General features: G+C 44.7%; 46 protein-coding genes, 1 tRNA gene and 1 pseudogene (2 of these 48 cut by a window edge). 25 read left to right on the forward strand and 23 right to left on the reverse strand.

Annotated features, from left to right (window positions below; genetic code table 11):
• The 4 genes from R7P64_RS03285 to R7P64_RS03300 all read left to right on the forward strand — a co-directional run.
• Positions 1-9,250, forward strand: the final stretch of a protein-coding gene (locus R7P64_RS03285; protein WP_318123162.1) for a tandem-95 repeat protein. The gene continues 10,004 nt to the left of window position 1, outside the view; the window shows 9,250 of its 19,254 coding nt (coding positions 10,005-19,254); its start codon lies beyond the left edge, outside the window; the stop codon is at positions 9,248-9,250.
• Between the two features lie 432 nt (positions 9,251-9,682).
• Positions 9,683-10,036 (forward strand): hypothetical protein, encoded by a 354-nt coding sequence (locus R7P64_RS03290; protein WP_005388258.1) that lies wholly within the window; start codon positions 9,683-9,685, stop codon positions 10,034-10,036.
• Between the two features lie 121 nt (positions 10,037-10,157).
• Positions 10,158-12,158, forward strand: coding sequence for a methyl-accepting chemotaxis protein (locus R7P64_RS03295; RefSeq protein WP_318123163.1), 2,001 nt, complete (start codon positions 10,158-10,160; stop codon positions 12,156-12,158).
• 300 nt (positions 12,159-12,458) lie between these two features.
• Positions 12,459-12,938 carry a Dps family protein gene (locus tag R7P64_RS03300; RefSeq protein WP_005388254.1) on the forward strand — a complete coding sequence of 160 codons (480 nt, stop codon included), beginning with the start codon at positions 12,459-12,461 and terminating at the stop codon, positions 12,936-12,938.
• 108 nt (positions 12,939-13,046) lie between these two features.
• On the opposite strand, the gene R7P64_RS03305 is transcribed toward R7P64_RS03300, so the two are convergent.
• From R7P64_RS03305 to R7P64_RS03325, 5 genes are all read right to left on the reverse strand, one after another.
• On the reverse strand, positions 13,047-13,661 hold the full coding sequence (locus R7P64_RS03305; RefSeq protein WP_171342528.1) for an HAD family hydrolase: 615 nt from the start codon (positions 13,659-13,661) through the stop codon (positions 13,047-13,049).
• Between the two features lie 142 nt (positions 13,662-13,803).
• Positions 13,804-14,880 (reverse strand): PQQ-dependent sugar dehydrogenase, encoded by a 1,077-nt coding sequence (locus tag R7P64_RS03310; RefSeq protein ID WP_005388249.1) that lies wholly within the window; start codon positions 14,878-14,880, stop codon positions 13,804-13,806.
• A gap of 149 nt (positions 14,881-15,029) precedes the next feature.
• Positions 15,030-16,178, reverse strand: coding sequence for an L-threonine dehydrogenase (yiaY, locus tag R7P64_RS03315; protein ID WP_005375581.1), 1,149 nt, complete (start codon positions 16,176-16,178; stop codon positions 15,030-15,032).
• Positions 16,179-16,511: 333 nt separating this feature from the next.
• Complete coding sequence (gene elbB / locus R7P64_RS03320) at positions 16,512-17,162, reverse strand: isoprenoid biosynthesis glyoxalase ElbB (protein WP_017634378.1); 651 nt, start codon at positions 17,160-17,162, stop codon at positions 16,512-16,514.
• Positions 17,163-17,174: 12 nt separating this feature from the next.
• Entirely contained in the window at positions 17,175-17,324 is a 150-nt protein-coding gene (locus tag R7P64_RS03325; protein WP_017634379.1) for a hypothetical protein, read from the reverse strand.
• A gap of 120 nt (positions 17,325-17,444) precedes the next feature.
• Here R7P64_RS03325 and yddG point away from each other — a divergent pair, with 120 nt between their 5' ends.
• A complete protein-coding gene (yddG, locus tag R7P64_RS03330; protein ID WP_285386053.1) occupies positions 17,445-18,347 on the forward strand; it encodes an aromatic amino acid DMT transporter YddG in 903 nt (300 codons plus the stop codon).
• 151 nt (positions 18,348-18,498) lie between these two features.
• On the opposite strand, the gene R7P64_RS03335 is transcribed toward yddG, so the two are convergent.
• On the reverse strand, positions 18,499-19,392 hold the full coding sequence (locus tag R7P64_RS03335; RefSeq protein ID WP_005389400.1) for a cation diffusion facilitator family transporter: 894 nt from the start codon (positions 19,390-19,392) through the stop codon (positions 18,499-18,501).
• A gap of 176 nt (positions 19,393-19,568) precedes the next feature.
• On the reverse strand, positions 19,569-20,447 hold the full coding sequence (locus tag R7P64_RS03340; protein WP_005375568.1) for a LysR family transcriptional regulator: 879 nt from the start codon (positions 20,445-20,447) through the stop codon (positions 19,569-19,571).
• Positions 20,448-20,618: 171 nt separating this feature from the next.
• Between R7P64_RS03340 and R7P64_RS03345 the strand changes: the two genes are divergently transcribed.
• Positions 20,619-21,194 carry a class I SAM-dependent DNA methyltransferase gene (locus R7P64_RS03345; RefSeq protein ID WP_005375567.1) on the forward strand — a complete coding sequence of 192 codons (576 nt, stop codon included), beginning with the start codon at positions 20,619-20,621 and terminating at the stop codon, positions 21,192-21,194.
• Positions 21,195-21,345: 151 nt separating this feature from the next.
• Here the strand turns inward: R7P64_RS03345 and R7P64_RS03350 are convergent, their stop codons facing one another.
• The gene (locus tag R7P64_RS03350) at positions 21,346-23,319 is read right to left on the reverse strand and encodes an acetoacetate--CoA ligase (protein WP_285386055.1); all 1,974 of its coding nucleotides are present in this window, start codon (positions 23,317-23,319) and stop codon (positions 21,346-21,348) included.
• A gap of 222 nt (positions 23,320-23,541) precedes the next feature.
• On the opposite strand from R7P64_RS03350, the gene phhA reads away from it, so the two are divergent.
• Positions 23,542-24,336: a phenylalanine 4-monooxygenase gene (gene phhA, locus R7P64_RS03355; protein ID WP_053350625.1), complete on the forward strand. Its 795-nt coding sequence runs from the start codon at positions 23,542-23,544 to the stop codon at positions 24,334-24,336.
• Positions 24,326-24,664 carry a 4a-hydroxytetrahydrobiopterin dehydratase gene (locus R7P64_RS03360; RefSeq protein WP_104976512.1) on the forward strand — a complete coding sequence of 113 codons (339 nt, stop codon included), beginning with the start codon at positions 24,326-24,328 and terminating at the stop codon, positions 24,662-24,664. The genes phhA and R7P64_RS03360 overlap by 11 nt, the downstream gene beginning before the upstream one ends.
• A gap of 71 nt (positions 24,665-24,735) precedes the next feature.
• On the opposite strand, the gene R7P64_RS03365 is transcribed toward R7P64_RS03360, so the two are convergent.
• Positions 24,736-26,505: a choice-of-anchor I family protein gene (locus R7P64_RS03365; RefSeq protein ID WP_318123165.1), complete on the reverse strand. Its 1,770-nt coding sequence runs from the start codon at positions 26,503-26,505 to the stop codon at positions 24,736-24,738.
• 199 nt (positions 26,506-26,704) lie between these two features.
• Here R7P64_RS03365 and R7P64_RS03370 point away from each other — a divergent pair, with 199 nt between their 5' ends.
• Positions 26,705-27,049, forward strand: coding sequence for a HopJ type III effector protein (locus tag R7P64_RS03370; protein ID WP_005375560.1), 345 nt, complete (start codon positions 26,705-26,707; stop codon positions 27,047-27,049).
• 38 nt (positions 27,050-27,087) lie between these two features.
• Here the strand turns inward: R7P64_RS03370 and R7P64_RS03375 are convergent, their stop codons facing one another.
• Positions 27,088-27,396 carry a cysteine-rich CWC family protein gene (locus tag R7P64_RS03375; protein WP_080276966.1) on the reverse strand — a complete coding sequence of 103 codons (309 nt, stop codon included), beginning with the start codon at positions 27,394-27,396 and terminating at the stop codon, positions 27,088-27,090.
• A gap of 143 nt (positions 27,397-27,539) precedes the next feature.
• Between R7P64_RS03375 and R7P64_RS03380 the strand changes: the two genes are divergently transcribed.
• Positions 27,540-27,755 carry a DUF3820 family protein gene (locus R7P64_RS03380; protein WP_005375557.1) on the forward strand — a complete coding sequence of 72 codons (216 nt, stop codon included), beginning with the start codon at positions 27,540-27,542 and terminating at the stop codon, positions 27,753-27,755.
• Between the two features lie 40 nt (positions 27,756-27,795).
• On the forward strand, positions 27,796-28,041 hold the full coding sequence (locus R7P64_RS03385) for a hypothetical protein (protein WP_318123167.1): 246 nt from the start codon (positions 27,796-27,798) through the stop codon (positions 28,039-28,041).
• A gap of 169 nt (positions 28,042-28,210) precedes the next feature.
• Here the strand turns inward: R7P64_RS03385 and R7P64_RS03390 are convergent, their stop codons facing one another.
• Positions 28,211-28,819, reverse strand: a complete 609-nt coding sequence (locus tag R7P64_RS03390) for a LysE family translocator (protein ID WP_005389411.1) — start codon at positions 28,817-28,819, stop codon at positions 28,211-28,213.
• Positions 28,820-28,980: 161 nt separating this feature from the next.
• Between R7P64_RS03390 and R7P64_RS03395 the strand changes: the two genes are divergently transcribed.
• Complete coding sequence (locus tag R7P64_RS03395) at positions 28,981-30,339, forward strand: PLP-dependent aminotransferase family protein (protein ID WP_285386058.1); 1,359 nt, start codon at positions 28,981-28,983, stop codon at positions 30,337-30,339.
• Positions 30,340-30,645: 306 nt separating this feature from the next.
• Here the strand turns inward: R7P64_RS03395 and R7P64_RS03400 are convergent, their stop codons facing one another.
• Complete coding sequence (locus R7P64_RS03400) at positions 30,646-31,248, reverse strand: helix-turn-helix domain-containing protein (RefSeq protein WP_262652963.1); 603 nt, start codon at positions 31,246-31,248, stop codon at positions 30,646-30,648.
• 45 nt (positions 31,249-31,293) lie between these two features.
• Between R7P64_RS03400 and R7P64_RS03405 the strand changes: the two genes are divergently transcribed.
• The 3 genes from R7P64_RS03405 (at position 31,294) to R7P64_RS03415 (ending at position 33,927) form a co-directional block, all read left to right on the forward strand.
• Positions 31,294-31,998: a B3/4 domain-containing protein gene (locus tag R7P64_RS03405; protein ID WP_285386060.1), complete on the forward strand. Its 705-nt coding sequence runs from the start codon at positions 31,294-31,296 to the stop codon at positions 31,996-31,998.
• Between the two features lies 1 nt (position 31,999).
• Positions 32,000-32,626, forward strand: coding sequence for a LysE/ArgO family amino acid transporter (locus R7P64_RS03410; RefSeq protein ID WP_053350632.1), 627 nt, complete (start codon positions 32,000-32,002; stop codon positions 32,624-32,626).
• A gap of 281 nt (positions 32,627-32,907) precedes the next feature.
• The gene (locus R7P64_RS03415) at positions 32,908-33,927 is read left to right on the forward strand and encodes an alpha/beta hydrolase family protein (protein ID WP_213972828.1); all 1,020 of its coding nucleotides are present in this window, start codon (positions 32,908-32,910) and stop codon (positions 33,925-33,927) included.
• 123 nt (positions 33,928-34,050) lie between these two features.
• Here the strand turns inward: R7P64_RS03415 and R7P64_RS03420 are convergent, their stop codons facing one another.
• The gene (locus R7P64_RS03420; protein WP_017635743.1) at positions 34,051-34,857 is read right to left on the reverse strand and encodes a sulfite exporter TauE/SafE family protein; all 807 of its coding nucleotides are present in this window, start codon (positions 34,855-34,857) and stop codon (positions 34,051-34,053) included.
• A gap of 122 nt (positions 34,858-34,979) precedes the next feature.
• Between R7P64_RS03420 and R7P64_RS03425 the strand changes: the two genes are divergently transcribed.
• Complete coding sequence (locus tag R7P64_RS03425; RefSeq protein ID WP_005389423.1) at positions 34,980-35,774, forward strand: AraC family transcriptional regulator; 795 nt, start codon at positions 34,980-34,982, stop codon at positions 35,772-35,774.
• Between the two features lie 329 nt (positions 35,775-36,103).
• Positions 36,104-37,354, forward strand: coding sequence for a DEAD/DEAH box helicase (locus R7P64_RS03430; protein WP_213903698.1), 1,251 nt, complete (start codon positions 36,104-36,106; stop codon positions 37,352-37,354).
• Positions 37,355-37,505: 151 nt separating this feature from the next.
• Here R7P64_RS03430 and R7P64_RS03435 read toward each other — a convergent pair whose 3' ends face one another.
• A complete protein-coding gene (locus tag R7P64_RS03435; protein WP_005375544.1) occupies positions 37,506-37,922 on the reverse strand; it encodes a VF530 family DNA-binding protein in 417 nt (138 codons plus the stop codon).
• A 410-nt stretch (positions 37,923-38,332) separates the two neighbouring features.
• Here R7P64_RS03435 and R7P64_RS03440 point away from each other — a divergent pair, with 410 nt between their 5' ends.
• Positions 38,333-39,790 (forward strand): DUF3360 domain-containing protein, encoded by a 1,458-nt coding sequence (locus R7P64_RS03440; protein ID WP_005375642.1) that lies wholly within the window; start codon positions 38,333-38,335, stop codon positions 39,788-39,790.
• Between the two features lie 131 nt (positions 39,791-39,921).
• Here R7P64_RS03440 and trpB read toward each other — a convergent pair whose 3' ends face one another.
• The 4 genes and pseudogenes from trpB to R7P64_RS03460 all read right to left on the reverse strand — a co-directional run bounded on the left by trpB (position 39,922) and on the right by R7P64_RS03460 (position 42,981).
• Positions 39,922-41,145: a tryptophan synthase subunit beta gene (gene trpB, locus R7P64_RS03445; RefSeq protein ID WP_258480921.1), complete on the reverse strand. Its 1,224-nt coding sequence runs from the start codon at positions 41,143-41,145 to the stop codon at positions 39,922-39,924.
• A 400-nt stretch (positions 41,146-41,545) separates the two neighbouring features.
• Positions 41,546-41,854: pseudogene (locus tag R7P64_RS03450) on the reverse strand (S1 RNA-binding domain-containing protein); the annotation flags it as partial.
• A gap of 359 nt (positions 41,855-42,213) precedes the next feature.
• Positions 42,214-42,426 carry a cold-shock protein gene (locus R7P64_RS03455; protein WP_005375644.1) on the reverse strand — a complete coding sequence of 71 codons (213 nt, stop codon included), beginning with the start codon at positions 42,424-42,426 and terminating at the stop codon, positions 42,214-42,216.
• A 306-nt stretch (positions 42,427-42,732) separates the two neighbouring features.
• A complete protein-coding gene (locus tag R7P64_RS03460; protein WP_005375646.1) occupies positions 42,733-42,981 on the reverse strand; it encodes a hypothetical protein in 249 nt (82 codons plus the stop codon).
• Between the two features lie 288 nt (positions 42,982-43,269).
• On the opposite strand from R7P64_RS03460, the gene pcp reads away from it, so the two are divergent.
• The 4 genes from pcp to R7P64_RS03480 all read left to right on the forward strand — a co-directional run bounded on the left by pcp (position 43,270) and on the right by R7P64_RS03480 (position 46,883).
• Complete coding sequence (gene pcp, locus R7P64_RS03465; RefSeq protein ID WP_053350641.1) at positions 43,270-43,908, forward strand: pyroglutamyl-peptidase I; 639 nt, start codon at positions 43,270-43,272, stop codon at positions 43,906-43,908.
• A gap of 198 nt (positions 43,909-44,106) precedes the next feature.
• Positions 44,107-44,370 (forward strand): hypothetical protein, encoded by a 264-nt coding sequence (locus R7P64_RS03470; RefSeq protein WP_005375648.1) that lies wholly within the window; start codon positions 44,107-44,109, stop codon positions 44,368-44,370.
• Between the two features lie 63 nt (positions 44,371-44,433).
• Positions 44,434-45,420: a CobW family GTP-binding protein gene (locus R7P64_RS03475; RefSeq protein WP_104980800.1), complete on the forward strand. Its 987-nt coding sequence runs from the start codon at positions 44,434-44,436 to the stop codon at positions 45,418-45,420.
• Positions 45,421-45,590: 170 nt separating this feature from the next.
• A complete protein-coding gene (locus R7P64_RS03480; protein WP_025768979.1) occupies positions 45,591-46,883 on the forward strand; it encodes a DEAD/DEAH box helicase in 1,293 nt (430 codons plus the stop codon).
• A 64-nt stretch (positions 46,884-46,947) separates the two neighbouring features.
• On the opposite strand, the gene R7P64_RS03485 is transcribed toward R7P64_RS03480, so the two are convergent.
• The 3 genes from R7P64_RS03485 to R7P64_RS03495 form a co-directional block, all read right to left on the reverse strand.
• Positions 46,948-49,974 (reverse strand): DUF6701 domain-containing protein, encoded by a 3,027-nt coding sequence (locus R7P64_RS03485; RefSeq protein ID WP_318123170.1) that lies wholly within the window; start codon positions 49,972-49,974, stop codon positions 46,948-46,950.
• Between the two features lie 306 nt (positions 49,975-50,280).
• Entirely contained in the window at positions 50,281-51,120 is an 840-nt protein-coding gene (locus tag R7P64_RS03490) for an arginase (protein WP_005375657.1), read from the reverse strand.
• Between the two features lie 6 nt (positions 51,121-51,126).
• On the reverse strand, positions 51,127-51,861 hold the full coding sequence (locus R7P64_RS03495) for an IclR family transcriptional regulator (RefSeq protein WP_005386192.1): 735 nt from the start codon (positions 51,859-51,861) through the stop codon (positions 51,127-51,129).
• Between the two features lie 348 nt (positions 51,862-52,209).
• Between R7P64_RS03495 and R7P64_RS03500 the strand changes: the two genes are divergently transcribed.
• A complete protein-coding gene (locus R7P64_RS03500) occupies positions 52,210-53,682 on the forward strand; it encodes an EAL domain-containing protein (RefSeq protein ID WP_025768976.1) in 1,473 nt (490 codons plus the stop codon).
• Here the strand turns inward: R7P64_RS03500 and modF are convergent.
• The gene (gene modF / locus R7P64_RS03505) at positions 53,670-55,124 is read right to left on the reverse strand and encodes a molybdate ABC transporter ATP-binding protein ModF (protein WP_285386066.1); all 1,455 of its coding nucleotides are present in this window, start codon (positions 55,122-55,124) and stop codon (positions 53,670-53,672) included. The two genes, R7P64_RS03500 and modF, sit on opposite strands and share 13 nt — an antisense overlap.
• A gap of 285 nt (positions 55,125-55,409) precedes the next feature.
• Between modF and R7P64_RS03510 the strand changes: the two genes are divergently transcribed.
• Positions 55,410-56,960: a PAS domain-containing methyl-accepting chemotaxis protein gene (locus tag R7P64_RS03510; protein WP_198556859.1), complete on the forward strand. Its 1,551-nt coding sequence runs from the start codon at positions 55,410-55,412 to the stop codon at positions 56,958-56,960.
• A gap of 161 nt (positions 56,961-57,121) precedes the next feature.
• Here R7P64_RS03510 and R7P64_RS03515 read toward each other — a convergent pair.
• Positions 57,122-57,212 (reverse strand) — tRNA-Ser (locus tag R7P64_RS03515).
• Between the two features lie 329 nt (positions 57,213-57,541).
• Between R7P64_RS03515 and R7P64_RS03520 the strand changes: the two genes are divergently transcribed.
• Positions 57,542-57,671 carry the start of a MaoC family dehydratase gene (locus R7P64_RS03520; RefSeq protein WP_005375670.1) on the forward strand. It continues 551 nt past the right edge of the window, so only the first 130 of its 681 coding nucleotides appear in the window; the start codon lies at positions 57,542-57,544; the stop codon falls past the right edge of the window.

A 57,671-nucleotide genomic window follows, 5' to 3' on the forward strand; every position in this document is an offset into this window, starting at 1 on the left:
TATCGATGAAGACCAAGTTCTAACCTTTAGTGAATCTCAAGTGCTACTGAATGCTTCGGATGTTGAAGGGGATGTTGAGCTAGTAGGCATCAGCTACGACGGTCCAGATGGTATCTTCTCAGTAAACGGTGATGGCACTTGTAGCTTCGCACCGAATGAAAACTTCAACGGTCAAGTGCAGTTGGATGTGACCATTCGCGATGAAGACGGCGCAGAGGTTGATACTTACATCACAGTCGATGTCTTACCAATCAATGACGCACCAGTATCGGGTAACTTGGCGTACAGTGTTGACGAAGACAACTCAATCACACTGAGCCAAGAGCAGCTTCTTGCTCAAGCATCGGATGTAGAAGGCGACGCGCTAACCGCATCTAATCTAGTGGTTGACGGTGATGCAACGGTTACGGCAAACGACGATGGTAGCTTCACTATCACGCCAGATGCGAACTTTAATGGCGACATTGATATCACGTTCGATATCAACGACGGCAGCGACACTATTGTTGCAACGGCGGACCTAACCGTTAACCCAGTTAATGATTTGCCGCAGCCACAAAATCAAGCGTTCACCATTGGTGAAGATGGTGTGTTGACCTTCACTGATCAAGACCTGTTGGATGGTGCAACGGACATCGATGGCGATGATCTATCGGTAGAAGGTGTCACTTACACAGGCGCGGACGGTGTCCTAACTGACAATGGCGATGGTACATATAGCTTCGCACCGAATGAGAACTTCAATGGTGATGTGAACTTCACCTTCGATGTTTCCGATGGCACGGATACCGTGACTGCGAATATCGATGTGACAGTCACACCAGAGAACGATCCACCAGTGGCAGGTAGCACATCTTACACAGTGCATGAAGACAACTCGATCACCATTAGTAACGAACAGCTGTTGGCTAACTCGTCTGATATAGAAGGCGAAGTGGCGATTGATAGCGTGAGCTACAGCGGCACAGATGGTGTGTTCCAAGACAATGGTGACGGTACGTACACCTTCTCGCCAAACGAGAACTTCAATGGCGAAGTGAGCCTAGATGTTGTCGTGGTCGATGAAGACGGTGCGACGGATTCAACTACCGCAGGTATTACAGTACTTGAGGTGAACGATCCACCAATTGCAGGCGCGACTAGCTACTCAGTGAACGAAGACGAAGTCATCACCATTAGCTCTGAGCAGTTATTGGCGAACGCTTCTGACGTTGAAGGTGAAGTTGCGATTGATAGCGTGAGCTACAGCGGCTCCGACGGTATCTTTACCGATAACGGTGACGGCACATTCAGCTTCGCACCAAACGCCAACTTTGATGGCGATGTTAGCCTAGATGTTGTGGTTGTTGATGAAGACGGTGCAACTGCGGCAACTAACGCAAACATCGATGTATTGCCAATCAACGATGCGCCAGTATCGGGCAACTTGGCTTACAGTGTCGATGAAGACAATTCGATTACGCTAAGCCAAGAGCAGCTTCTTGCTCAAGCATCGGATGTAGAAGGCGACGCGCTAACCGCGACTAACCTAATGGTTGACGGTGATGCAACGGTTACGGCAAATGATGATGGCAGCTTTACCATTACGCCTGATGCGAACTTCAATGGTGACATTGATATCACGTTCGACATCAACGACGGCACCGACACTATTGTTGCAACGGCTGACCTAACGGTTAATCCAGTTAACGACCTACCACAGCCAGAAGATCAAGCGTTCACCATTGGTGAAGATGGCGTCTTGCTGTTCACTGATGAAGATCTGCTTGATGGCGCAACGGATATCGATGGCGATGACCTTTCGGTTGAAGGTGTGAGCTACACAGGTGCTGATGGTGTCCTAACCGACAATGGTGATGGCACTTACAGCTTCGCGCCAAACGAAAACTTCAATGGCGACGTGAACTTTACCTTCGATATTTCTGATGGCACGGAGACCGTGACCGCAAACATTGACGTAAGCGTGACGCCAGAGAACGATCCACCGGTGGCAGGTAGCACGTCTTACACGGTGCATGAAGACAATTCGATCACCATCAGTAACGAGCAGTTATTGGCTAACTCATCTGACGTCGAAGGAGATGTCGCGGTTGATAGCGTCAGCTACAGCGGCGCAGATGGCGTGTTCCAAGACAATGGTGACGGTACTTACACCTTCTCGCCAAACGAGAACTTCAATGGTGAAGTCAGCCTTGACGTTGTGGTTGTCGATGAAGACGGTGCGACGGATTCAACCACCGCAGGTATTACGGTACTTGAGGTGAACGATCCGCCAATTGCCGGCGCGACCAGCTACTCAGTGAACGAAGACGAAGTCATCACCATTAGCTCTGAGCAGCTATTGGCGAATGCTTCTGATGTTGAAGGTGAGGTGGCGATTGATAGCGTCAGCTACAGCGGCTCCGACGGTATCTTTACTGACAACGGCGATGGCACATTCAGCTTCGCACCAAACGAAAACTTCAACGGTGATGTCAGCCTAGATGTTGTCGTGACCGATGAAGATGGCGCAACTGCGACAACCAACGCGAACATTGATGTATTGCCAGTCAATGATGCTCCGGTATCAGGTGATTTGGCTTACAGCGTGGATGAAGATGGTTCTATCACTCTCAGCCAAGAGCAACTTCTTGCACAAGCAGGCGACGTGGATGGTGATGACCTAACTGCATCCAACCTGACTGTTGACGGCAATGCGACCGTTGTTGCAAACGATGACGGCAGCTTCACAATCACACCGGATGCAGACTTCAATGGCGACATTGATCTGAGCTTCGACATTACGGACGGCGATGCAACCATTCAAGCGACTGCCGATCTGACTGTGAACCCAGTGAATGACTTGCCAACGGTTGGTCAGCCACAGTTCGTCACGCAAGAAGACACCAGCTTCACCTTTACCGAAGAGCAACTGCTGCAAAATGCAGGTGATATCGATGGTGATAACCTAACCGTAGAAAACGTTGCTTCTGACAGCGGTACTTTGGTTGATAACGGTGACGGCACGTACACCTTCGCACCGAATGAAAACTTCGATGGCAACGTGAACGTAACGTTTGATGTCAACGATGGCACCGCAACCGTACCAGCAGAAGCGAACATTGATGTTCAATCTGTTGTTGATATGCCAGAGCTTTCGATTGCTTCGGACTTGGTGATTGCGTCTGATAACTTCGAGTCTGGCTCGAACGGTTGGAACGCGAACACTGAAAGCTCTCAAGGCTTCGAAACGGGCGACATGCTGGGTCGTATTGGTGGCACTGGCGGTGATGAAGCGGTCAGCAAAACCTACGAGATCCCAAGTGATGTTAATGAAGTGAATATATCGTTTAGCTTCTACGAAATCGATTCTTGGGATGGCGAGTCGTTCCAAATCTTTGTGGGCGGTGAACAGCTAACCACCTTGGAAAACTCCGCGTTCCGTACTCAAGATGGTACGACAACGCTTTACGACTCAGATGGTAATGAAGTGGGTGAAGTGATCCACGGAGCCTCTCAACGTGAAGGCTTCAGTGGTTGGAATGACCAAGCTCACCAAATCAACCTAACGGTTCCTGTCGAGGATGGTGAATTGCAACTGGGCTTCGGCTCAACCTTGAATCAAGACGTTTGGGATGAATCGTTCGGTATCGACAACATCGAAATCACGGTAGCGGATGCGGATTACCAAATCATTGGTACCGAAGATACACCTGTGCCGCTTGATATCGATGCAGCATTGACCGATACCGATGGCTCAGAAAACCTCGCTATCTTGATTGAAGATGTGCCAGAAGGCAGCGCATTATCAGCGGGTGTTGATAATGGCGACGGCACTTGGTCACTACAACCAGGCGAGCTAGAAGGACTAGAGTTTATCCCTTCTGCGGACTTCAACGGCGATGTGACGCTAACCGTGAATGCAACCTCTACAGATGTTGATACCGGAACCACAGCGACAGCGACGCAAGATGTGACGATTCATATCTCGCCAACCAATGATGCACCAGAAGTGACGGGTGATATCACTGCGGTAACTGCCGAAGACAACAGCATTACGCTAACTCAAGAGCAGTTACTTGAGCATGCCGTTGATATCGATGGTGACGACCTAAGCGCAATCAACCTGAGCACCAATGATGAAAATGCAACGGTTGAAATGAACGAGGATGGCAGCTTCACCATTACTCCGAGCGAGAACTTCTACGGTGACATTGAGTTTAGTTACGATGTCACGGATGGCGAAGAAGTGGTTGCGGCTGGTCTCGACTTAACGGTAACGCCAGTCAATGATGCGCCAGAGCCACAAGATCAAGCGTTCACCGTGGGTGAGGACGGTCTTCTTACCTTCACCGATGCTGACTTGTTAACAGGCGCGACGGATGTAGAAGGTGACAACCTAACAGTTGAAGGAGTGACTTACACAGGTGCAGACGGTGTTCTCACCGACAATGGCGATGGCACGTACAGCTTCGCACCAAACGAGAACTTCAATGGCGACGTGAACTTCACTTTCGATGTTTCCGATGGCACGGATACCGTGACGGCAAATATCGATGTAACAGTTACGCCAGAGAACGATCCACCAGTTGCGGGCAGCACGTCTTACACAGTACATGAAGACAACTCGATCACCATTAGTGATGAGCAACTACTGGCTAATTCGTCTGATATCGAGGGTGATGTTGCGATCAGTAGCGTGAGTTACAGCGGTAACGACGGTGTGCTAGAAATTAATGGCGATGGTACTTACACCTTCTCACCAAACGAAAACTTTACAGGCGATGTTAGCCTAGATGTTGTCGTGGTTGACGAGGACGGCGCGGTTGATACAACAACAGCGGGTATTACCGTTCTTGAGGTGAATGATCCACCAATCGCAGGCACAACCAGTTACACCATTGATGAAGATGAAGTTATCACCATCAGTGCAGAACAGTTGTTGGCAAACTCTTCCGATATTGAAGGTGAGGTAGCACTAGATAGCGTGAGCTACAGTGGCAGCGAAGGTATCTTTACCGACAATGGTGATGGTACGTTCAGCTTTGCACCAAACCAAAACTTCAATGGTGAAGTGAATCTTGATGTTGTAGTCGTGGACGAAGATGGTGCGACCGCTTCGACGACGGCAAACATTGATGTTCTGCCAATCAATGATGCTCCAGTATCGGGTGACTTGGCTTACAGTGTCGACGAAGACAACTCAATCACGCTAAGCCAAGAACAATTGTTGGCACAAGCAACGGATGTAGAAGGTGATGCACTAACCGCTTCTAACCTAGTGGTTGACGGTGATGCGACGGTTACGGCTAATGATGATGGTAGCTTTACCATTACGCCTGACGCGAACTTCAATGGCGACATTGATATCACGTTCGATATCAACGATGGCAGCGATACTATCGTTGCAACGGCTGACCTAACGGTTAACCCAGTTAATGACTTACCGCAGCCAGAAGATCAAGCGTTCACCATTGGTGAAGATGGCGTGTTGACCTTTACTGATCAAGACCTGTTGGATGGTGCAACCGATATCGATGGCGATGACCTATCGGTAGAAGGTGTCACATACACTGGCGCGGACGGTGTTCTTACTGACAATGGCGATGGCACATACAGCTTCGCACCGAACGAAAACTTCAATGGCGACGTAAACTTTACCTTCGATGTTTCCGATGGCACAGATACCGTGACGGCGAATATCGATGTAAGCGTGACGCCTGAGAACGATCCACCGGTGGCAGGTAGCACGTCTTACACCGTACACGAAGACAACTCAATCACCATCAGCGATGAGCAATTACTAGCGAATTCGTCAGATATTGAAGGCGATGTTTCGGTTGATAGCGTGAGTTACAGTGGCAACGATGGCGTCTTCCAAGACAATGGCGATGGTACGTACACCTTCTCTCCAAACGAGAACTTCAATGGCGAGGTCAGCCTAGACGTTGTAGTTGTCGATGAAGAGGGTGCGACAGACTCAACCACTGCGGGTATTACCGTTCTTGAGGTGAACGATCCACCAATCGCAGGTGCGACAAGTTACTCTGTCAATGAAGACGAAGTCATTATCTTCACGGAAGAGCAACTGCTAGCGCAATCAAGCGATGTAGAAGGTGACGTGAGCCTAGAAAGCGTCTCTTACAGTGGTAGCGATGGCATTCTAACGGCGAATGACGATGGCACTTATAGCTTCGCACCAAATGAAAACTTCAATGGTGGCGTAAGCCTAGACGTAGTAGTGGCTGATGAAGACGGTGCAACTGCGACAACCAACGCGAACATCGATGTATTGCCAGTCAACGATGCTCCGGTATCTGGCGACTTGGCTTACAGCGTCGATGAAGACGGTTCAATCACATTGAGTCAAGAGCAGTTACTGGCTCAAGCGGGTGACGTCGACAGCGATAATCTAGAAGCAGTGAACTTAACCGCGGTAGCCAATGCAACCGTTGTTGAGAACCAAGATGGTAGCTTTACGATTACGCCTGATGTGAACTTCAATGGCGATATCGACCTAAGCTTCGACTTGATTGATAACGATGGTGCGAGCGTGGAAGTGGGCGTTGACCTAACGGTGAACCCAATTAACGATGCGCCGCAATCAACGCCAGTGAATATTGCTGGCACCGAAGATACCACCATTCTTATCACTCAGGACATGTTGCTTGCTAACGCGACAGATATCGACAACACCTACGACGAACTGTCTGCTGTCGACCTAGTGATTGATGAGCAATACGGTGACTTGCTAGACAACGGTGATGGCACTTGGTCATTCACTCCAGCTGAGAACTTCAATGGTGATGTGCCAATGTCGTTCGGTGTTAGCGATGGTGATTTAGTGACGCCGGTTGAAGGCAATCTAAACATCGAAGCGGTTAACGATGCACCAGAAGCGCCAACCATCCAGATGCAAGGCGAAGAAGATGTGGTCATGGTGATTGACCCAGCTTACATCGCTGATCAAGTTACGGATCTTGATGGTGACGAAATCAGCGTAGAAAGCATCACGGTTCGTGCGCCTGCAAACGCGACATTAACCCAGCAACCAGATGGTATGTACCATTTGGTAACCACTCAAGACTTCAATGGTTTGGTGGAACTGGGTTATACCGCGACGGATGGTGAAGAAGTGGTTGAAGGCTCGTTGAATGTGGATGTTATTCCAGTCAACGATGCTCCATTCAATGTGGGTAATGCCTTTATGGCAACCGACGAGGATGGCGCATTCACCTTCGACGCTGGCGACTTGATGAACTTGTTCGGCGATATCGACACTGAAAACCTAGTCGTATCACGCATTATCACCGCAGAAGGTGAAGATGGTGGTGAGGTAACGGACAACGGTGACGGTACTTGGACATTCACACCGATTGGCGATTTTGCAGGGGTTTCTGACTTGCAAGTTGTGGTAAGTGACGGTGAGTTTGAGACGGTACTTGATGTACCAGTGTTTGTTCGCCCTGTTGCCGATGGCGCAGTCATCACAACCGACCATGATGGTCCGTTAGTCTTCGGTGAGGACGAAACAGGTCACCTAGGCTTGAATGTCGGTCTAATCGACGATTCAGAAACGTTAAGTAACCTAGTGATGACTGGTTTCCCTGTTGGCTTCGAAGTTACGGATGGTGTGAACACCATTACCATTACGGAACCGGGTCAATACATCGACTTGAACGAGTGGGATATTTCAGACCTGCAAATGACGCCTCCAGCTGACTTTAATGGCGAGTTCTTCGTAACCGTGACCGCAACAACGGTGGATTATGGTGACGAACCAGAAGAGTTCGAAGATGGCATCGATTCAGGTGACTTCGAAACCCTAGCGGGTGAGTCCGTTATCCTAACCGCAGATGACCTAATCGGATTGGCAGAGAACGTAGATGCTGACGCGGGTGATGAAGTGAAATTCGTTCACCTAGCTGATCGCAGCCAAGGTGAGATTGTCGATAACGGTGATGGCACATGGACATTCAATCCAGCACCAGGCTTTACTGGTGAAGCGGACATCGCTTATGTGATTGATAAAGACGGTGTGCTTCATGATGAGCAAACAGGTGTGGTCGTGAAAGAAGATGCGCCACAAGAGAATGCTTCTCCAGAAATCGACAGCATTTCTACCACAGAAATGGCAGCGGATGGCACCTTGTCGTTCACCAATGATGACATGCTATCGACCTTGAGCGATGCAGAAGGCGACAGCTTGAGCATTGAATCAGTGAGCCTAATGGAAGGTCAAGGTGTGATAGAGACCGATAACCAAGGTAACTACCAATTCACACCAGCAGAAGGCTACACCGGAGATGTTCAAGTTGGCTTCATTGCAACTGACGGTGAAAACCGCATTGAGAGCTTCTTTAATGTCGACATCCAAGGTGAGGGTGAAACCACAACTAGCGAAGGCTACGCACTGGCTGATGATGGTTCACTAACACTAACGGAAGCACAGTTGATTGATGAGCTTGGCATTAGCCCTTCAGCAGAAGTGTTGGATGTAGCCGATGCAAACGATGCTGGTTTCTTCGCGAAATCAGATGATGAAGAGTGGACATACTGGCCGAACGATGACTTCGATGGCAATTTGGCTATGGATGTTCAGGTCAACGACAATGGTGAAGTATCGACTCAGAATCTGAGCATCCAAGTTGCGGACGATTCAGCGCAAAGTGACGAGCCACAAATTCAAGCTGCTCAAGCATCAGCAGAGCAGCAAGTTGGCGAAGCGCAACAACCTGAAGAGCAAGCAGCAAACGGTGCAGACAGTGAAGAGGAGAGCGCAGCTGATGTGACTGCAGCACCAGGCGATACCATTTCTATCTCGGTTCCAGATGAGGTCAGTGGTAACGAATCGGTGGATTATGCAGAAATGTCCGGTCTACCTGATGGTGCATCAGTAAGCAACGCACTGGATAATGGCGATGGCAGCTTCACATTAAGTGGCAACCTGAACCAACCAGTATCGGTTGACCTACCAGAAGGTTACGAAGGTACGAGCGAAATCCAATTCCAAGGTTACGACGAATTGGGCAGCGCGGTAGAAGGTGCGAGTGGCACAGTTGAAGTTGAAGTCGATGATCAATACACCATGCAAGGTTCTGCTCAAGATCAGCAACCAGACATGGCGGGTATGGAATCTGGCGGCAGCGACTGGACAAGTGCGGGAGGTCAAGAGCAAGGTGTTGACTTCACGGATGACTCTGGCAGCTTCGACTCGGATACTCAAACGGGTACTGACCAAGGCAACGATTTCGATCAAAGCTCAATGTAACTAGTCATAGACGAGGGCAGTGTCATTGCTGCCCAAACCAAAGCCATGCAGAGCCTACTTTGCATGGCTTTTTTGTTGGGCTTCTTTCTATGAGCTGTAGAAAAAAACTTGGAAATTGAAAAAAGTATTCTTAGCTAGTTTATACCCAAGTAACCTCGAGATGTTAGGTTCAGCGAGAATGGCTTGGTTTGTAGACGCGGCGGCGATTTAAAGGTCTAGTGGGTCTAAATCAAGAATCGACAACAAAGTATACAAACCAAGACAGCTCGCCCTTCGGGAGCGTGTCATTGACTCGGCTTCTGTGTCAAACAACTTGGAAAGAGCTGACTATTACGCTGCGTTGTTTTCCTTGACCCCGAATCAATGACAACGCTCTGAATCTTGCATCTTGAAGTCACTTGGGTATAAGAGTCATTTACAAGGAGGAGCGATATGTACCGTTATGTCAGTTCGCCAAAAGCGTCAAAGTACATAGTACCGCCGCCACTGCATCGTGAGTTGTCGTGTATGGATGTGCCGGAGTCAGAACTAGAGATGCGTGAAATTCTGAACAATTGGTTTGCCGATGGATTGGCGCCGATCATTCAAAATGAAGACAATTACATCTCTGCTAATGAGCAACAGCGCTTTAAGCAGCTCAGCCGCACGGTGGGTGTGCTACTGCGTAATAAAGATTACTACTTCGCCACTAAGCGGATTCTTTCGTTGTGGGATCAAGACTGCTTAGAAACGACTTACGTTAATTATCTGATTTTACGTAGTGAGCGCATACCATACTTCAAATAAGCCCTATTTATCGGCTTAAAATAGTGATTTACATGGTTTTCTTAGTAACTTTTGATACCAGTATTTAACATTTTTGTAAACATCGTTATATTTAAGGCTCATCGTTGTCAGGAGTTTATGGATGAACCTTACGATATCAGGGAAGTTGCAGCTCAGTTTTGTGCTGCTAGCCGTACTTTTTATGGCATCAGCGGTATTCACGTATCGCAACGTCACTACCGTAGAGCAATACGCCTCTTCGTTACTTAAATCCGATTTACCGACCGTCGACACCAGTCGCGGTATCCAACAGTCCGTTCAAGCGTCGCTGTCTTCTATTCGAGCCTACATGTTGCTAGGTGGCGATGAAGAGGCGAGCGCACGTCTGAGTGAGGACGTACGCAATATCATGGCATCTACAGACGAGTCGCTTCCAACGTTGCAGGCTCTGATCTCTGAACAGGATTTTCAAGCGATTCAAAGCCAGTGGGACGCGGTAAAAGTCTCTTTGAACAAGCTGATTGAACTTAGCCACAGTGATGAGAACTTACCCGCGCACAACCTCTTTATTAACGAAGCGGCACCCATTGCAGAAGTGGCACTTGATCAGCTTCAAAGCTTAATCAATGAAGAGTCAGGAAACCCATTTGGTGGAGACAGAAAGCGTTTGTTTAAAGTTTACGCGGATAGCTATACCTCGCTCGCCAATGCACTGTCTGCTCTGCGAGATTTCCTGTTGTACGGGCAGCAAGATCATCTGGACAAATACCACGACTTGATTAAGTACCACAATCAGTCTGTGGCGGAAATCGACAGTAAACTCGACAGGCTTACTGATAACGACCAATCATTGTGGTCACTGTTTAAAGAAATGCAGCAACTGTACTTTCCTTTAGCAGAGCAGGTAATTGCATTGCGTCAATCGCCAGAGTGGAACGAATCAAACTTGCTGATGGCGAACGAACTGTTACCAGCAGCGGATGCCCTAGACCAAAGTTTAGAAACGATCGTATTGGCTCAGCAAAGTCGTGCTGATCAAAGTGGAAAGGGTATTAATCAGTCGATCAAGAACGTACTCACCACCATGTTGATTGCAGCGGCATTGGTTTTGTTTGCCGCAGTAGCGATTTCAAAATACATGGGCAATACCATTGGTCGTCGAGTGAAAAACTTATCGGAGCGTGCAAAGACGATCGCTTCAGGGGACGTTTCTCAGCCTCCGCTCACCGTTGTTGGGAAAGATGAATTGGCAGACCTTACCGATTCGATTAACCGCATGAACCAATCGTTAGCGAGCATCGTGGCAGGGGTGAGTGAAAAAGCGCACCAAGTGGATACCAGCATGGGAGCTTTGTTGGAATCGGCGCAAGTCACTTCAGCGAATGTAGAAAAGCAACAGACCAGCATTGTTGAAATGGGAAAACAATTGGATGAAATCGCTTTAGCCGCGCGTAACACCCTAGATCAAGCTAATCAATCAGTGCAGAAGCTTTCTGATTCAAAAGGCGAGATTGAACAAGGTCGTGATGCTTTAGAGCAAAACAAAGTCACTATGGAAAGTTTGCACGGCAGCATTGAAACCGCGAGTACGCAGGTGACGCAGTTAAGCAAAGAGAGCGAAGCCATTGGCCGAGTTACAGAGGTGATTGAAGGCTTGGCAGAACAAACTAACTTACTGGCATTGAATGCGGCGATAGAAGCGGCGCGTGCGGGCGACCAAGGACGAGGCTTTGCGGTTGTGGCGGACGAAGTACGTATGTTAGCGACTCGCACTACTCAATCGACGACGGAAATCAACGGCATTATCAACGCGATTCAACGCTCGACCAATTCGGTGGTTGAGGAGATTGAACACAGCCAATCACTTGCGGAGCAGGGCGCTGAGCACATTGAAAAAGCGGTAACTCGTTTGCTTGTCACGACCGAGCAAATTGGTTCTTTGAATGAACAAATGGCAGAACTTGCGGCAGCGGCAGAGCAGCAATCTCATGCGACCAATTCGATCACTGGATTGATGTCTGGTATTACTCAATCAGTGGATGAGGTTTCGAATAACAGCCAACGCGCATCAGAGACATCATTGCAAGTAAAAGAGCAAGTTACCGAGCTGAATCAACAGATGGCAACTTTTAAAACGGCGTAGATAAGATTTACGTCTGTTCATCTACTTTTGAACGCTAACCAAATAGTAAAAAAGCCCCAACCCTTTTTACACAAAAAGGGTTGGGGCTTTTTGTTGGATGATACGCCGATATTCGTCTACTTGCTCATTGGATTTGGCTATTTAAATCATAGCTAAAACCAAATTCTCTTCGCCGAGCCGGAGTCGTAATATGACTCCATCGGCAGCAAATACTGCAAAAGAATTTTTAAACTTTATACCAATCCCGGTAAGAGAATCGTTCGTTACTACGATTGGTATCATCCTTCTAGGAGCAAGATTATGAACAAACAAGTAAGCCTAATTGGTCTAGACAGCGAACAATCAGCACAACTAGCTCAACAGCTAAATCAACTGCTAGCGCATTACCAAGTGTTGTACATGAACTCTCGCGGTTACCACTGGAACATTAAAGGTGCGCAATTCTTCGAACTGCACGTAAAATTTGAAGAGATCTACACTGATCTACAAACAAAAATCGATGAGCTTGCAGAGCGTATTCTAACTTTGGGTCATACGCCAGCACACGCATTCAGCAACTACTTGGAAGCAAGTGAAATTAAAGAACATCAAAACGCGACTTCTGGTGAGGAGTGTGTACAAGGTCTGGTTCAAGGCTTTAGCGTTCTACTTCTAAAACAACGTGAGATTCTACAAAACGCGGGTGAAGCAGATGACGAAGGTACAGCGGCATTGATGGGTGACTACATCCGTGAGCAAGAAAAATTAATGTGGATGCTTAACGCTTACCTACAAGGCTAAGCAGCGCATCACCCAAGCAATCCTTGGGAACGCATGAAACAATCGGGAATAAGTCATAAGGGGCACGTTGGTGCCCCTTTTTTTGTGTGCGTGTTTTATGTGTGTGCTTTATTTGCGTGGTAAGGATTCGAAACGGCTCAATAAATCACTGAGTTCATTAAGCGCCAACGAGGCTGAATCATTGAAGGTTTCTTGATTACCGTGATGAACAAGGCAAGAGGGCATCTGTGCGTTATACGCTGCCTGTAAGTCGTAAAGGTAATCGCCGACATAAAGGACTTCATCCGGCATCAAACGCCACTCTTTCGCCAACACCTGCAAAGACAAAGGGTCTGGCTTGGGCGGGAAGCATTCACGAGTGATGACTCGCTCCACAGAGATTTGGTTGTGCTCTAGTTTGCGCTGCGTGGCGATTTGGCAGTTGCGCGTCACGATAGCGGTTTTGATTTCATTTTGATGCAAGTGGGCTAGCAATTCATGGCAGCCAATCATTGGAGCAGACTGCTCAGCATCAGAAATCTCGTAATCAAATATCACATTATGAGCGTGCTCTCGATGGTGAGGATGCTCAAGTGCGTCGACAAAATCCAATAGATCTTCACTATGCGGACAGCCAAGCTGTTGTCGCAATTCGCCGAAGTTCATATCAGAACTCACCAAGGTGTTGTCTAAATCAAACACCACGGCTTTAATTTTATCGAGCTGTAAAGGGAATGGAATCATAATGACCTCGTACAACTTAACCGAACTATCGTTTTAAAAAACAAAAGGTTATTGTTAAGTTTAGATTCTTCTGCTTAGATTGTACGAAAATAAATCACTAGTACGTCACAAATTAAATAGTCTTAACGATTTTAGTGTTTGATTACCTTTCCTCAAGACGAAAGATTTTGCCGCTGTCGGTAGAAAAGTAGATATAACCATCGGGGCTGATGGTTATATCTCTTACTCGCTCACCAAGGTTCTCCATTAATCTTTTTGATTCGGTAAGCTTGCCATTATCAATAGAAACCACGTTGATGTGCGCCAGTTTTAATGCACCGGCGAGGATTTTCCCATCTAACTCTGGGTATTTATCACCACGGTACAAAATCATATTGCTGGGTGCGATAGAAGGGATGTATACCAGCTTGGGATCTTCCATTCCCGGTAACGACTTAGCTTCCCCAACGTCCAACGGTCCCCAATATTCTTTACCATGAGAGACTTTTGCCCAGCCGTAGTTTGCGCCTTTCTTGATTAGATTAATTTCATCGCCACCGCGTGGTCCATGCTCAATCGACCACAGCTGTTTAGTTGCTTCGTCGTAAAACATACCTTGTGGGTTGCGGTGCCCGTAACTCCATATCTCAGGACGAGCTTCGGAAGGTTTGAATGGGTTGTCTTGTGGAACCGAACCATCAAGGTTAAGGCGAAGAATACTGCCAGCATGGGTTTGAGTGTCTTGCCCATTATCACGTTCGCCACGGTCACCGATTGAGAAGTAAACTTTGTCGTCAACAAATGAAATTCGACTGCCGTAGTGACGCCCTGTGTCAGTGATGGCATCAGCAACAAAGAGATCTTTCCAGCTCACAAGCTGATTGTTTTGCAATTGCGCCGTCGCTAACGCCACCGTATTGCCTTTGCTCGTGCGCTTGCTGTAGGTAAAGAAGAGTTGCGGGTTTTGCTTATCGGCATTCGGTGCGAGTGCAACATCCAATAAACCAGCTTGTCCACTGGTGTTCACATTGGGGACGTTAAACAGCTTTTGAGGTTTGCCTGTGGTGATATCCAGCAACGAAACCGTACCGTTCTTTTCATTGACGATAACGCGTTGGTTATCTAAGAACTCGATCCCCCAAGGGATCTGAAATCCATTCGCCACTTCGTTGGCGCGGTATTCGGCAGTGTTGGCAGAAAAGGATAAACAAGCGAGTAGGATAGCAGCAATCGTTCTCATGGTTCCTTCCAATATGAATCGTGTTAATACTTAAAAGCTAACACTAAAAGACTATGTTTGGCAGAGATTCACTTGTATATGAATGTAAAAAATCCCCGATACGAGATCGGGGATTGAATTAAGGCTAGAGAATTGTTTATGTAGCGAGATTACATCGCTTCTTCGAAGATCTTAGAGATTTCTTCGTGAGTTGCTTGTTTAGGGTTAGTGAAACCACAAGCGTCTTTCAGTGCGTTGTCTGCTAGTGTTGGGATGTCTTCTAGTTTCGCACCAAGCTCTTTAATACCTGCTGGGATACCCACATCTTTCGCTAGAGTAACGATAGCGTCGATTGCTGCCGCTGCACCTTCTTCAGCAGACATGCCTTCTACGTTTACGCCCATTGCTTTCGCTACATCACGTAGACGCTCAGGACATACTTGCGCGTTGTAACGCTGTACGTGAGGTAGAAGAATCGCGTTACAAACACCGTGTGGAAGGTCGTAGAAACCACCTAGCTGGTGTGCCATTGCGTGTACGTAACCTAGAGAAGCGTTGTTGAACGCCATACCCGCCATGAACTGTGCGTATGCCATTTGTTCACGAGCTTCTAGATCTTCACCGTTTTTCACTGCTGTGCGTAGGTAAGCTTGGATAAGCTCAATCGCTTTGATTGCTACCGCATCAGTGATTGGTGTTGCCGCGATAGATACGTAAGCTTCAATCGCGTGAGTTAGGGCATCCATACCTGTTGCCGCAGTTAGCGAAGCAGGTTTAGCGAGCATTAGCTCTGGATCGTTTACCGAGATAAGCGGTGTTGTGTGCTTATCAACGATAGCCATCTTGATGTGACGCTCTTCGTCAGTGATGATGCAGAAACGCGTCATTTCAGATGCAGTACCTGCCGTCGTGTTGATTGCGATAAGTGGCATCATTGGTTTTGCAGATTGGTCTACGCCTTCGTAATCTGCGATTTTGCCGCCGTTAGAAGCAACAAGCGCGATACCTTTCGCACAGTCGTGTGGTGAACCACCACCTAGAGAGACAACGAAGTCACATTCGTTATCAGTAAGAAGTGCTAAGCCGTCGTTAACGTTGCTGATAGTTGGATTTGGTTGAGTGCCATCAAACACAACGGTTGCTACATCGCGCTCAGTGAGAAGGTCTTGAACTTGTTTGACTACACCGATTTGGTTAAGGATCTTATCCGTAACGATCAAACCTTTTTTAAAGCCTTGAGATTGGATGCTGTCTGCTGCGTCTTTCAAACAACCAGCGCCCATTAGGTTTACCGTAGGGATAAAAAATGCACTTGTCATATTGGATAGCTCCGTCGTTATTTTTAATAATCTTTCTTAATTTGCCGTTTACTGTCGCACATTCGTTTCCAGATTGAAGTTGATCTGAAGCAAGTTTACCTACTTAGAGGTACTTGCAAGAGAAAAACTGTGACAGTGATCTTGTTGCACTGCGTATAAGTGCAACACTGATATAAAGTAGAACAAATATGAAACTATGGACGCAAACGATTGGCAAAAATTGACTTCTGACGCGGATATATCTCTAAATTCGACTAAAGTATAAAAAATCCCCATTAATAACTTAATTATCAATGGGGATAGGGAAGTGTTTTATAAGCTAACTACTAATAATTAAGCTATTTTAATCAGCTTTGATACTAACTTTTCGATACCTGAGGCCGCTTGAGAGATATTTTCTGCCAACATGTAAGCAGGGGTTGAAAGTACGAGGTGTTTTTCATCAAAAACGATGTCTTCGACAGGGCACGTGGTGTGTTCACCGCCCATTTGATTAAATGCTATTGAGACTGCCTCATCGTTGCCTACCGTTCCTTTCACGCCTTGCTCATAAATCATCGGAATAATGACAGGAGAAATACACAGATAGCCAGCTGGTTTTTTCGCATTAGCAAACGCGCGACAAGCTTGAGCTACGTGTGTGTTAATGGAGCACTCTGCACCTGAAACGGCGAAGTCGGTTAAGTTTTTCGCAGCACCAAATCCACCTGGAAGCAGTAGGGCATCGTATTCATCAACGTTAAGTTTGGCAACATCGTCAATGTTTCCGCGTGCGATACGAGCTGATTCGATCAAGACGTTACGGGTTTCATCCATTTCGTCACCAGTTAGGTGATTGATGACATGGAGTTGGTCAATGTTAGGTGCAAAGCAGTGCCAAGTTGCCCCTGCTTTCTCGATGGCGTAGAGCGCCAACACTGCTTCGTGGATCTCAGAACCGTCGTAAACGCCTGAACCACTTAAAATGACTGCGACTTTTTTCATGTTTGGATTCCTTTACTCTGAACGTTCCTTAGATTGCTCTTCGCTATCTAGACCATGCGTTTCCGAGTGTGTTTTAACGTTTTCACTCTCGTTGTCATCTTCATCATAGTAGCGCACAACAAAGGGTGTAAGCATAACACTAGAGGGCAGAAAATGTTTCATATCAACTCCAACGGCTTAATAGAATGATTTTTATACTGATTTTTATAAAACAGTACGTTGAACCTGATCATTTTTGAGTTAAGCTGACGTTTCCTTTGGCATTCGTGAGTGGTAGGTCACATGAAATCAGTGCAATTTCGTTTCACACTTTATGGTTGTATCGCGATTCTCTCTTGGAGTTGTCTGCTTGGCATCGCGAGGTTGGTTACGGAGAGTTTAGGTCCTGTAGGCGGGGCAGCCATGTTGTACTCTCTTAGCTCTGTTTTCCTTCTTATCGTGGTCGGTATTCCAAAGTTGTCTTACTTTTCTCCCAAGTATCTTGTGCTTGGTGGTGCGATGTTCGTCTGCTATGAAATATTTCTCGCTCTATCTTTGGGATATTCCAACTCGCGCGCGCAGGCAATTGAGGTGTCGATTGTCAACTACCTTTGGCCCGCACTGACGGTTTTATTTGCGGTCCTTGGCAGCAATAAAAAAACAAACTGGTTGCTTTATCCAGCAGTTACGCTGGCGTTTATTGGGGTTGCTTGGACTGTGTGCGGTGAGAATGGCTTATCCATAACTCAGATCATGTCCAATGTTAGTAGTAACCCTCTGGTGTATTTTATGGCTTTCGCTGGGGCGGTTATATGGGCCTTTTATTGCAACTTAACCCAAAGGCAGCAATCTAAACATAATGCGATTACCCTGTTTTTCATTGCAACAGCTGCTTCGCTTTGGGTCAAATATGCGTTTACGGATGAGCCACCAATGACATTCAGTTGGGAAGCGGTGGGGTACTTAGTGGCTTCTGCGGCTTTAATGGCTGGTGGTTATGGTTTATGGAACATCGCGATCGTTGGCGGCAATATGGTTTTTCTCGCCACCTTGTCTTACTTCACGCCCATTTTTTCCGCTTTATTTTCTTCCATTATTCTTGGCGTAACTCTGAGCCATAGCTTTTGGCAGGGCGTTGTGATGGTAACGGTGGGCTCGCTGATGTGTTGGTTAGTCACCAAAGAGAAGCGCGAAGCGGCTGGGTAAGTTACCAACGAGATCAGAGAATTTAAGTGAGCAACGAACAGATCTCCCTTGCGAGCTGTATTCGAATACGAAGCAACTAAATCGAAAAAATTAAAAAAGCTCCCGAGATTGGGAGCTTTTTATTGAATTTTAACGGCTCTTTGGTGGCACTCTAATAAGCGACGTTCAAGTGTAGTTGAAGCTTGAATCTGTGCTTCGACAGTCGCTTGATAAGCTGCTTACGAGTGTGCTCTAGTGTATCAAGCTCCAATGTGTCGTCATCAATATGTACGTCCACATTTACTCGTAGCTCTTGACCTACCTTCGTTACGCCAGCCAGTTTCAATTGATGCTCAGTCACTTTTTCAATCTCAAGAACATCTTTGCCAACGCTCTGACACAGCTCTTTGCTTGGTGTCATCATTAGTAGTTCACGTAAGGCACCTACTAGCATATCGAACGGTACTTTGAGGAAGTAAAAGCCCATTAAAACCATCATCATGGGGTCGGCATATACCGCATACTCAGAGAATGGCGTTAGTGAAACAGCCCAAGCCGAGATAAATCCTACGGTCACCGCCACACTTAGCAGAGTATCCATTTGCCACTGTTTTTTCTCCGCTTCAATCAAGCCTGATGAGAAGCGGCGGCTGCGTTTCGCCATAAACCACCAAGCGTAACCACAGCCGATAACATTCACGATGCCGAATAAGGTCGCAATAGAAGCATCGACCTCGCGACCTCCAGACATCAATGCTGATATCGCAGAGTAGAGAGAGAAGCTTACAACCACTAAAATGACGGCTGCTTTTATCGCAATAACGATTGGTTCTAAGACCGCTTTTCCAAATGGGAATACAGATTTTGAAGGCTTGTTAATGTAGTAAGAAGCGGCCAGTGACAATAAAGTTAACAGTAAGCTGACCAAAGAGTAAACACCGTCAAAAACGATGACAATTGAGCCTACAAGCAAGCCAAGTACCATACCACCAGCAGCGAACCCAGATGCCAAAAGGGCTGAAATGGTTAGAATACGGTTTTCGTTTTTGCTTGTCCTGTCACACATAAAAGATGCCTTTGAATTTTAATACCTTACTATTCTTCGCTCATAAGGTAATTTAGGCAACCACAAAGTGACCAGTAACTAATCTAAAAAATTGCGTTTTTATTTATGTTATTATAAAACAATGGCTTACTGTAATTTTTTGGTGTCAGTAAAATTGACGCTCACTGATAAAATGTTTAGAAGTCAAATAAATACTCGCTCAATTTATCTGCTAACCACGTCATTGCTGGATGCTCAGTATGGCCGTTAGGTGAAAACATACAGTAGTCTTCTTGCGTCAATCCGTATGTGTGTTTGATAACGGCGAGCTTCTGCTGACGAAGGTAATGGCGGATTAATGGTTCTGGAAGCACGCCCCAAGCGTCTTCTTCTAAGATGGTGTTCAGCATGTAGTCAAAACTCGAAAAACCAATATATCGAGTCGAGAAAGGTTGCAGTTCAGGGTTGTCTTTCTCATTTAGGTACACCATTAGTGCTTGCATCTGACTACGTAGATCCTCGTCTGAGACACGGCGCATCTTACTTAGGCGGTGTTCTACACTGCATACTGACATCATACGTATCTTGCCTAATGGGTTATATACGATACGAGGATCGTCTACTCGCTCATAATCAACGCCGAAAGCAAAATCTACTTGGTGGGTACTGACCAAGTTGGCTAAGTCGCCACTGGATGCCAAGATTAAGTTGAAGGTTGTTGAAGGAAAGCGGTTATTCAATGTATGAGATAATTCTTGCCAGAGATCATCAGGTAAGGAGTCGTCACGTGCTACCCAAACTTCCGCGTTAAACCCTTCCGAGATTTGAGCGCAGGTCTTTCTGACCCGTTGTGCGATGATAAGTAGGTGTTCGCAATCTTTGTAAATGGCTTTCCCAGCTTCAGAGAGGGTGAGCTGGTTGCCAGTTCGGTTAAACAATTCAACGTCGAGATCTTTCTCTAATGCCTTAATCGACATACTGAGTTTGGTGCGATTGCAGTCGAGTTGCCTTGCCGCTTCAGAAACAGAACCACACTCAGCGATGGTGCAGAAGGCTTCTACTTGAGTTAAGTTCATGATTTGACACAACCAATAAATGAATTCAAAGAATTTGGGTATTATGCAGATGCGCTCCCAAAGCCATGAAAGATTATCGAAAAAAACGCGAATCCGCCAGATAAGTCTATGGTCTTTTAACGGTTTTGCGGTAATCTATGTGGGTTACAAAAAGTGAACATGGAGGCCACGATGGCACAAGATTGGGACGGCTTAGCAAAAAACTGGGAATCAAATCCAGCAACAGAGCAATTTGCGCAGTCGGTGTTTGAGCAGTTACAACAGCTAACTCAGCTTGATGGCATTAAAGTACTAGATTTTGGATGCGGAACAGGGCAGTTAAGTCAACGATTGTCACCGATGGTTAAAGACATCGTAGCATTAGACGCATCGGAAGCCATGATTGAGGAACTCGATAAAAAAGAGCTCGTCAACGTAGAACCTGTGGTAGATGCATTATCTCGCGGCTTGGTCGCTCAGCACCCTGCGTTTCGTGGACAGTTCGACTTGGTGGTTGCATCATCAGTTTTAGCGTTCGTGGAAGACTTAGACGCGTCATTAACGATCTCGCATTCTCTACTTAACCACGGCGGCTATTTTGTTCATTTTGATTGGATTGCAGAATGTGAACAAGACGGTTTTACCCTTGCGAAGTCTGAGCGTGCACTGAAAGAAGCAGGCTTTACTGAAGTTGAATCGCAACACGTTTTTGACATTGTATCTGACGGTAAAACAATGTCGGTATTAATGGGGCTTGGTCGCCGCTAATACTGCTGAATAAAGAACACAAAATGACAAAAGCGAGCTAACAAGCTCGCTTTTTTCTTATCTGCTGAGGGTATATGTAACTTCTCACTTGCTCTAAACAAGTCGTCGTGGTGCAGGCAAGGACATACTCGAACAACTTAGTCTTCGGAGGTTATTTTGAGACGACTATCCTGCGTATCTCCTCCAGCACTTCAGGGTTGGCTATTGCGCCTAAATTTTCGACGCTTCGGTTGTTAACGACTTGCTTAACGGCTAACTCGACCAGCTTTCCTGAGCGTGTCTTAGGTATATCGCTTATTGCGTAAATCGCACTAGGTACATGTCTTGGAGAACATGCAGACTTTAGCTGTGCTTTGATGGAGGCGATCATCTCGTCGTTGAGCTCTATCCCTTTCATTAATTGGACAAACAGCCATATTTGTTCGTTGCGATCGACTTCTTTTCCTACTGCGATGGAATCTAGAATACCGTCTATACTGTTCACTTGCTGATAGATTTCGGCCGTGCCGATTCTTACGCCACCGGGATTCAACGTGGTATCACTTCGACCATAAAACACGTATCCACCAACGCTGGTTTGTTCAACATCGTCGCCGTGGTGCCAAATATTGTCGAACTTATCCCAATAAGCACGATGATATCTCTCCCCGGTGTCGTTCCAAAAGCCAGCGGGGAAGTTGGGTAATGAATTGGCACAAACCAACTCACCGCGCTCTCCCATTACGCTATTACCTTGTGGGTTAAAGACTCGGACATCGACCCCTAACCCTGCTGATTGGCACTCTCCCCGATAAACGGGAGAAATAGGGTTGCCTAATACAAAGCAGCCACAAATGTCTGTTCCGCCAGAAATCGAGGCGAGGTGTACATCTTCTTTAATGTGCTGATAGACATAATCAAACTGTTCTGGATACAGAACAGAGCCAGTCGAACAAATGGTTTTCAGACTTGAAAATGCATCACTTTTCTGCGGAGAAAAAGATGCTTTTTCCAGCGCCTCTAGGTATTTTGCTGAGGTTCCAAATAGCGTCACTTCGGCTTGTTCTGCGAGGTCCCAGAGCACATTATGAGTAGGGTAAACAGGGCTACCATCAAAAATCACCAAACATGCACCGCTCGCGAGTGAAGAAACGTGCCAGTTCCACATCATCCAACCGCAGGTTGTGTAGTAAAACACTCGGTCGTTCGGTTGAATATCGCAATGCAGTTGATGCTCTTTCAAGTGATTAAGCACCGTTCCGCCGACGGAATGAACGATGCATTTCGGTTTGCCTGTTGTGCCTGAAGAATAGAGCACAAATAGCGGATCGTTAAAATTCACACGAGTAAAAGTCAGCGCTTCGGGTGTGTATTGATTCAGGACGTTTTGCCAATCTTGGGTGCAGACATCGCATTCAAAAATGTGTGGTTTAAGGTAGCTAATTTGGCAAACTTGTTTAAGACCATCAAGATGATCCGTAATATGCTGGTTTTTCTCAGACATATCGAAAGTTTTGCCATTGAATGTATAGCCATCACAAGTAAACAGGATTTTGGGTTTCACTTGACCAAAGCGCTCCAAAACGCTTTCGACGCCAAAATCAGGTGAGGTGGAAGTCCAGGTCGCCCCTAAACTGGTGGTTGCTAGCATAGCTATCACCGTTTGAGGTAGGTGAGGTAAATAACCAGCGACGACATCACCTTGCTTAATTCCACATTCTTTCAACCATTGCTGCACACTCGAAACTTCTTCGCACAATTGTTTCCAGGTGTAGGTCTGTTTTTCTTCACGTTCATTTTCAAACCAAATCGCGAGATCATCGGGTTGGTGACACGCGTAGGTTAGCAAATTTTCGGCGTAGTTAATTTGCGCGTTTGGGAACCATTTTATATCCCTATTTTCAACAGGTTGCTGCCAGCGACTTTCTGCTCGCTCTTTTATGGTCTCTCCCTGAGTACCAATGACGTCGCAGAATAGCCAAACTTCCTGCCAAAATTTTTCTGCATGATCGAGTGACCATTGATGCAGATCAGCGAAGCTTTCAAGGGTATTTCCTTGTCGATTAATGTGTTCAATAAACTGTGTAATGTTGGCTTCTTCGATACGACTTTCGCTCGGTTGCCATACTTTGCTGCTCTCGCGCATAGGTCCCTCTATAACAAAGTGATAACAGGTTTTAGTTTGAGAGGAATACACGATAAAGTCAAACAAGCCAGATATTATATCGTGTCATAAAAATCATGCAGTTACGATGAGTTGTAAACAATATGTTACATCGGGATGATGCTGAGAAAATCGCGCAGGGATTGGAAGCTCTTAAGACTACAGATAGGCTTAATGTAAAGGATTTGTTAATGGAGATGAGCCATGACCCAGTATCGTTCTAAACCCGTAAACCAGGAAGGCAGGGTTGAATGGAGCCGTGAAGAAGACGCCATTTGGCGAGATTTGGTAACACGACAAATGGGTGTGATCCAAAACAGAGCTTGTGAGGCTTATTTACACGGTTTGACGCTGCTTGATTTACCTCAAGACCGCGTTCCTCAGTTACCAGAAATTAATCGTGTCCTGATGGAGACAACAGGTTGGCAAGTGGAGCCCGTTCCCGCGCTTATTGATTTCGACCGATTTTTTAATCTACTCGGTAATAAGCGCTTTCCAGTCGCCACATTCTTGCGTACAAGAGATGAGTTCGATTACTTACAGGAGCCAGATTTCTTCCACGAAATATTTGGTCATTGCGCGATGTTAACCAACCCAGACTTTGCTGCATTTACCGAGCATTATGGTCAACTAGGGCAAGCCGCTACCCCAAAACAAAGAGCCTATCTCGCTCGCCTCTACTGGTTTACCGTAGAGTTTGGCTTGGTGAAAGAAGGGGACAAAACCAAAATTTACGGTGGTGGTATTCTTTCATCTCCTGGCGAAACCCTCTACGCATTAGAGAGTGATGTAGCAATTCGCGACCCATTTGAATTACAAACAGTGCTGAGAACGCCTTATCGTATCGACATCATGCAACCGAAGTATTACGTGATTGATGACTTTTCTCAGCTCTTTAAAATTAGTCAGTTAAATTTATTGAAACAAGCCGATCTAGCGATTGAAGCTGGACTGCTTCCTCCACTTTTTGAACCAAAGGAACCTGCTCATGTTGAATGAACAAAAATGCGAAGCTTGTAGTATCGATGCCATTGCACTAAGCAAAGAAGAACAACAATCTCTGCTGCTGCAATTGTCTGATTGGCAGATCATTGAAAGAGAAGATATACCTCAACTAGAAAAGGTGTATAAATTTAAGAACTTCAAACAAGCATGGGCTTTCAGTAACAAAATCGCGGAACTGGCAGAAGATGAGTTCCACCATCCTTCTATTTTGTTGGAATGGGGTAAGGTTACCGTAACGTGGTGGAGTCACTCTATCAAAGGTCTGCATAAAAACGATTTTATCTGCGCATCAAAGTGTGACGCGCTAGTATCGGCAGAGTAGGACATTACCTCATACAAAAAAACGCCCGGCTTACGTCGGGCGTTTTGGTTCTAAATGACTTTTACATTACTTTATAGATTGGTTCGGAAGACGGATGTCGTGCCCGATACCTCATTGCCAACGGCGATAAAATGACCACCATTACGGGTAAAGTAATTAATGGATTCTGGGCCTAAATCGCCTGCTTTTGGATTGTATGTGTCGTTCATGCATTCGCCATCTTCGACTTTTGTACATACTGGCTGATTGTAATCACGGCGGTTGACGTAATGCATAAACTGCGCTTGTTTCGGGTCTGTGATGTCATAAATCATGATACCGCCTTGACGCTCCAAGCCGATAAACGCGTAATGACGACCGTTAATTTGTGCTACTTCAATCGCCTCTGGCTCAATACCTTTATCATCACTTCGGTCATTGCCACTATTATTGTTATCGTTGGTGCTGTTGAAGTTCTTGCCTTCATTCAGCAGCGCGATAGTCGCGAAATCGTCACCACTATCGAAGACCAACTTGCCGTTTTCATCCCAAATCGAGAATGAACGCGCGCCAAATGATTGAACATTCTCTTGTGCAGAAAGCGTTTGTTCCGGCTTAATCACTTTTAAACGCGCGAGTTGTTTGTTGTCTTTTAGTGCCTCTGCCAATGGGTGTTCTGCTGCTACTTTCAGCTTCTTACCGCGCACTTCATCAATATGGCTTAAACAGGTTCCTTGCTCAGATGTATATTCATCTGTACCGAGGTAATCGTCTTCATCCCACATAAAGCCAGCTTTGTCGCACAGTTCTTGAGTGGTTTTGAATCCGTACTCACGCCCGTCGCCTTCATTTGCAGATACGATGTAAGTACTCCCATTCACTGAGTAGCTGTCGATAGCGTCAGGCATAAATAAGCCAACCAGTTGTGGGTAGCTTTTCAAGTTCCCAATGATTTTGTCTTTGTTGGATGCATCGAGTTTAGCGCCCGACCAAGACTTCTCACCTAAGCCAACAATTTTTTCTACCGATTTGCTCTCTGGATTGACGATTGCCATGGCGTTATTTTCTTGTAGCGCGACATAGATTTTACCGTTATCTGCAAAAGTGAGGTATTCAGGCTCTAGATCTTGTGCGACGGTGGCGTTTGGCCCCGAAATACGCACATTCATTGGGAGCTCTGCTTTTCGTGAACCATCAAATTCGTTAAAGCCAATTTGTGTCACTTCTGCTTGAGTAACACCAAGGCTCAGATCGATCAAAGTGATACTACCTTCAGGGTCAATGCTGTAATCGCTGTTTGGTTCTCCTTCATTAGCGGTTGCGATGTATCGGCCATCTTTTGAGAAGCCAACCATGTCTGGCAATGCGCCTGTTGGGAAAGTCGTGACTAATGACAAATCGTCGGAGCGGTACAAGCCAACAATACCATTCGCTTGTTTATTACTGTTTTCAATCGCAACTGCTACCAAACCATAGAATACAGCGACACTGTTTGCTGCGCCAATTTCAATGCCCGCTGCTTCGCCAGCGCTGTTGAGATCAATGAATGCGCTTTGCGTTGGTACGCCGTTGTCATCCATAGACATTACATCGACACGTTTTGCTTGAGCATTAACCACATAGAGCTTATCTGTACAGGCGTCATAACTGACGATTTCAGCTGCCGATGTGTCGAATGGTGCATCAGCAACGGATGTTCCGATAAAAGTTAAACCTTGAATTGACGTTTCCCCAGTAACGGGTGCAGTGGTAGGTTTGCATTGTGTAGCGAATGAAGCCACGGTATCTTCGGGTTGTGATGAACACGCGATGGCAAGTGATGACAACGCGAGTGCACCGATTGCCTTTAAAGGGGTGATCATGATATCTCCTTATCAATCCGATAGGTTGTCAATCAGCATGGGTTTTATGCTGCTGTCCATTTCCGCAACTGGAATGATAGAGCGCTGAATGACGTGTGATTTGGTAAGGCTCTGAATATATGTATGATTGATGACTCTTATATTGGCTTTTTATGAAACTAATGTGTCATCAATATGATGAAGTAGGGATAGAGGAATAATGGAATTAAAATCGTTTTTAGATTTATTGGCAGCGTCACCAGAGCAGGTCGAATTTGAAGCAACGATGGCGGTGATCGAAGATAACTATACGTTTGAGCCAACCGCTTTTGTAAATGGTGAGACACAAAACAATGCAGGCGAGAACAACGGTTCGTGTAAGATCTTCGCTTTCGGTTTGCTAAACAACCTAGACAAAGAAGCGACGCTAGCCTGCTTTGGCCGTTTTTATCGTGAAGATGTATTGCAGCATCCAGAGAACAGCGATCACCAGAATATTCGTAATTTTATGGTGACAGGGTGGGAAGGCATTAAGTTTGAAGCGTCCGCTTTAACCGCTAAATAAACACCAGTCAGAAAACGATGATCAGTAAGCCAGTCGTATTACGCAACTGGCTTTTTTTCTAGACATTTTCGGCACAAACACAGCTGGTTGGCGCTTGGCTTGGGTAAATCACGGGTTTCTATAGTAAAGCACCAGCATGTCTCTTTGCCTGCGGCGATATCACAATGGGCTTGAGTCCCGCACTCAGGACAACTGTGCGTTGAATCTTCTCCTGCGATTTGTTCGATAATCGCATCTCGTTGGAGATCGGTTTTGTCTTTCCATTGGATGATTTCATCCATCGTCCGGTGACAACCAGAGCATATTCCGGCGTTATTTTTACATGCTGCTCGACAAGGTGACTTCATTGCTTTCTCGTTCTCATTTTTTATGCCGCGTACTCTAGCACAAAGCGAGTCAAGGCCGCCAAAATAAACGTGACTGCGATTTGCTGGTGAGGAGGGAGAACCAGTGTTACCCTTGGGCGAGTTACCTTAACTCTCTGTCACTTATGTTAGAAAAAGAAAACCTCATTAAACTCGCTAGAATGCAAATGCCATTTGGGAAATATGCAGGGCGAGTGTTAATCGACCTGCCTGAAGAATACTTACTGTGGTTTGATAAAAAGGGCTGGCCAAGCGGCGAGCTAGGGGATTTGCTCAAGCTATGTTTAGCGCTCAAAATTGAAGGCTTAGATAGTGTCGTGAAGCCTTTGAAGCGCATGTAATTAGCTACAGAAACGCCCACTCTTGATGAAAAGACTTATTATGAATTTTGATATCGATGCACTGAAACACCACCAATTGGTCGAAGATGGTAAATTAGAGGGATGTTACATTCATCAGCCAGCTCAAGGTAGCCAGCAAGATGACAAAGCTGTTTTGGCAGAGCGCCAAGCGTTGGAAAAGTTGGGATATAAGGTAATACAGGTTAAAGCTAAAAGCGGGACAACAACGTTTGCCGAGGCGATGCAAAAGCTTGCGAAGGAAACTGGTCACCTGCCTAAGGAGTAAGTGAGTGTAACCTGCCACAGCCTTACAAGTTCTCCCACCAGACTATTTTTTTATTCAAAAGAGCCAGACCGTTAGGCTGACTCTTTTTTGTCCCAAAGTGTGTTACGCCTCGAAATGCGAATTTAGATAATTGGCAATTTTATACATACAAAACTCTGCTCTTTGTCATTCAGGCAGAGTGCCCCAAAACTGGTAACAATGATATGAATGTTATCGTCGCTAGGCTGATGTTGAATACGCGCTGTCTTAATACGGTATTGAGATAAATACGAATTTTTTTACCAACCCAGACCCAAGTAATATTTGCAAACAGTCCGAATGTCGTAAACACGAAAGTAATCAATGTAACAGAGAACCAATAGTTAGAAGGGAGACTATAACTTGTGACCAAAGCAAGTGATGCCATCCAAGCCTTCATATTACCCAGTTGAAACAACGTAGCCTGAGTTACGTTGATTGGTTTGCTTTTAGTGGGTTTGCCTGCGAAAGGGTTGGTACATAGCAGCTTAATCATCAGCCAGAACATGTAAACCAGACCGATGTATTTTATAGCGAGATACCAACTTGGATGAGTCTGTAGGGCAACACCGACACCACATGCACAAAGCAGAATTAACCCTATTACGCCAATACGGATACCAATTAGGTGTCGCCATGATTTCCTTATACCAAATTGTGCCCCTGAGTTGGCGAGCAATAAGTTATTTGGGCCGGGTGTTATGGCGGTGACAAACGCAAATAAACTCATCGCTGGAGTTAGGTCCCATAATGTTGTCATTTCTTTTCTTCTCAAACTAGTGCTGATAAGCCAAGAATAAAGGGATGAAGTGAGAGAGACCTACAGTTAATGCGTCATGGTGACAATTCTTTGATTTCATTTTCGTCAGGCCTTATTTATCCTGAATACAAGAATTAATTGTACCCCTTCGGAGAGAGACAATGTTAGTCCCTGATATATCGGGTCGTTCCGGACCTAAGTTTATGGCACTGGCTGATGCGATTGCTGAGGTGATAGAGAGTGGTGAACTCGAACCAGACACTAAATTACCTCCTCAGCGTATTTTATCTTATCGCTTAGGTGTGACGGTTGGAACGGTGACGAGGGCATATAGGGAGCTAGAGCGGAGGGGCTTAACGGAACCAAAAGTAGGAAGCGGTACTTATGTACGTAACAGAGAAACTGAACTGAACCACTTTTATCATCCGGTATTGGAAGAAAAAGGCATTGATCTGGCACGTTGCCGACCTTTGCTATTATCGCAGCCGAAATTTCTTGCGAATGCGTTGAAAGAGCTATCACACGAGGAAATTGCGCAGGCAGCCGTGCTGGATTACTACTCCGCTGATGGCATTCGGGGTCATAACGAGACTCTTCGACAATGGCTGATGACCAAATTCAATATCGATATTGATGCACGGCGTCTAGTGTGGACTCATGGAGGGCAACACGGGATATCGTTGATTATTCAATCTCTAAGCCGCCCTAAAGATACAATTCTTGCTGAAGGGCTGTGTTATCCAGAGTTCATCTATGCATGTCAGCAATCCGAACGAAAGCTAGTGCCAGTAAAAGTCGATGAACATGGATTAGATCCAGAAGATCTGGCTTTACACTGTAAGAGGCATCGCCCAAAGCTGCTTTATCTTACGCCGGGAATACAGAACCCGACCGGAGCTCAGTTAACGGATAGCCGAAGACTAAAAATCATAGAGATATGTCGTCGTTACAATGTGTTGATTATTGAGGACGATGTTCTCTACTGCCCACCGTCTCATCGAAAGAGTCCCTTAGTTGCTATCGCTCCAGATATTACCTTATACGTGGGCAGTTTTTCTAAGTACTTTGCAGGTGGATTGCGGCTGGGTTTCATCATTCTGCCTTTGTCGTTCAAAGATTTACTGCAACGTGCGCTACGAGTCAGTTGTATGTATGTTAGCCCTTTGATAATCGACCTTGTTTGTCGTTGGTTAACTAGCGGAGCTATGCAAGCCGTGGACAGAGAGATAGCGATGGAACTCAGTGCACGTCATCGGATCTGGAAGGCAGTATTTCCCGAAATCCAGATTGGTGTTCCTGGTTACAATGTGTGGCTACCTTTGCCTGAGCCATTAACAGGGTATCACTTTAACCAGTCGTTGTTGAAACATGGTGTCAGAGTGAGGGAAGCGGAAATGTTTGCTGTGGGTCGGTATGAAGTGCCGGCAGCAGTGAGGATATCACTTGCAGGTCCATTAAGCCGATTACAATTGCAATCAGCTTTAGATATCGTAAGAGAGCAAATCAAGCGGTTAACTTAAGTTTCATAGTTCACATGGATTGCTCAATATATAACTATTCAATGCTCTATTAGGATTGAACACACCGATATACATAAAGTGCTCGAAGTTGTGCTCAAAGTCTCAAAAGTTACTTGAAATCTGAAACTCGCTTGGACGTCTTTTGGGCAGCATCGAGTTGATTCATCTTTGTCGAGAACCTTTATGTTGAGTACTTTCCAACGCAAAAGTGCCCCATTGTTACTTGGGGCTAGTACTAATCCATCTATTGTGAGTATGGCTTTGCCTTAATAAATCTTATTTGAACTCGCCTCTAAATGAGTGGGCTTATCGATGTAACTCAGCAACGCTCATAGTGAAAACTAAATCCGAATCTGCTTGGTTTGAGTAGCTGTGAGGGACATCCGTTTTAGCTATAGCGGACTGACCTTCATGCAGTTCTATGGCTTTCCCATCAATATTCAAAGTGAGTATTCCAGACTCAACATGAAAAAGTTCAAACGTGCCTTGTGGATGACCTGCTGATTCAAAAACTTCTGATGGTTTCATATTCCAGCGCCACAACTCAATCATATCTGGGCCGCTTGTTCCCGCCAGAAGTTTTGCGCTACCACCGTGCTCGCCAGTCCAAAGCGTTGGAATGTCCTCTTTATCAATGATGTTGACTGTTGGATTACTCGCAACATTCACAATATCGGCAACCGAAATCCCAAGGGCAGCAGACAGTTTACACAACGTCGAAATGCTAGGGTTAGCTGCCCCTTTCTCTACTTCTACTAACATGCCTTTACTTATCCCTGCTCTTTTTGACAGGGCATCCAGTGACAACTTGAGCCTTTTTCGATGTTCCTTGATCCTTGCGGCTACCGCTTGATTAATGAAATCAGCATCAGTGCCACTATTGGTCGATATATTGACTTTTTTGGTCATTGTAATGTATCTTGCATGAAAATGAATCACTGAAGGAATTATCTAATGGTTGTTGTAGTGCCGTCAATCGATGCTCGAATTTCCCAGATTGCACCAGAGTTCAAAGCATTGAGCATATCCGTTAAAGGAACGGAAGTTCAGAGCCAAGAGTATGCAAAACGGGTTCTGCAAGAAGCATGTACTTCCGTCATTGAGAACGACTATCCATGGGCAGAATCACACATCAATGCGTGGGGAGACGTTTTTCGTCTATTTGGCGCTAAACCAAATCGAACCCCTTGCTCGGCTGCTGCACTGCGAAAACGAGTATTGAAAGATGGAGGAATGCAGAGCATTGACCCTATTGTGGATATTTATAATGCCATCAGTATTCGATACGCCATACCCGTAGGTGGTGAAGATATGGACAGTTATCAAGGAACGCCAACACTCACTATCGCAGATGGCTCTGAATCCTTTGACACCATGAAAAATGGTGAGGCTTCAATTGAAAACCCTGATGTTGGGGAAGTAATTTGGCGCGATGAAGTAGGCGTTACTTGTCGTCGTTGGAACTGGAGGCAGGGTGTCAGAACCCGAATTGAATCTGACACACGTAACATGTGGTTTATTCTAGAAAGCTTGCCTGAAATGCCACTCGAACGCTTGCAGGAGGCGGGGCAAGAAATGATTAAACACTTGCAAGTGATCATGTCTGATTCAGTGATAGAGCAATCGTTGGTGTTTGCTTCAAAATCCATTGAGGTTTGATGTGATAAATACTTTGTTAACGGGTGCCGTTGTTTCTGGAAGTTTGATTGTCGCAATCGGTAGCCAAAATGCGTTTCTATTAAAGTGCGGATTAAAAAAGCAATACGCACTGTCCGTTGCCACTATCTGCTTTCTTGGAGACATTCTACTGATCAGTACTGGTGTACTTGGTATAGGGACACTGCTCTATAAAGCACCATTATGGAAAGACCTTTTGACTCTTGGCGGCGTAGTATTTCTTTTCTGGTATGGCTACCAATCTGCAAAATCAGCATGGAATGGTTCAAGTCACCTAGAGTTGGAAAATTCGGACATTGCCCAGAGTTGGTTAAAAGTCGTTTTAATGGCGATGGCTATCACTTTTTTAAATCCACATGTCTATCTGGATACGGTGGTGATCCTTGGTGGTGTGACTGCTCAAATGGAACCTGATGAAAAACTATTGTTTGTTATAGGGGCACTGATTGCATCAGGGATCTGGTTTTATGGATTAGTGTATTTGGCTAACAAGTTGATCCCACTTTTTAGTAAGCCAAGAACATGGAGAATTTTAGATTCTGCGATTTCATGCATCATGTTTGGTATTGCATTGAAGCTCGCAACACCTCTGTTAAGCCAATACATATAGAACGTCTCGATAAAGCTGCATTTCCAATAACTAAACTGCTCCTGCCAGATTGGACACAGATTTTCCATACCAGAAGTTATTCGTATTTTGCTAATTTAAGTAAATGCTCTAAATCATTTCTGTCCAAGAGAGTGCTGGCGCAGTTCAAAGTAGGCACTTGCTTTGGGTTACTCGACTCCAAGTAACTTTATTGCTATGTTTCGCAAAATATATGGAGAATCTCCTGCGCGTTATTTTTCTAGATGCCGTGCAGAATAATGTGTTGACCGGCTGAGGGAAAAATGAAAACCAAAATAATAATGTCGTTTCTACTCGCTACATTGTGTGTCAGTGCCAGCGCCAGTACGAATGAGCCGAAATACCATTCTGCGCTAACAATCAAAACGGGATTCAGTGAAGACAGAGATAAGCCAGTAGAAGTCTATTATTGGTATCCCACAACGAACGAAAAAAACAATTTCACGTTTGGTAGGGGGAACATTTTTAAATCAGTCGAAACGCAGTTAGATGCCCCTTTAGCAAGTGGAAAATTTCCCGTTGTGCTTTTGTCGCAGGGCGGAACACGGTCAGCGTTTTCCCACAGTGGTTGGATAGCCTCGAGCCTGGCGCAACAAGGTTATGTCGTTGTGGTACCAAAGCCTCCTGCACCGAACGAAATCAATGCAGAAATGGCTGTTGATGAAATCACATTCAGAACCAGTGATTTGATGCTTGGGCTGAACGAATTAAGTTCAGTCGGGATACTGTCCGGAGGCGTAGATACTGATGCAGTGCAGGGGGTCGGCTTTTTTCTGGGCGGCACATCTATGCTGATGCTCTCCGGAGCGCAAATAAGCCCGGAGAAATATCGAACATCGTGTCACAACGCCACCAATGTAGACTGTCATTGGTTACGTGAAAATAACGTTGATATTACCAGCATCCCGGATCAAAAATTCCCCCGATTTCAGTCTGAAAACAAACTGAAATCGGTCGTCGTTATCAACCCTGAGCTAACGAAAACTTTTGTCCCTGAAACTCTGGCCTTGATGAACAATGCTATCACCGTGGTGACGCTTTCTGATCGGCTACATCCCGCACTGACACCAGCCGAATCACTTGTTGATCTTCCCAATGTGACGTTTCAAGAGATTCCTAGTGCGAGTCAGTTTAGTGCGTTCGCAGAATGTACTGAGCGTGGCATTAAAATTCTCGCATCAGAAGGGGAGGAAGCACTTTGCCAGGAGCGTGACGAGGTTTCCAGAAAGGACAATCATCAGCACATTTTGGATGTAATTCTGGCCAGGTTAACAAAGCCATAAGAGTGCAACAATGAGGAGCTTTCTTACACATTGTGTGCTTGGACCAGCAAAGCGAGAAGTAAGTTTTTGCAGGCTTATCCTTTCACCATAGTGCAAGGCCTACTAGTGACCGTGTTATTTGCTCTAACTAAGTACTTGTACCAACATTTTGAAACTTAGAAGAACACACAAAATACCAACGATTTTCTTAAGAACTTTATTTGGGAAATACTCTGCACAACGCACGCCGAGGCTAGTAGTTAAGTAGCTACTAATGGAGAAGCTGAGCATTGCAGGAAGGTATATGTATCCTAATACTAAGTTGTTCCAATCTGTGTTTCCCCATCCGTTTAACATGTAACCGAGGCTTCCTGACAGCGCGATAGGGAAACCTATCGCAGCAGAGGTACCAATAGCACGTTTTACCTCAAAATTTTGCTGGACAAGATAGGGGATGATCAACCCCGCACCGCTTATAGAGACAAGTGCTGATACAGAGCCAATCACCGAGCCTACAGTGATATTACCGATAGCCCCATGTGGGTTCGGATTGTACTCATTTTCAGTGTTGAGAAACATCTTATAAGCAACATACAACATGAATACGCTGAAAAAGCCTGCCAGATAGACTCCTTGTAGATACGATGCTACGAATGTGGCGCAAAATGTTCCGACTAGAACTCCGCTCAACATTTTTCCTACCATTGTCGAGTCTACATTCTCTTTTTTGTAGTGAGCGCGCATGCTGCCCAATGTTGTAATAATCATCGAAGCCATTGATGTCCCTAACGCAAGATGCACTACTTCCGTATCAGCTATTCCCTGTAGTGAAAATAGAAACGCAAAAATAGGGACGGCCATTCCACCACCACCCACACCAACGAGTCCAGCGAGAAAGCCAATGCCCAAGCCTGCTGTAATGTAATAGATAATAAAGATAGGTTCGTTCATGATGGTTCTGCCTTCGATAAAATGATCGTTGCTAAAATGTTACTCGAACGCTAACTTGCTATGGTAACGTTAAGAGGACAGAAAATAATGAATAATGGCCAAAATGGAATTGAGTAAATAAAGTGACAAACTCTGATTACAGCGAATGGAAAAATGGCGCCGCACTGATCGCTAAGGAGTGGCAGCATGAAAGGAGCGACTTCAACCATTTGGATCAACGGCCACATAATTGGCACAGTCATCATCGAGGCCAGTTACTGTGTATAGATGAAGGGCTAATACAGGTAAAAACCGATGAAGGAACGTGGATACTACCACCTCACCGAGCTGGTTGGATCCCCCCGGGTGCGATGCACAGTGTTTATTTTTGTGGTTCTCTGAAAGGTCGTTCATTACTGTTTACTCCAGAGAGTTGTGAGCGGTTTCCAATGAGACCTTGTGTTATCCAAATGAGCGATGTGTTGAAAGCCCTATCGGTTAGAGCATCGATATGGAGCAAAACAGACGATCTATCCATACAGTCTTTACGTATTCTCGCCGTAATATCCGATGAAATCGTCAATAGCCCTCATGAGTCACTCCACATCCCACTGCCCAGAGATCCGAGACTGCAAAAAGTTACTCAAGCAATTTTAATAGACCCAAACAGCAAGCATTCTGTGGAGCATTGGGCCAATATCGGGGCAGTCTCATCTCGGACGTTAAGACGATTGATTCGAAGTGAGTTAAACATGAGTTTTAGTGAATGGCGGCAACAAGTACTGCTAATACATTCATTAGAAATGATAGCTCGAGGGGAATCGGTGGGAGATATTGCACATGCTTTAGGTTATTCGACGCCCAGTAACTTTATTGCGATGTTTCGTCGGGTCTATGGCGATTCACCCACGCGTTACTTTTCGAGTCGTGGCATATAGTTGCCAAGAGCTTACCTAAATTAGGTTCGTTTTTATGTACTGAGGTTTACATTCATTTACTCACGCAACATAAGCAAGTGCTTCTAGCTTCTTTCTGCCCGAATGAGCTGAAATCAATTTCGAAGTGGACAATAGATTCGTCGCGAACGCTACCATCTTGGTCGTAGAGTATTGGTTACGGAAACCATTAACTCATGTTAGTGAAAGGAAATTCCTGAACCCTATAGTGCTTCTTTCACCAATCTTCTGTTTGGGCCATTATTTCTAACATCCAGACGCGAAATAGCATAAGATACACGGCCTTTACTAGCACTGAGCCACTCATCGTAATGACAGATAAAACACAGCAAGCGACATTTGCCGATCTTGGCCTGATTCCAACATTAGTCGAGCGACTAGAAGCGTTGGAATACAGCCAACCGACGCCCATTCAATCCCGTTCTATTCCTGATATCCTTGAAGGGAAAGATATTATTGGTGGTGCCAATACGGGGTCTGGTAAAACCGCTGCTTTTTCGCTGCCAATCTTGCAAAAAATTGTTCAGCAAGACGAATCAAACAATCGCCGTGGCAACTTCGTTTCCCACCTGATTTTAGTACCAACTCGTGAGTTGGCATCACAGGTGGCATATAACGTCAAATCTTACTCATACCATCTCAGAGATAAGATCAAAACGGTTGCCGTATTTGGTGGTGTATCGGTGAACCCACAAATGCTGGCGCTTCGTGGTGGCTGTGACATCATTGTTGCAACGCCGGGTCGATTACTTGATCTGGTATCCAGTAACGCGATTAAGTTGGACCAAGTAAAAACGCTTGTTCTTGACGAAGCCGACCGAATGTTGAGCCTCGGATTTACCGAAGAACTGAATAAGATTCTTGCGTTACTACCAGAGAAGAAACAGACGCTGTTATTTTCTGCTACTTTCCCTGATAAAGTCACGACGCTGGCTCAGCAGTTGCTCCGCGACCCTGTTGAAGTTCAGTTGCAGAGCGCAGAAGCCAGCACTTTGGTGCAGCGCGTGTTTAGTGTAAATAAAGGTGAGAAGACGGCGGTACTCGCGCACTTAATCAAACAGCATCAGTGGCGACAGACTTTGATTTTTGTGAATGCTAAGAATGCCTGTAACCATTTAGCTCAAAAGCTGTCAAAACGCGGTATTACCGCTGAAGTTTTCCATGGTGATAAAGGGCAGGGCGCTCGTACTCGTGTCCTTGACGGTTTTAAGTCTGGCGAGATTCAAGTTCTTATTGCCACCGATATCGCAGCACGCGGCCTTGATATTGAAAAACTTCCAGTGGTGATTAACTTCGATCTTCCGCGTAGCCCTGCTGATTATATGCATCGAATCGGTCGTAGTGGTCGTGCTGGTGAAGTAGGTTTAGGATTATCTCTTATCGATTACGACGACTACCACCATTTCAAAGTGATAGAAAAGAAAAATAAGTTCCAACTTGAACGCGAGCACGTAGTCGGTTTTGAAGTGGAAGACGATCAGAGTGAAGCCTACTTTTTACCAATGAAGCCGCGAGCGAAGCCAGCAGGTACGGGTAAAAAGAAGAAAAAGCGTAATCAATAGAAAACGTAAACTACATGTGAGTTTACTTACGGGAGTTGCTGGAGAAAGGGAATGCTCACTAGCTTGAGTCTTCGCTTCTAGCCATTCCTTTAAAGAACAATAGAGCCCTGCTGGAGCTACCAGTAGGGCTCTATTGCTTTTCAAGATAGTGTTATTGGCGACGAGCAGGGCGTCCGCGAGGTGAACGCTTTTTAAATGCAGACGCTGCTTTAGCTTGTGACTTAAGAATAGAGTCAACGGTTAGCGGCATTGGCTCTTTAGGTTCAAGGCCATGAGGGAAGGTACGAGCTCTTGGTGGTAAGTTGTATTCTTCTTCGCTCGCGCGTGGCATACGCTTAAAGCGATAAAGGTAAAAGTTTTCTAATTTTTCTCTCGCCCATTCGGTTTTCTTTAAATACTTCACGCTACTTGCAATCGAAGGCTTAGTGTTAAAGCAATTAAAACGCATTGCTGTATCTAGAATGTCCCAGCCGTAAAAATCTACTAACTCTTGCAACATAGTCTCTAGCTTTAACCCGTGCAGTGGATTGTTCTGTTGCAGCTCGATTCTCTCTTCGTCAGTCATCATTTTTAAGGGCCTTACTCATTAAAGGGCGGAGTTTAACAAAGTATACAATGCAGAGATATCTATAGTTACTTTGCGATGGATGCGAGCACAGTGCTCTCTACCTTGAAAGTATAAATCGGAATTGGCCGCTCTACTTGGCTCTCTGCTCAAAAATGACTCTTAAAAGTTCAAGCGTCCCAGTTCGATGTTGAATTATTGTGTAATAAGTGAGATTTTTGTTGTTCTTTTACTAATGTCTAATATTCCTACCGATAGCAATACATGCTTAATAGGTTCAAATCAAAAATTAGCCATACCACTTTCTTGGTGTGGCCTCGATGTTTGATGTGGGTGTTGTCTCGTATTGGTCTGTCTACCAAGCGAAACTCTAGTTGACGTAGTTCAACGTTGAAACATAAAAGGATGACTCAATGTCTGACAAAAGTAAGACTTTTTACAGGGATGTGCGCAAAAAACCGCATGAATTTGAAAACCGAGAAGACTTTCTAAATCATGATTTAACCGTCATGAGTTTCCGTCGCTGGGGAATTCATTTGCCCTCACGTGATTACAGTATTGAAATCGAAGACTGGGTACCTGCATTAGCAGCAACCATTGGTAAAGTGGTTATGGTCACTGCCATGGTTTCCGCTTTTGCTGCTCAGTTTGGTTTATCTCCGGAATTCATTGCAGAAAACGTGCGTTACGAATTACTTATCGCTGGAGCCCTGTTCGTCATCTTGTTTTCTGCCATCCTAAACCCGAATGCAAACTTAGCGGGAACCCATGGCCCAATGATACCGCTGATTCCTATGATCGCAGCTGCAGGAGGGCACCCTCTCGCGCTAGGTTTGATGGTATGTGTTTTTGGTTTAATTCTCGCTTTAACCAAAGGTGGCTCTAAACTCATGACTCTGACTGGTATCGGGGTTCGAGGAGGGTTGTTGATCTACCTTGGTGCTGTTGGGTTGCTCGGGCAAATTAATAAGACGGAAGCGTGGGCTGCAAGTACGGACCAAGGTTACATTTCGTTTGTGGTCATAGGCCTAACCGTTATGGTTTACGCTTACTTAGCCAAGATCAATAAACGTTGGCTCGCTATCCCATTGTGCTCTGCACTCGCGGGTATTGTTGCTTATTTGATGGGCGCTGAGTTTGCTTTTACCACAGAGCCGGGCCTGCCTAATTTCAGTCCATTCTACTGGTGGGGGGAAGATACAGGCTGGCAGCTAGGCTGGCCAACCCTAGAGCACTTTATTGCCGTGACTCCATTTGCTCTACTGGCAGTCGCTATGTGGTCCCCTGATTATCTCGGCCATCGTGTGTTTCAAGAACTTAACTACCCAAAAGAAGCGAAAGGTGTACTCATGGATGTCGATGACACGATGGTCGGAGCATCTGTTCGTCAGGGGGTTGGTTCACTCTTAGGGGGCGGAAACCTAGCTTCTTCTTGGGGAACGTACATGATTCCTGCCGCAATTGCCAAACGTCCTATTCCAGGTGGCGCACTGTTAACGGGTTTCATGTGTATTGCGGCGGCGGTAATTGGCTACCCAATGGATCTAGCAATGTGGGAGCCTGTTCTGCGTGTTGCTTTGATTGTCGGTGTATTCTTACCACTTTTAGAAGCGGGTATGCAGATGATCCATAAGCATAAAGATTCACTCAGTGCAGGTATCTGTATTTTTGCCTGTGCATTCGTTAATCCAGTCTTCGGTTGGGCAATCACGATGCTGTTGGATAACCTCGGGCTTATCGGCGACCATGAGCGTGCTAACGAACTATCGCGCAAAGATAAATATCTGATTCCTGGCACTGCGTTTATCGTTTGTGCAGGCTCCCTTGCTATTGTTGGTCAGCTTCCAGGCATTCCAGCTCTTATCGGTTAATCGAATTATGCTCTAAAGGTATAGTGAGAACAGTGAGTAAAGGGACTTGCTTCTTAAAATAGTAGACAAAAACAAAAAGCTACCTAGTACCTGGTAGCTTTTTGCATGTAGGGTTAGGCTACGGAGTTAGGCTATATGAGTGATTCAATGCCGTATTTTGCGCCGTAGTGTTCAACGACAAAATCAATGTCTTTGTCACCACGGCCTGATAAGTTGATCAAAATCGAGCCGGTTTCTCCTTGCTGCGCGAGTTTAATTGCGTAAGCGACAGCGTGTGAGGATTCAATAGCAGGAATTATTCCCTCTTCACGAGACAGCTCAAAGAATGCATCAATCGCTTCGTCATCGGTGATTGAGCTGTAATTGACACGGCCAATGTCTTTTAAGTAACTATGCTGAGGTCCAACCGATGGGTAATCCAAGCCACTTGCTACAGAGTACACTTCCTGAGGTTCACCTTGTGCATCTTTAAGCATGTAAGACTTAAATCCGTGCATGATACCTGGCTCACCGAGTGTGAGTGTTGCAGCATGCTCGCCAACCTTTTGCAAAGAGCGGCCCGCAGGTTCAACGCCGTGAATGGCGACTTGTTCATCCTCTAAGAAAGCAGTAAATAGCCCCATCGCGTTAGAACCACCTCCAACGCATGCGACGAGATTATTGGGTAACTTGCCGGTCATTTCTTTGAATTGAACTCGTGCTTCGTTACCGATAATTGATTGGAAATCTCTCACCATTTTAGGGAATGGGTGAGGGCCAACGACAGAGCCTATCGCATAAAGTTGTGTATCAGGATCTTTCAGATAAGCTTCGAATGCAGAATCTACCGCTTCTTTGAGAGTCTTGCGCCCATGAGTGGCAGGAATGACATTAGCACCAAGGATTCTCATGCGGACGACATTCGGATGCTCTTTGGCGATATCAACTTCACCCATGTAAATATCGCATTTCAAGCCAACCAATGCCGCGGCTGTAGCAAGCGCAACACCGTGTTGCCCTGCGCCAGTTTCAGCAATCAGTTTCTTCTTACCCATCTTTTTAGCGAGAATGGCTTCCCCTAAGCAGTGGTTAATTTTATGTGCGCCTGTATGGTTTAAGTCTTCGCGCTTTAGGTAGATGTCTGCTCCGTATTTTTTAGACAAGTTTTCCGCATGGAAGATTGGGCTAGGTCGTCCAACAAAGTGCTTATACAGGCGAACGAGTTCCGCTTTAAATTCAGGATCTTTGCTGCATTCCTCATAAGCTGCGTTGATGTCATGCATGATTTGTTCAAGCTCAAGTGGAACAAAGCTACCACCGTATTCACCAAAGTATCCTTCTTCGTTGGGCATAGTGAGATCAAACGAGTTTTTCATTATTTACATCCTAGTTAACGAAAGTATTGATACTTTTATACCCAAAATTTGGAAGAGGTTGTGTGATCAGTTGCTTAAATAACAATTGTCGATCTAGTGAACTAGTTAAAAAGTACAGCTTGGGTAGGGGATAATAGTTGGGATGTAGAATCAGGTGGTTTGAATAGGTGCAAAAAAGCCTCGAGAGATCCTAGGCTGTCATAAGAACCTCTCGAGGCAAACAGAGTGCTGGAAATACACTCTGCGATGGTGTCTGGAAACAAAAATTAGATTCGTTTCCTTTGTCAGATATTAGGGTTTTAGAATGAGTCGATGTCAGCGAAATGTCACAAGTTAATTGCGGTATTAAAAGCTTATTTTTTATTTTTGATTAATGGATTAGAAAGTAACCTAAAACAGGTTAACCTACCGCGTGTTCCGCATCTTTTAAGTTGAACATGATCTTTCTTTTTTTCGAATCGGTGTCTTTAACCAACACGTGCACTTTGCTCCCTAAAGTAAACGTGGCGCTCTGGCTGGAAATTTTTTGTTTGACTGCATCAAATTCGAACTCACCATTTTGGAAATTTGATAAAGGAATGAGACCTTCGATTCGGTTTTCCTCTAACTCAACAAATGCTCCGAAGTGTGTGAATCCAGACGCTGTCCCTATGAAGTGTTGTCCGATAAATGGCTTCATGTAATGACATTTCAGTGCAAACTCAATCTCTCAGCTAGGGATTATGTGCTCGTAGTTATTAGAATTTATTGATTGAGCAGATATATTTAATTTCATTTTTTCTCTTATATTCGCCAATCGCTTTTATTTTATAAACTTTATTTTTATGAGCAAAGCATGAGGCGAAGTGATTCAGATATGAATGAGATTAATTTAATTCCAAACTGGAATTGCAAGGTAGGTTGTGTGATTACCTAAAGATGTATACCAAAGTGACTTTATTGAAAGTGATTAATGATGGTGTGGGAGAGGTAAGTGATTTGGCTATATAAACTTAGATAGAGAATAGTAAGGGCAGTAACAAGTGGAAGGGGGTTGTGGCACCAACAACATTGATGCCACACAAAGAATTACAGTGCAGTTACTTCAGCTGCTTGTAAACCTTTGTTACCTTGTTCAACAACGAACGATACTTTTTGGCCTTCAGTAAGAGTTTTGAAGCCTTCAGAAACAATAGAACGGAAGTGAACGAATACGTCATCACCGCCATTGTCTTGAGAAATAAAACCAAAACCTTTAGTTTCGTTGAACCATTTTACTGAACCAGTTAATTTATTAGACATAGATACCTCTATATTTGATTGTTTTAAATATTGAATTTTTAGCTAATATCAAGTGCTACTATATGATTTTAGAGATAACTATTTTGTCGCAGGAACGTAAACGAGGAATTCGATGTGGAACTGAGAGAAACTTTGATCTTTAATTACATTAATAGCTCTTTCCGTAAGAGCTGATGTGCAGTATACCGACAAAATTAATAAAGGCTAGCCTTTTCTTTTTTATTTTTTGAGTACGCCAAGCGCATTGCTTTCAAAGCATACGCTTGGTGTATAAGACGGCGTGATGTTATAGGTGGCGTCGAGCGCTTAGTGTTTTCTGGTTGGGCCGTTACGAACGATGTCTTTACCATTGTCATATACGTGCTGCGAAACCCAGCGGCCAAGGAGCAATTGGTGCTTTTCTCCTAATACGGCAACAAATGGACGACCATCGGTATTAGAGGTGGCTAGCGCAACGCCAGTGACACCTTCAAGGCCAAGAGCGCCGCTTTCTACTAAATGCAGAAATGCCTCTAACTCTTCAATCGTTTCGATTACATGGTTATCAATATTCATTGTATTCAATCTCTTCGAATTGCATTGCGGTCGCGTACTCTACCTAAGTTAAGCGTGGAAACCAAGTTTCTGCGCGAGTCATGTAATGATAGAGCCTCGTCCTGCCACTAATCATCGATAGTTAGTCTCGATAGTCCGGAACTTGCCTAGATTCAATGAGGCAGAAAACACTCTCTGGTTAGACATGAGTCACACAATGTTGTCTGGCTTATGTCAACAATACTTTTGCTATTGGATGGGGTGAAGGGGAGTGCAATAATTTGTAAAACTCTTTTCCTAAAGGCTGTTATGAAGAAAGTCCTGATTACCGGTTTTGAACCTTTTGGTGGTGACGCCATTAACCCCGCCTTAGAAGCGGTCAAGCAATTAGAGGCTGCGGCCATAAAAGGCGGTGTGATAGTTACTTGCCCAGTCCCCGTAGTTCGATATGACTCGGTGAAAGTCGTTATTGAAGCAATAGAAGCGCACCAGCCAGACTGTGTGATTACTGTAGGGCAAGCGGCCGGGCGTAGCGCGATAACCCCAGAGCGTGTCGCAATTAATGTCGATGATTTTCGTATTCCAGATAACGCTGGTCATCAGCCGATTGATGAACCCGTGGTGGCCGATGGTCCTGATGCTTACTTCTCGACACTACCGATAAAGCGTGTTGTGCAAACGTTGCAAACGCAGGGTATACCTAGCCAGATTTCCAACAGTGCTGGAACATTTGTATGTAACCATCTCTTTTATGGGATCCAACATTACTTGATAGACAATCCGATTCGTCACGGGTTTGTTCATATTCCATTATTGCCAGAACAAGCAGCAAATGGCAGTCAGCCTTCTATGTCTTTGGACATGATAGTCGAAGGGCTGAGGCTGGTGGCGCAAGTTTGTATTGCCAATGATAGCGATATCCTGGTAAGCGGTGGAACGATTTGCTAGTAAGTGTTTTAAAACCCAGTAAGTATCTGAAAGATAATAATAAGCTCGTCGTTTGATGTTGTAGTAAATGTTAGCTTTGTCAAATTTCACAAGTAGCGAAAGGAGTAGCATTGAATAGTCAGGTTGGATGTTGTTCAAACTGACATTCCTCTAGTACAGGAGGTGTTAGGGGGCTAACTTTACGAAAGGCGAGTTATTATGAAAAGCAACAAAAGTAAGTCAATCGCACTTATCTCTGTCGTTGTTTTCGCGTTGGCTATTGCTGCGCTTAAATTCGAAAACACGCTCGGAGTTCTTCCCATCGTAGTCGCTATTATCGCGTTTTTTACTTGCGTTATTTATACCAGTAGATACCTGTCTGATATGAAGCGTTCAGAGTTGATAAGTCAACCCAAACAAGCTCGAAAAATGTGTTCCAACGCATCACGCAATGAGCTTGATGCGTGCGATAAAAAGCGTTGAAGCGAGTCACATTCTCCGTATACTTTGCTGGAGCATTAATGCACTAACGTGTCGGAGATAAGCATGTCAAATCGAGTACCAACCAACATACTGACCGGATTTTTGGGTGTCGGTAAAACGACCACGATTTTAAATCTACTGAAGAACAAACCGGAAAAAGAAAACTGGGCGGTTTTGGTCAATGAATTTGGTGAGATTGGCATCGACGGTGCATTGATGACCGACCAAGGCGCGTTGATTAAAGAAGTGCCGGGTGGTTGTATGTGCTGCACTGCGGGTGTGCCGATGTCGGTAGGTATCACCGCATTATTGCGTCAAAAACCGGACCGTTTATTGATTGAGCCGACAGGCCTTGGTCATCCAAAACAGGTTATCGCGACGCTTACCTCACAGCAGTATGAACCTTACGTTGATCTTAAAGCGACGATTGCCTTGGTTGATCCGCGTAACTTAAGTGATGAAAAGTATCTTTCTAACCAAAACTTCGTGGACCAGTTAAACAGTGCAGATGTGGTTATTGGTAGTAAGGTTGACCTATGTTCCAGCCACGACCTTGATGTGTTTAATGACTGGGTGACGGACCAATCCCCTTCAAAAGTATTCAGTAAGCTTATTCATGACGGTGAGTTGCCGATAGAAGTCTTGGATATTGAGCGGGTTTACGGCAGCGCTTCTTCCCATATCGAGTCACATCATCATGACCACGCTCACCAAGAGCCTCAATTCCAGTTGGCGCCTGGTGAAGCCTTTGTGCGCAAAGAGAACAAAGGGCAGGGTTATTTTAGTTGTGGGTGGTTGTTTGGGGCAGAGTATAAGTTTGATTTTGAAAAGCTTTTCTCTATGCTGTCGGACTTGACCGCAGAGCGTGTTAAAGCAGTGGTCAATACGGATCAAGGTTGTTACGCGTTTAATGTTGCCAACCGAGTCGTGTCGGTGAATGAAATCAGCTTAGAAGGCTTTGAATCACGATTAGAAGTGATAGATTCTCAGCTGTTGCCATGGGATGAGCTTGAGCGAATTCTCCTTCAGTTATCTGGCATCAAACATTAAATCGCGCAAAGGTTAAACGAAAACGGTGAACCACTAATATATCTGTGCTCACCGTTTTTTCTTTTGTAGGATTTCAATGAGAAAAGTGAGATAAATCACTCAAATTCGGGTATAGTGCACGGCTAAATTTTTAAAGCTATTTTTAGTGGTTTGTTTAAGGAATACGCTCAATGTCATTTTCATCTCAAGGTTTTGCGCCAGAAGTGGTTAAAGCACTGGCAGAATGCGGTTATGAAAAGTTAACGCCAATTCAACAGAAGGCGATTCCAATGGCTCGCAAAGGCCATGATATTTTCGCTACAGCACAAACAGGTACTGGTAAAACGGCTGCGTTTTCTCTGCCTATGATTCAGCAGTTGCTAGACAGTAACCGTAGCGCTTCTCGTAAGACTGCTCGCGCACTTATCTTGGCTCCAACTCGTGAGCTTGCTGAACAAATTGCTGACAACATCAAAGCTTACACGAAGTACACGAACCTGTCGGTGGCTGCGATTTTCGGTGGCCGTAAAATGTCTTCTCAAGTAACGGCATTAGAAAACGGTGTAGATATCCTAGTGGCTACACCTGGTCGATTGGAAGAGCACATTGAACAAGGTAATGTCTCGGTCGCACACTTAGAGTTTTTAGTGTTTGATGAAGCAGACCGTATCTTGGACATGGGCTTTATTCACGCAGTACGTAAGATCATGCTGGATGTGGATACTGATCCGCAAATTATGATGTTTTCTGCAACGACTTCGAGCCAACTAAATCTGCTAGCAAAAGATATCCTGCGTAAGCCTAAGCGTATTGAAGTTGAGCGAGCGAATACGACAGCACAGACAGTTGCTCACGTGTTATATCCAGTTGATCAAGAGCGAAAAACGGAACTGCTTTCGGAGCTGATTGGTCGTAAGAACTGGAAACAAGTGCTGGTATTTGTGAACTACAAAGAGACCGCAAACGACGTTGTAAAAGAGCTGAAACTTGATGGTATCAAAGCGGTGGTTTGTCATGGTGACAGAGCTCAAAGTGCTCGTCGTCGTGCGTTAGAAGAGTTCAAGTCCGGTAAAGCACGTGTCATGGTGGCTACCGATGTCGCTGCTCGAGGTCTAGATATTGAAGATTTACCTCACGTTGTGAACTATGACATGCCTTTCCTAGCGGAAGATTACGTTCACCGAATTGGTCGTACAGGCCGTGCAGGTAAACAAGGCCATGCTGTTTCATTTGTAAACCGAGATGAAGAGCTCACGGTTGTTCAGGTTGAAAATCTAATCCAGCAGCGAATTCGCCGTATTGAGCTTGCAGGCTATGAACCAAAACAGCGTGAATCTTACATTGAAAAGCTGCACTCAAAACCAGCATTCAAGAATCGTCAAGGTCGTCGTAATAATCCGAACCAGTCGGCAACAGACCAAGGGTCGGCAGAGCGTCGTCTTGCTATGGTGAAGCGCCTGAAAGCGCGTCGTGGCGCAAAGTAAATTACACAGTCTGTGTGAAAAGAGCCCCTCAATTGAGGGGCTTTTTTTGTTTTGTCGTTTCGCGTTAATTTAGGCCAAGCATATTTGGCTCACCACGATAAATAATGCGATCGTTTCCTCGGTGAATACCAAACGTAACTGTAACAGGTGGATTTTCCTCTTCACTTGTCGTGTTATCCCAATCGTATTTCAGCCAAGGGATGCGATTACCTGAGCCGTCTAAATCCAGGTGGAATTGTATTTGCTCGCGTGCTGAGTCAATTTGGCTTGCAACGATATCGGTCATCCTGCCAACATGCATTGTCCCAACTCCAGAAAGCATGGCGTTGTTTGCAGGCGCATTCGACCAAATTGGCGTGCTGAAGTAATATTCACCATTCGCCGTTGTTGAGCTGTCATCGAAGTTAGTCATAAATCGACCGTTTTGCCAAGTTTCTACAGCAAGTGGCACTTTGATCACCATGCCTTGGTTGCCACCTACATCTTGAAAGTTCAAACGACCGAATCGAATGTCTGGTTGTTTTGTGAGCACTTCGCTATCGTCGAAGAAGTTTACCTCATCAACGGCTTTTACTGAGACTAAACCTATTTGGCTGATATCACTATTAGTCTCGGTATTGAATGGACCATCAGGATATTGCTTATCTGTCGTGTTCTTTTTCCAGCATGGGCTATTGTTACAAGTCGCATTGGTCGAGGGCTTCTCTATAACAAACGTTCCAACACTCGCGCTACCCAGTAGTTTCCAGTCTACCTTCTTAGGCTTAGGCGGCAAAAACCGATCGGAGTATGAGCTTAGCTCGCCTAAATCGAAATGTTGTTGAAGGTTAGACGAAAAGTGGACGTAATTCTTCACGTTTTCCTTATTCGCATTGAGTGCGACAACATCGTAAGTGACTTTCTCAAAAGGTTGATTCATGTAAGCAAAAGTTTGGCCATGTGGGTAGTGCCATTCTTGGTCTTGCACTTGAAAATATTTTGGGTAAAAACGACCAACGTAACGATAGCCTTCGTTCACAGTCATACCTAGATATTTACTTTCTAGGTTTGCTTTTACTCTCAAGCTCCCGACTTCTTCCCAATATAATCCATTAAAGACGAATTGATCATTCTTGGCTGAATTATGCGCCTGAGCCAGTGAGTCACTACTTTTTAGCAATTTTGAGGTTTGGTTCGCTGTCTCTGATGGCGTATGTTGCTCACTCGACAAGACAACGGATGCTGCTGGAGCGTCATCAAGCATAAAATTACGGGTGATAGAGGCATCACAATAGCGTGCTGATTCAACAGAACCACTTACAGAGCCGTCAGGTTGCCAAATGATCGGCTTCACTGTTAGAGAGAAAAGTTCTCCGGCGGCAATAAACCCATCTCCTTGTTCAGAGGTGCCAGAAGGCAAAGCACGTTGGTTGTCACAGATAGCCAGTGTCCATGGTCGCGAGTACACATTAAATGTTCCTTTCACTTCCACTTTGCCTTCTTCAGGGCACTCTTCAAATCCCTCACATTCAAAATGATCGGACAGTGTCACTTCAAATATGCCGGACTCGTTCGTGATAAGACCATGTTCAGACAAGCCATCTTCAAATTCTGCTGAATAGCTAAAGTTTCCTTCACTTCCTCCTAATGGTTGAACCAATGGATGAAAAACTTTAGGCGTACCATTGTAGTTGCTTGCTACTACAGGTTCGCCGGTGGTGGCACAAGCAAGTAATCGCGTATGCACGTTTTCTGGCTTACCTGCAATAACGCGTATTTCATTTAAAGTGGTGCTTTTTGTCTTTGAGTAGGCCTCAAACATAAATGGCGTAAACATAAAGCGAACAGTTTGATGCTTGCTCGTGTCTTTCGCCATAGTGAAAGTTAGTGTGTAGTTGGTATCTAACGAGATCGTATCAATATTATTCGGAACCACTCGAACAACAAGTTCACCATTCTCGTCAGATATAAATTGGTTGGCTCCTAATGTCTGCTGACCTTTAACCACCTCTAAAGTGAACAAGTCAGGGTGTGATAGGACAGCACTGACTTCTGCGCTTACAACTTCTCCATTATTGGTTGTTGTTGCTGTAAATTGCGGAAGATCGTCGCCGCACATCAGTGCCATGTCGTCCGATGGTGTGACGCTGAGGTTTAAGTCGTTCTCCGATGGAGGCTGCATGCTGCAATTCGGAACATCTTGAGGGGTGATTGGACAGACTTGGGAAGAGTAGTGACAATCAGCCTCGCCCAATCCACAGTATTGCGTGTATTTGTTGTCTTGTGCTTTCGTTTGTGCACTTCCTGGCGTTTGTTGGATTTCACCACAAACTTGACTAGGCTGATTTGGAGCGTTGTTGAAGTTCAATGTTTGGAAGTATTTAATTGCTGCGGTGGAACTATAGAATGAGCCATTTAATGTAGCTGACGATCCTACAGATTCAGCCGTACCATAGATCGACATATCTTTTATAATCAGAGAGTTGTGCGCAGAAACATCACCGACGACAAAATGGTCTTGTAAAGGATGGTTTGTTTTTAGGTGTAGTGTTTCGCCTTGTGATTCGACCTTACCACAGATGTTTGTATTAAATATATTGGTCGTGCTGTGTGTCGAAATATCACCAATAATGGTGTTGTACATTCCATCAATGTTAAGTGTCGAACCTGTTAGCTTAATATTCCCGTCTATGAGAATGTTATGAAGCTTTGTTGGGTATGCCGATAGAAGATCACCATAAATGACAGTGTGTTTGTTTTGGTAATCGTCGAGGTTTGATGCTTTCTCATTGTTAACCGTTAATCCGGTAGCGAGGGCGTGCAGAGAGATACGTTTATTGGGTTCACCAATTGTATTATTCCCCTCTAACACAATGCCATAATCTGCTTTTAATGTTATCTCTTTTTCCGGTAATGAGGAGACAATTTTATCACCAGCGGGTAGGACTAGTTTCCCTGTACAGCGATAAGTCGTGCCATCGCTTTCGATACTAAAACTCTTGTGTGAGCAAAGTTGACCTAACTCAGATAGATCTTTTACGTCATAGGTGTTGGCGTGTGAGGCTAGCGGTAAAACAAGAACCGCAGCGAAAATACTGCAAAGACGCATCATCAAATGTCCTAATGAGTGGAACAAGATGGCATCAAGCGAGCGTGAGCAAATGCTCACTGAAATTGGAATATCTGCGGTACTTTTTGTTTTGAAGCCGCTTAGTTATTGAACTTTGGTTATTTTTTATTTCGTATGTCATACCAAAGTTTAGCGGCCTTATTACAACGTAAGTGCCAGGTTAGTTCAAGAGGCAAGTGTGATGTGTGTCGATTTATATGTGTAACCATTTGTTAGTTAAGGATAATAAGTAAGCATGTTGATTCAGAATCAGGAAGGAAGCGATCCTGATTCTGAATGTTTATAACGCTAGGCAGCGTGAACGATGAGTGGAGCCATCTGATATAACTCTTCTAGTATGGCTTTCGTTTGTCTCGAATAGACCAGGCAATCTCGATCGCCAACGAGCTGAATTGCTCTCACTTTACCTGCAACCAGACATTGCCTAATCGTGCGTAGAACCATTTGGATATCAATTTCTGACGCGCCATCAAGGCTGTTTTTGGTTTTTAGAGATCCAAGGTCGATGCTAATGATTATTTGGTCGCAGTGGTCTAGGTAATTGCCGATCTGTTGCTTAACGTTATTGCGATGACGAAAAGAAAACTCTTTCTCGGTCACCCAATCACAACCTTGATCTTCCGCGTATTCCCACGTTTCCTGCTTCGTCTCTTGCTCACTGACGCCAGCAAAAAACAATCGTACGTTTTGATAGCGAGAAAGAGCAAAATGGAATGCAGAGCCTAAGCGTGGCTCAAGTGTCGGCTTCAAGTTCATGTTATGCCCGATATTTACGACACCCACTTCGTCTCGATAGGATACGACCACAGGTAACATGGACAAGATTGCCTCGGTACAGTTAGTGACTAAAACAGGAATTGAGTGGCGAGAAAGCGAAAGGCTTAACGCTTCCTGAAACTCGCCATTCTCCAGTTTGTCGTGGTTGAAGTGCCCATAGTTCTCAGCGGTTTCATGATCATGTTGTTGGTAAAGCCAATCACTAGCATTTTCCAAACTTTGATCAGCTAATTCAAACGCGCCCTTAGACATGGGTGGCAAATACTCACACACTGTCATAAAAGAAAAAGGGTAATGCTGCGGCTGTTTCACGGTGTGGTGGAGTTTATAGCGTTTGAAAAAGCTTAACATGATGAATTACCTTTCTGGTGGTAGTGCCCTTGCCGCTTGCAGTACATGTAAAATAATGCGCTGCTTGTCCTTTTCGACTCGGTGGGCCGGAGCCATCACCGAGACTGCGCCAATCAGTTTGCTTCCTTTCATTACCGGTGCGCTAATACCTGACACACCAGGGTCAATCTCAGAAGTACTGACGGCATATCCGTGTTTACGGATGGTTGTGAGCTCTTTTTCCCACTCGTCGCGTCGGTGATCTTGATTAAAATATCTCAAGATTTTCTCGCATCGACTTTGAGGCATAAAAGCGAGCATCACTTTAGATGAGGCACCGCGCAGCAGAGGTTGACTTTGACCCTGGACGAAGCTGCAACGCAGCGCCTGCATACTTTCTTTCTGTCTGACACAAAGCGCACGATAACCCGCTGGTACCATATAAGCGGCCATTTCCCCGGTTTGTTGTACCAACCTAGCCAGTATGGTTTCGACCATGTCGAGTCCATGTTGCGCGGTCTCATAGCTGTGCATGAGTAATAATGCCGCCGGACCAACGACAAATGTCTTGTCGTGAACGCTTTCTTCGATCAAGTTCCATTCTTTAAGCAGTTTTAAGTGTCGGTAAAGGCTGCTTAAAGGAACGTTCAATTGCTCGCTTAGCGTTTTCGCAGAAACTGGGAACGGACTAACTGCAACTTGCATTAACAACTGCAGTGATTTTTCGTTTACCTGGTTAGCATTAGCTTTGTTTGTCGTCATGAGAGTGTTGTAACGTGTTGTAGGAGTTACGACAAATATAATTCTTAATCACTGAGAAAAGAAAAATAATTTTAATGGGTAATTCTTACATGATGAGAAACAGACAGGTAAAGACTTTCGCAAGTACCGATAGACATAACATGGTGTCGAATTAAAGTCTCAGGTTTGAGGCGCTTGATACTAAATTGGAACAGGAGTGAATAAGACATTGTTTAGTTTGCGGTATTACTCAGCGTTTCGCATACTGAGTTAATCCAAACAAATAATGTTAAAAAACGTGAGTTGCTAGCGGGTATCGGAATCGAGGTACCATCTCAGTAAATCGGTTTTATAAAAGGTTACTTTTATATGCTGAATAAGGCGATTTTTAAAAAAGCCATCATTTTTCTTCTGCCTATTCCCTTGGTTATTGGAGAGGTTTTGTATTTAGCTCGTGAAAGCGTGCAAAACAATCTCAATCATTTATTAGAAAAAAATGTGCAAATTGCAGATGAAATTTTATTCCAAATAGAGACAGAAAACCGCACGGCGCTGCTACACCCTGAACGATGTGAAGAGCTCCAGCAAAGCTTAATGTTTGAACGAGATATTGAAGAAATGCTCATTGTGAAAGAGGGAGTCATTACTTGTTCTTCGAAATTGGGAAGTATCTCTAAACCGTTAGCTGAGCACATCACCTTTCCTAAGGGACAAACGCTAGCGCTTGGTAGTGTTGATAGCTTGTACGATCAGTTCTTGCTAGTGGTAACGGAAGGAGAGCGGGGTTATCAAGCCGTAACGATTATCGATCATGACTACTTTAATGCGACAATAGGGTTTAACAACGATTTACGCCTAAAACGCTCTGCGCTGTTTATCCATGAGCAAGTTTCACCTGAAGGAGCATTAAGAGCGGGAAGTAATCCTATCGGTATCAAATCGTCGCAAATGTTTGAGTATGAAGCTTTGAGCGAAGCCAGCGATCTTTTCGTCAAACAGAGAACACTTTCCTATTTTTTGTACTCAATTCCAATTATTTTCGTGATCTACCTTTGCTTGTATGCGTTGAATAAGTTTATTGATCCTCATCGCAATTTGATACTGGATCTTAAAAGAGCGATAAAAAGAGGAGAGTTGACCCTGTATTACCAACCGCAAGTTAACGTTGATACCGGCCAGTTATTCGGGTTTGAAGCGCTAGTGCGATGGGAGCATCAAAGTAAGGGGTTCATTTCTCCGGATGAGTTTGTCCCTGCGGCAGAGCAAAGTGGATTGGTTTTTTTACTTACCGATTTCGTTCTGGATAAAGCGGCAGAGGACTTCAGTAAATTAGGCTTTGATCAGCCTGTCCACCTTGGTATTAACGTGCCGCCTGGTTATTTAGTCGGACCAAACGCGATCAGAAAAATTCAATTGCTCGACAGACAGTTGAGCCGAAACAAAGTCTCATTAGGGGTTGAGATAACAGAGCGTCAGCTCATTGATTCAGAGGCGAGAAAATGCATTGCAGCGCTGCGAGTGCATGGTATTGATGTGCTGATCGATGATTTTGGAACTGGCCAAACCTCGTTAGCATTTCTACAGCACATGCGCATAGATTACTTAAAAATCGATAAGTGCTTTGTCGAAACCATTGGTATTCCTAGCCTTAGTGCTTCTGTCTTAAAAGCGATGGTTCACTTCGCGGAAGAATTACAAGTACAATTGATCGCTGAAGGCGTGGAAACCATAGCGCAAGCTGAACACTTAAAGCAGATGGGAGTGAGATATCATCAGGGATACCTGTACTCCAAACCATTACCCTATGAGCAGCTTGCGCAGCGAAGTCATTATGATTGGTAGACGTTAGCTCTGTAACACTGAGCATTTTCATCAAACACAAACTCTAACTCATTTTTGATGCTATCTAAGCGGTCTTCTTGGTAGTGAGACACATACAATAGTTGGCTTAAATTCTCTCTAGCGATGAGTTCAAGTGTGTTCTTAACTAACCGTCTACCCAAAAAATCTAACCCTTGATACGGCTCGTCCAAAATCAATAATGTGGGTTGTTTCACGATGGCTCTTGCAATCAGTAACAGTCGCTGCTGGCCGTACTCTAATTGCTTAAATGAGTTTTTTTTGTACTGGCTCATATGTAAGATATCGAGCCACTCGTTTGCAATATCCATCTCTTTGCGAGTTGGCTGGTTATACAACCCGATCGAATCGTAAAATCCTGACAAAATGACTTCTAATGCGCTGCAATTGACTCGATATTGGAGGTGTAGCGCTGAAGACACCATGCCGATATGCTGCTTAATTTCCCAGATTGTCTCGCCAGTACCACGCTTTTTACCAAAAATATCAATGTCATTGCTGTAGCATTGCGGATGATCGCCAAAGATCAATCCAAGTAAGGTACTCTTTCCACAACCATTTGGACCTTTGACCTGCCAATGTTGGCCCTTGTCTATGCGCCAGTTCAAGTCAGTAAAAATCTTCTTATCGGTGTATTCAACAGCCCCATTCTTTAGTTCAAATATTGGGTTGTTGAATGGTGTCGAGTGCTGATGCTGACGTATCAAGCTCATCATTTCTTCACTCTGTTGCTTTGACTGAGATTTAATTTGTCCAATGATTGGATGATTATCCCAACTGGACTTATCCATTGTACTATCAAGCTTTCCTGCACTGAAAAGCGCGATGCTATTGATCCACTCAGGCATGTCAGATTCGCGAGAGAAGGTTATGAGTAGTTGCACATTTTGAGAAAGCGAGTGTAAATAGCGAGCGAGAGCAGCTCGGTGCGCAATATCTAAGCCAGTAAATGGATTATCGAGTAATACTAAGTCAGGTTGTGTGGCTAAAGCTCGGGCGAGCATTACTCTTCTGGTTTCTCCGGTAGAGAGAACACGGAAGCCACTATCTCTAAGATGACTTAGGTCGAGATCATTAATTAGCTGTTCAGTTAAGTTGGTGTCTTGGCTCTGCTCTAGGATTAATGAATAAACAGTGCTCCCTTGGTCGATACGATCAAGAAAATCCGTATCATCCTTTTCTAATTCTCTTTCCAGTAATCGCTGTTGCTCTGATAACGACACTTGCGCAACGGACAGCCCATTTAGCTCAATTTCCCCACTATCTGGTGACATTTCATCACAAATAAGGTCTCCAAGCAGAGAGCCAATATCTCCATCCGCGCTGAATATCCCCCAAGACTGCTGAGTGTTAATTTTCCAATCGTCAATAAACAAGTGTGTCGTGTTTCTCTTAGCTGCAAGCTGACGAAAGTGAATAGTCATTGCGTTTGTCTTCCTTGTTTTCGTTTTAGTGGATTACTTATAACAATTTACGAACTCAGTACGGAAGCGCTTTTGTGTATTAATTTTGAACAGTGCTCAGTCTTGTGCATATTAACGAAGCCTTGTATTAGAGGATAAAAATGCGACTAGAGTCATTAAGTAACAAGTAAACTTGTCAATAATTTTGTTTTATTTTTGAATCAACCTATCATTATGCATGTATATGTTATGCTGATAAATTCATATTTGCCGTTTGTTAATTAATCAATGTAAGGACACATGTTTATGAGTGAAACGGAATACGATTACCCCTCGAGTTACAGCCTAGTTTCCATTACCGATACCTCCAGTTACATCAAATATGCCAGTGAAAACTTTAATGAAGTCGCGGGGTTTGATGAAGGGGAGCTTATCGGTAAACCCCACAATGTTGTGCGTCATCCTGATATGCCAAAACAGGCTTTTAAAGATTTATGGACTCACCTGAAAACTGGCAAACACTGGATGGGAATGGTCAAAAATCGACGTAAAAACGGCGGCTATTATTGGGTTGACGCGTTTGCTTCTCCTATAAAATCTAATGGTGAAGTTGTGGAATACCAATCAGTGAGATTTAAACCTGAGCGTATACACATCCAGCGAGCGGAAAAAGCGTATTCGAAGCTTCGAAATAATCGTAAGCCGTGGAAAATGTATCTTCCTCGTACACGTTTGTGGATGAGATCGGCCTTCTTCCTTTTAATTTCAAACCTTCTTGGCTTACTCATTCTACAAATGAATCAATCACCAGTGATAGCGTTTGGCGTTGTTGCGTTACTTTCCGTTTTCTCTATTTATGTATTAACCAGACCAGTTGAGAAGCTCGCTAAACAGGCTAGGCAAGACTTCAACAATCCACTCATGGAATATATTTATTGCGGAAGAATCAACGATCTGGCTGAGATTGAGCTGGGTATGAAGATGCGTAAGCAATTTGCCAATGCGCTACTGGGGCGCGTTGGCGTGTCTGTAAAAGACTCTTGTGAAGAAACGCGCGCAAGTGCTAACAGTGCTGCGACAAATAGCCAGCAAGTGACGGAGAACTTAAGCGCACAGAAAGTGGAGATTGACTCGGTCGCAACAGCGGTCAACGAGATGCAAGCCTCTTCATCTGAGATATCAAATAATGCTCAAGCGACCGCCGAGGCTACGTTAGAAGCGCAAAATACGATGATAGACAGCCGTAGCGTTATCGATAATGTTAACCAATCGGTTTTAGAGTTGGTTGATGAGCTCGGCGAAATATCTAAAGTGGTCATACGTTTGAACCAACAAACCGAGCAAATTGGAACCGTTGTTGAAGTCATCAATGGTATTGCCGAACAAACTAATTTATTAGCGTTGAACGCTGCAATTGAAGCCGCGAGGGCAGGCGAACAAGGCAGAGGGTTTGCCGTTGTAGCAGATGAAGTGAGAACCTTAGCTAAAAGAACTCAGGAATCGACAACAGAGATTAAATCGGCCATTGAAGGGATTCAAAATGGGAGCAAATCAGCGGTTTCTGCGTTAGAGAAAGGTAACGAAATGTCGACCGGAACGGTAACATTGCTGGGTACTGCTTTGGATAGCATTCAACAACTGGAGTCCCTTGTTCAGGACGTCGTCGAACGAAACCAACAAATTGCGGTCGCGATAGAAGAGCAGGTTTATGTAACGGATGAAATAAATGAAAACATCCAGTCGCTTAATTTAAAGTACAGTGAATCGTATGAACTGATGACTGAAACGAATCATATGAACACCAAAGTGCAAAATTGCACCAATGACCTGTCTGAAATGATTAAGAAGTTTGCTTAAACTTTAGAAAATCGGAGTTAAAAGCCCGCTAAACATTAGCGGGCTTTTAACTGGAATATAGTGAAGTGCCGGATTCGTTTACGATCGAGGATTTCTAAATCTCGTTTTTGTAAGAGCTAAAACGACGAAAGCTCGCAATAAATGCGAGCTTTCTAAATAAGTGGCGGAGAGATAGGGATTTGAACCCTAGATACGCTATTAACGTATGCCGGTTTTCAAGACCGGTGCTTTCAACCACTCAGCCATCTCTCCGTTGTGGGCGGTATAATAAGGAGCATAGTCCGACTTGTAAAGTGCTGAATTATAATAGAAGTACTGTTTGCTTGTTTTATGATCACTGATGTGATGTTGGACAGTTTGAAAGCGGAGTGAAAAAGGGACAAAAAGTACCAATTTATAGAGTTTTTACTTTATATTGGCGCACGTCAATAAAATGGTGTTTTATTGTTATCTTGCTGATATATAAGACATAACATGCTTTTAGGGTACATGTGTTCGCCCGAAAGTATTTGCAAGACTTTGTGAACTAATTCAAAATTAACTGGTATAGCCAGTTGTGCTTAGAATTCTTAAGGGTGTTTATGAAGGTCACAAATCTATTTAAAGACAAAGTTGATGCGATTTCTGCTCATCAATCCGAGTTTATGAATTGGATGTCTCCAACGTTACGCGATTATTGGAGTGACTTTTTGGGGAAAGCTCAAAATAGCT

This window comes from Vibrio sp. 2304 (assembly GCF_033339475.1).
Lineage (GTDB): Bacteria > Pseudomonadota > Gammaproteobacteria > Enterobacterales > Vibrionaceae > Vibrio > Vibrio alginolyticus.

What these genes read in the sequence shown, in the direction of transcription:
- R7P64_RS03365 (WP_318123165.1), bottom strand. Translation starts at nt 26,505, where the DNA reads ATGATCACCCCTTTAAAGGCAATCGGTGCACTCGCGTTGTCATCACTT.
- modF (WP_285386066.1), bottom strand. Translation starts at nt 55,124, where the DNA reads ATGACTATTCACTTTCGTCAGCTTGCAGCTAAGAGAAACACGACACAC.
- phhA (WP_053350625.1), top strand. Translation starts at nt 23,542, where the DNA reads ATGACCCAGTATCGTTCTAAACCCGTAAACCAGGAAGGCAGGGTTGAA.
- R7P64_RS03490 (WP_005375657.1), bottom strand. Translation starts at nt 51,120, where the DNA reads ATGTTAAGCTTTTTCAAACGCTATAAACTCCACCACACCGTGAAACAG.
- R7P64_RS03360 (WP_104976512.1), top strand. Translation starts at nt 24,326, where the DNA reads ATGTTGAATGAACAAAAATGCGAAGCTTGTAGTATCGATGCCATTGCA.
- R7P64_RS03340 (WP_005375568.1), bottom strand. Translation starts at nt 20,447, where the DNA reads ATGAACTTAACTCAAGTAGAAGCCTTCTGCACCATCGCTGAGTGTGGT.
- R7P64_RS03455 (WP_005375644.1), bottom strand. Translation starts at nt 42,426, where the DNA reads ATGTCTAATAAATTAACTGGTTCAGTAAAATGGTTCAACGAAACTAAA.
- R7P64_RS03295 (WP_318123163.1), top strand. Translation starts at nt 10,158, where the DNA reads ATGAACCTTACGATATCAGGGAAGTTGCAGCTCAGTTTTGTGCTGCTA.
- R7P64_RS03500 (WP_025768976.1), top strand. Translation starts at nt 52,210, where the DNA reads ATGCTGAATAAGGCGATTTTTAAAAAAGCCATCATTTTTCTTCTGCCT.
- R7P64_RS03305 (WP_171342528.1), bottom strand. Translation starts at nt 13,661, where the DNA reads ATGATTCCATTCCCTTTACAGCTCGATAAAATTAAAGCCGTGGTGTTT.
- R7P64_RS03460 (WP_005375646.1), bottom strand. Translation starts at nt 42,981, where the DNA reads ATGAATATTGATAACCATGTAATCGAAACGATTGAAGAGTTAGAGGCA.
- trpB (WP_258480921.1), bottom strand. Translation starts at nt 41,145, where the DNA reads ATGAAAAACTCGTTTGATCTCACTATGCCCAACGAAGAAGGATACTTT.
- R7P64_RS03470 (WP_005375648.1), top strand. Translation starts at nt 44,107, where the DNA reads ATGAAAAGCAACAAAAGTAAGTCAATCGCACTTATCTCTGTCGTTGTT.
- R7P64_RS03345 (WP_005375567.1), top strand. Translation starts at nt 20,619, where the DNA reads ATGGCACAAGATTGGGACGGCTTAGCAAAAAACTGGGAATCAAATCCA.
- R7P64_RS03420 (WP_017635743.1), bottom strand. Translation starts at nt 34,857, where the DNA reads ATGAACGAACCTATCTTTATTATCTATTACATTACAGCAGGCTTGGGC.
- R7P64_RS03495 (WP_005386192.1), bottom strand. Translation starts at nt 51,861, where the DNA reads ATGACGACAAACAAAGCTAATGCTAACCAGGTAAACGAAAAATCACTG.
- R7P64_RS03390 (WP_005389411.1), bottom strand. Translation starts at nt 28,819, where the DNA reads ATGACAACATTATGGGACCTAACTCCAGCGATGAGTTTATTTGCGTTT.
- R7P64_RS03415 (WP_213972828.1), top strand. Translation starts at nt 32,908, where the DNA reads ATGAAAACCAAAATAATAATGTCGTTTCTACTCGCTACATTGTGTGTC.
- R7P64_RS03440 (WP_005375642.1), top strand. Translation starts at nt 38,333, where the DNA reads ATGTCTGACAAAAGTAAGACTTTTTACAGGGATGTGCGCAAAAAACCG.
- R7P64_RS03430 (WP_213903698.1), top strand. Translation starts at nt 36,104, where the DNA reads ATGACAGATAAAACACAGCAAGCGACATTTGCCGATCTTGGCCTGATT.
- R7P64_RS03325 (WP_017634379.1), bottom strand. Translation starts at nt 17,324, where the DNA reads ATGAAACATTTTCTGCCCTCTAGTGTTATGCTTACACCCTTTGTTGTG.
- R7P64_RS03335 (WP_005389400.1), bottom strand. Translation starts at nt 19,392, where the DNA reads ATGTGTGACAGGACAAGCAAAAACGAAAACCGTATTCTAACCATTTCA.
- yddG (WP_285386053.1), top strand. Translation starts at nt 17,445, where the DNA reads ATGAAATCAGTGCAATTTCGTTTCACACTTTATGGTTGTATCGCGATT.
- R7P64_RS03400 (WP_262652963.1), bottom strand. Translation starts at nt 31,248, where the DNA reads ATGACCAAAAAAGTCAATATATCGACCAATAGTGGCACTGATGCTGAT.
- R7P64_RS03290 (WP_005388258.1), top strand. Translation starts at nt 9,683, where the DNA reads ATGTACCGTTATGTCAGTTCGCCAAAAGCGTCAAAGTACATAGTACCG.
- R7P64_RS03385 (WP_318123167.1), top strand. Translation starts at nt 27,796, where the DNA reads ATGAATTTTGATATCGATGCACTGAAACACCACCAATTGGTCGAAGAT.
- yiaY (WP_005375581.1), bottom strand. Translation starts at nt 16,178, where the DNA reads ATGACAAGTGCATTTTTTATCCCTACGGTAAACCTAATGGGCGCTGGT.
- R7P64_RS03480 (WP_025768979.1), top strand. Translation starts at nt 45,591, where the DNA reads ATGTCATTTTCATCTCAAGGTTTTGCGCCAGAAGTGGTTAAAGCACTG.
- R7P64_RS03370 (WP_005375560.1), top strand. Translation starts at nt 26,705, where the DNA reads ATGGAATTAAAATCGTTTTTAGATTTATTGGCAGCGTCACCAGAGCAG.
- R7P64_RS03405 (WP_285386060.1), top strand. Translation starts at nt 31,294, where the DNA reads ATGGTTGTTGTAGTGCCGTCAATCGATGCTCGAATTTCCCAGATTGCA.
- pcp (WP_053350641.1), top strand. Translation starts at nt 43,270, where the DNA reads ATGAAGAAAGTCCTGATTACCGGTTTTGAACCTTTTGGTGGTGACGCC.
- R7P64_RS03510 (WP_198556859.1), top strand. Translation starts at nt 55,410, where the DNA reads ATGAGTGAAACGGAATACGATTACCCCTCGAGTTACAGCCTAGTTTCC.
- R7P64_RS03300 (WP_005388254.1), top strand. Translation starts at nt 12,459, where the DNA reads ATGAACAAACAAGTAAGCCTAATTGGTCTAGACAGCGAACAATCAGCA.
- R7P64_RS03485 (WP_318123170.1), bottom strand. Translation starts at nt 49,974, where the DNA reads ATGATGCGTCTTTGCAGTATTTTCGCTGCGGTTCTTGTTTTACCGCTA.
- R7P64_RS03375 (WP_080276966.1), bottom strand. Translation starts at nt 27,396, where the DNA reads ATGAAGTCACCTTGTCGAGCAGCATGTAAAAATAACGCCGGAATATGC.
- elbB (WP_017634378.1), bottom strand. Translation starts at nt 17,162, where the DNA reads ATGAAAAAAGTCGCAGTCATTTTAAGTGGTTCAGGCGTTTACGACGGT.
- R7P64_RS03380 (WP_005375557.1), top strand. Translation starts at nt 27,540, where the DNA reads ATGTTAGAAAAAGAAAACCTCATTAAACTCGCTAGAATGCAAATGCCA.
- R7P64_RS03395 (WP_285386058.1), top strand. Translation starts at nt 28,981, where the DNA reads ATGTTAGTCCCTGATATATCGGGTCGTTCCGGACCTAAGTTTATGGCA.
- R7P64_RS03310 (WP_005388249.1), bottom strand. Translation starts at nt 14,880, where the DNA reads ATGAGAACGATTGCTGCTATCCTACTCGCTTGTTTATCCTTTTCTGCC.
- R7P64_RS03475 (WP_104980800.1), top strand. Translation starts at nt 44,434, where the DNA reads ATGTCAAATCGAGTACCAACCAACATACTGACCGGATTTTTGGGTGTC.
- R7P64_RS03350 (WP_285386055.1), bottom strand. Translation starts at nt 23,319, where the DNA reads ATGCGCGAGAGCAGCAAAGTATGGCAACCGAGCGAAAGTCGTATCGAA.
- R7P64_RS03435 (WP_005375544.1), bottom strand. Translation starts at nt 37,922, where the DNA reads ATGATGACTGACGAAGAGAGAATCGAGCTGCAACAGAACAATCCACTG.